General features: G+C 47.8%; 51 protein-coding genes, 1 pseudogene and 1 riboswitch (1 of these 53 only partly in view). Of the genes and pseudogenes, 7 read left to right on the forward strand and 45 right to left on the reverse strand.

Annotated features, from left to right (window positions below):
• Both H065_RS0118430 and H065_RS0118435 read right to left on the reverse strand, forming a co-directional pair.
• On the reverse strand, positions 1-1,633 hold the 5' portion of the coding sequence (locus tag H065_RS0118430) for a Na+/H+ antiporter (protein WP_017814565.1). Its footprint begins 443 nt before the window's first position; 1,633 of the gene's 2,076 nt are visible here — the first part of the coding sequence; the start codon lies at positions 1,631-1,633; the stop codon falls past the left edge of the window.
• Between the two features lie 74 nt (positions 1,634-1,707).
• Complete coding sequence (locus H065_RS0118435) at positions 1,708-2,991, reverse strand: serpin family protein (RefSeq protein ID WP_017814566.1); 1,284 nt, start codon at positions 2,989-2,991, stop codon at positions 1,708-1,710.
• A gap of 163 nt (positions 2,992-3,154) precedes the next feature.
• Here H065_RS0118435 and H065_RS0118440 point away from each other — a divergent pair, with 163 nt between their 5' ends.
• Positions 3,155-3,868 (forward strand): ArsR/SmtB family transcription factor, encoded by a 714-nt coding sequence (locus H065_RS0118440; RefSeq protein WP_017814567.1) that lies wholly within the window; start codon positions 3,155-3,157, stop codon positions 3,866-3,868.
• Here H065_RS0118440 and H065_RS0118445 read toward each other — a convergent pair.
• The gene (locus H065_RS0118445) at positions 3,813-4,703 is read right to left on the reverse strand and encodes a DMT family transporter (RefSeq protein ID WP_017814568.1); all 891 of its coding nucleotides are present in this window, start codon (positions 4,701-4,703) and stop codon (positions 3,813-3,815) included. The genes H065_RS0118440 and H065_RS0118445 overlap by 56 nt on opposite strands.
• Positions 4,704-5,058: 355 nt before the next feature.
• Between H065_RS0118445 and H065_RS0118450 the strand changes: the two genes are divergently transcribed.
• Positions 5,059-8,268 carry an alpha-mannosidase gene (locus H065_RS0118450; RefSeq protein ID WP_017814569.1) on the forward strand — a complete coding sequence of 1,070 codons (3,210 nt, stop codon included), beginning with the start codon at positions 5,059-5,061 and terminating at the stop codon, positions 8,266-8,268.
• 338 nt (positions 8,269-8,606) lie between these two features.
• Entirely contained in the window at positions 8,607-9,566 is a 960-nt protein-coding gene (locus H065_RS0118455) for a polysaccharide deacetylase family protein (RefSeq protein ID WP_017814570.1), read from the forward strand.
• 216 nt (positions 9,567-9,782) lie between these two features.
• Here the strand turns inward: H065_RS0118455 and H065_RS0118460 are convergent, their stop codons facing one another.
• The 6 genes from H065_RS0118460 to H065_RS28315 all read right to left on the reverse strand — a co-directional run bounded on the left by H065_RS0118460 (position 9,783) and on the right by H065_RS28315 (position 17,508).
• Complete coding sequence (locus tag H065_RS0118460) at positions 9,783-10,430, reverse strand: S-layer homology domain-containing protein (RefSeq protein ID WP_017814571.1); 648 nt, start codon at positions 10,428-10,430, stop codon at positions 9,783-9,785.
• A gap of 142 nt (positions 10,431-10,572) precedes the next feature.
• Positions 10,573-12,738 (reverse strand): S8 family serine peptidase, encoded by a 2,166-nt coding sequence (locus H065_RS27150; RefSeq protein WP_017814572.1) that lies wholly within the window; start codon positions 12,736-12,738, stop codon positions 10,573-10,575.
• Between the two features lie 474 nt (positions 12,739-13,212).
• Positions 13,213-13,512 carry a putative quinol monooxygenase gene (locus H065_RS0118475; protein ID WP_017814574.1) on the reverse strand — a complete coding sequence of 100 codons (300 nt, stop codon included), beginning with the start codon at positions 13,510-13,512 and terminating at the stop codon, positions 13,213-13,215.
• Between the two features lie 166 nt (positions 13,513-13,678).
• Positions 13,679-14,950 carry a threonine ammonia-lyase IlvA gene (gene ilvA / locus H065_RS0118480; protein ID WP_017814575.1) on the reverse strand — a complete coding sequence of 424 codons (1,272 nt, stop codon included), beginning with the start codon at positions 14,948-14,950 and terminating at the stop codon, positions 13,679-13,681.
• A 1,187-nt stretch (positions 14,951-16,137) separates the two neighbouring features.
• On the reverse strand, positions 16,138-16,935 hold the full coding sequence (locus H065_RS0118490; protein WP_017814577.1) for a DeoR/GlpR family DNA-binding transcription regulator: 798 nt from the start codon (positions 16,933-16,935) through the stop codon (positions 16,138-16,140).
• A 333-nt stretch (positions 16,936-17,268) separates the two neighbouring features.
• A complete protein-coding gene (locus H065_RS28315; RefSeq protein WP_238557989.1) occupies positions 17,269-17,508 on the reverse strand; it encodes a hypothetical protein in 240 nt (79 codons plus the stop codon).
• Between H065_RS28315 and H065_RS0118495 the strand changes: the two genes are divergently transcribed.
• Entirely contained in the window at positions 17,497-18,474 is a 978-nt protein-coding gene (locus tag H065_RS0118495; RefSeq protein ID WP_017814578.1) for an iron-hydroxamate ABC transporter substrate-binding protein, read from the forward strand. The genes H065_RS28315 and H065_RS0118495 overlap by 12 nt on opposite strands.
• Positions 18,475-18,787: 313 nt before the next feature.
• On the opposite strand, the gene H065_RS0118500 is transcribed toward H065_RS0118495, so the two are convergent.
• A complete protein-coding gene (locus H065_RS0118500) occupies positions 18,788-19,711 on the reverse strand; it encodes a nucleoside hydrolase (protein WP_017814579.1) in 924 nt (307 codons plus the stop codon).
• 463 nt (positions 19,712-20,174) lie between these two features.
• Between H065_RS0118500 and H065_RS0118505 the strand changes: the two genes are divergently transcribed.
• Together H065_RS0118505 and H065_RS0118510 are read left to right on the forward strand one after the other, a co-directional pair.
• The gene (locus H065_RS0118505; protein ID WP_443146862.1) at positions 20,175-21,608 is read left to right on the forward strand and encodes an amino acid ABC transporter substrate-binding protein/permease; all 1,434 of its coding nucleotides are present in this window, start codon (positions 20,175-20,177) and stop codon (positions 21,606-21,608) included.
• A complete protein-coding gene (locus tag H065_RS0118510) occupies positions 21,601-22,329 on the forward strand; it encodes an amino acid ABC transporter ATP-binding protein (RefSeq protein WP_017814581.1) in 729 nt (242 codons plus the stop codon). Before H065_RS0118505 ends, H065_RS0118510 begins: the two co-directional genes overlap by 8 nt.
• Before the next feature lie 287 nt (positions 22,330-22,616).
• Here H065_RS0118510 and hxlB read toward each other — a convergent pair whose 3' ends face one another.
• From hxlB to H065_RS0118555, 9 genes are all read right to left on the reverse strand, one after another.
• Positions 22,617-23,183 (reverse strand): 6-phospho-3-hexuloisomerase, encoded by a 567-nt coding sequence (gene hxlB / locus H065_RS0118515; protein WP_017814582.1) that lies wholly within the window; start codon positions 23,181-23,183, stop codon positions 22,617-22,619.
• Positions 23,176-24,003, reverse strand: coding sequence for a 3-hexulose-6-phosphate synthase (gene hxlA, locus H065_RS26350; protein ID WP_017814583.1), 828 nt, complete (start codon positions 24,001-24,003; stop codon positions 23,176-23,178). Before hxlA ends, hxlB begins: the two co-directional genes overlap by 8 nt.
• A 165-nt stretch (positions 24,004-24,168) precedes the next feature.
• Positions 24,169-25,530: an MFS transporter gene (locus H065_RS26355; protein WP_017814584.1), complete on the reverse strand. Its 1,362-nt coding sequence runs from the start codon at positions 25,528-25,530 to the stop codon at positions 24,169-24,171.
• Position 25,531: 1 nt separating this feature from the next.
• Positions 25,532-27,415, reverse strand: a complete 1,884-nt coding sequence (locus tag H065_RS28595; protein ID WP_017814585.1) for a PfkB family carbohydrate kinase — start codon at positions 27,413-27,415, stop codon at positions 25,532-25,534.
• A 554-nt stretch (positions 27,416-27,969) separates the two neighbouring features.
• Positions 27,970-28,992 (reverse strand): LacI family DNA-binding transcriptional regulator, encoded by a 1,023-nt coding sequence (locus H065_RS0118535; RefSeq protein WP_017814586.1) that lies wholly within the window; start codon positions 28,990-28,992, stop codon positions 27,970-27,972.
• Between the two features lie 127 nt (positions 28,993-29,119).
• Positions 29,120-29,953: a methyl-accepting chemotaxis protein gene (locus tag H065_RS28485; RefSeq protein ID WP_017814587.1), complete on the reverse strand. Its 834-nt coding sequence runs from the start codon at positions 29,951-29,953 to the stop codon at positions 29,120-29,122.
• Between the two features lie 107 nt (positions 29,954-30,060).
• Positions 30,061-30,270: a bacteriocin immunity protein gene (locus H065_RS0118545; RefSeq protein ID WP_017814588.1), complete on the reverse strand. Its 210-nt coding sequence runs from the start codon at positions 30,268-30,270 to the stop codon at positions 30,061-30,063.
• 115 nt (positions 30,271-30,385) lie between these two features.
• Complete coding sequence (locus H065_RS0118550; protein ID WP_238557990.1) at positions 30,386-31,279, reverse strand: ATP-grasp domain-containing protein; 894 nt, start codon at positions 31,277-31,279, stop codon at positions 30,386-30,388.
• 366 nt (positions 31,280-31,645) lie between these two features.
• Positions 31,646-32,116 carry a hypothetical protein gene (locus H065_RS0118555; protein ID WP_017814590.1) on the reverse strand — a complete coding sequence of 157 codons (471 nt, stop codon included), beginning with the start codon at positions 32,114-32,116 and terminating at the stop codon, positions 31,646-31,648.
• A 468-nt stretch (positions 32,117-32,584) separates the two neighbouring features.
• Between H065_RS0118555 and H065_RS0118560 the strand changes: the two genes are divergently transcribed.
• Positions 32,585-33,007: a hypothetical protein gene (locus tag H065_RS0118560; RefSeq protein ID WP_017814591.1), complete on the forward strand. Its 423-nt coding sequence runs from the start codon at positions 32,585-32,587 to the stop codon at positions 33,005-33,007.
• 50 nt (positions 33,008-33,057) lie between these two features.
• On the opposite strand, the gene H065_RS0118565 is transcribed toward H065_RS0118560, so the two are convergent.
• From H065_RS0118565 to H065_RS0118695, 26 genes and pseudogenes are all read right to left on the reverse strand, one after another.
• A complete protein-coding gene (locus H065_RS0118565; protein WP_017814592.1) occupies positions 33,058-33,897 on the reverse strand; it encodes a pPIWI-associating nuclease domain-containing protein in 840 nt (279 codons plus the stop codon).
• A 108-nt stretch (positions 33,898-34,005) separates the two neighbouring features.
• Entirely contained in the window at positions 34,006-34,356 is a 351-nt protein-coding gene (locus tag H065_RS0118570) for a hypothetical protein (RefSeq protein ID WP_017814593.1), read from the reverse strand.
• 123 nt (positions 34,357-34,479) lie between these two features.
• Positions 34,480-34,950: a Cdi1I family immunity protein gene (locus tag H065_RS0118575; RefSeq protein WP_017814594.1), complete on the reverse strand. Its 471-nt coding sequence runs from the start codon at positions 34,948-34,950 to the stop codon at positions 34,480-34,482.
• Between the two features lie 49 nt (positions 34,951-34,999).
• A complete protein-coding gene (locus tag H065_RS0118580; RefSeq protein WP_017814595.1) occupies positions 35,000-35,191 on the reverse strand; it encodes a hypothetical protein in 192 nt (63 codons plus the stop codon).
• 15 nt (positions 35,192-35,206) lie between these two features.
• Positions 35,207-35,557 carry a PIM7 family immunity protein gene (locus H065_RS0118585; protein ID WP_017814596.1) on the reverse strand — a complete coding sequence of 117 codons (351 nt, stop codon included), beginning with the start codon at positions 35,555-35,557 and terminating at the stop codon, positions 35,207-35,209.
• A gap of 430 nt (positions 35,558-35,987) precedes the next feature.
• Entirely contained in the window at positions 35,988-36,254 is a 267-nt protein-coding gene (locus H065_RS0118590) for a hypothetical protein (protein WP_017814597.1), read from the reverse strand.
• 16 nt (positions 36,255-36,270) lie between these two features.
• The gene (locus tag H065_RS27155; protein ID WP_081604172.1) at positions 36,271-36,834 is read right to left on the reverse strand and encodes a pre-toxin TG domain-containing protein; all 564 of its coding nucleotides are present in this window, start codon (positions 36,832-36,834) and stop codon (positions 36,271-36,273) included.
• Positions 36,746-37,231, reverse strand: a complete 486-nt coding sequence (locus H065_RS0118600; RefSeq protein ID WP_017814599.1) for an RHS repeat-associated core domain-containing protein — start codon at positions 37,229-37,231, stop codon at positions 36,746-36,748. Before H065_RS0118600 ends, H065_RS27155 begins: the two co-directional genes overlap by 89 nt.
• A gap of 155 nt (positions 37,232-37,386) precedes the next feature.
• Complete coding sequence (locus H065_RS0118605; RefSeq protein ID WP_017814600.1) at positions 37,387-37,731, reverse strand: hypothetical protein; 345 nt, start codon at positions 37,729-37,731, stop codon at positions 37,387-37,389.
• A gap of 482 nt (positions 37,732-38,213) precedes the next feature.
• A complete protein-coding gene (locus H065_RS0118610) occupies positions 38,214-38,771 on the reverse strand; it encodes a hypothetical protein (protein WP_017814601.1) in 558 nt (185 codons plus the stop codon).
• Positions 38,772-38,859: 88 nt separating this feature from the next.
• Positions 38,860-39,111 (reverse strand): annotated as a pseudogene (locus H065_RS28335) (YxxD family cognate immunity protein YxxD); the annotation flags it as partial.
• A 218-nt stretch (positions 39,112-39,329) separates the two neighbouring features.
• On the reverse strand, positions 39,330-39,953 hold the full coding sequence (locus H065_RS0118615; RefSeq protein ID WP_152425935.1) for a hypothetical protein: 624 nt from the start codon (positions 39,951-39,953) through the stop codon (positions 39,330-39,332).
• A 639-nt stretch (positions 39,954-40,592) separates the two neighbouring features.
• Complete coding sequence (locus tag H065_RS0118625; RefSeq protein ID WP_238557992.1) at positions 40,593-40,964, reverse strand: DUF7674 family protein; 372 nt, start codon at positions 40,962-40,964, stop codon at positions 40,593-40,595.
• 207 nt (positions 40,965-41,171) lie between these two features.
• Positions 41,172-42,443, reverse strand: a complete 1,272-nt coding sequence (purD, locus tag H065_RS0118630; RefSeq protein ID WP_017814605.1) for a phosphoribosylamine--glycine ligase — start codon at positions 42,441-42,443, stop codon at positions 41,172-41,174.
• A 285-nt stretch (positions 42,444-42,728) separates the two neighbouring features.
• A complete protein-coding gene (gene purH / locus H065_RS0118635) occupies positions 42,729-44,276 on the reverse strand; it encodes a bifunctional phosphoribosylaminoimidazolecarboxamide formyltransferase/IMP cyclohydrolase (protein ID WP_017814606.1) in 1,548 nt (515 codons plus the stop codon).
• A gap of 166 nt (positions 44,277-44,442) precedes the next feature.
• Positions 44,443-45,063 (reverse strand): phosphoribosylglycinamide formyltransferase, encoded by a 621-nt coding sequence (gene purN, locus H065_RS0118640; protein WP_017814607.1) that lies wholly within the window; start codon positions 45,061-45,063, stop codon positions 44,443-44,445.
• A complete protein-coding gene (purM, locus tag H065_RS0118645; RefSeq protein WP_017814608.1) occupies positions 45,063-46,106 on the reverse strand; it encodes a phosphoribosylformylglycinamidine cyclo-ligase in 1,044 nt (347 codons plus the stop codon). Before purM ends, purN begins: the two co-directional genes overlap by 1 nt.
• 792 nt (positions 46,107-46,898) lie before the next feature.
• Positions 46,899-48,377: an amidophosphoribosyltransferase gene (gene purF, locus H065_RS0118655; RefSeq protein ID WP_017814610.1), complete on the reverse strand. Its 1,479-nt coding sequence runs from the start codon at positions 48,375-48,377 to the stop codon at positions 46,899-46,901.
• On the reverse strand, positions 48,362-50,611 hold the full coding sequence (purL, locus tag H065_RS0118660) for a phosphoribosylformylglycinamidine synthase subunit PurL (RefSeq protein WP_017814611.1): 2,250 nt from the start codon (positions 50,609-50,611) through the stop codon (positions 48,362-48,364). The genes purF and purL overlap by 16 nt, the downstream gene beginning before the upstream one ends.
• A complete protein-coding gene (gene purQ / locus H065_RS0118665) occupies positions 50,589-51,278 on the reverse strand; it encodes a phosphoribosylformylglycinamidine synthase subunit PurQ (protein ID WP_017814612.1) in 690 nt (229 codons plus the stop codon). Before purQ ends, purL begins: the two co-directional genes overlap by 23 nt.
• A gap of 4 nt (positions 51,279-51,282) precedes the next feature.
• Positions 51,283-51,528 carry a phosphoribosylformylglycinamidine synthase subunit PurS gene (gene purS, locus H065_RS0118670; RefSeq protein ID WP_017814613.1) on the reverse strand — a complete coding sequence of 82 codons (246 nt, stop codon included), beginning with the start codon at positions 51,526-51,528 and terminating at the stop codon, positions 51,283-51,285.
• An 842-nt stretch (positions 51,529-52,370) separates the two neighbouring features.
• Positions 52,371-53,264, reverse strand: a complete 894-nt coding sequence (locus H065_RS0118675) for a phosphoribosylaminoimidazolesuccinocarboxamide synthase (protein ID WP_017814614.1) — start codon at positions 53,262-53,264, stop codon at positions 52,371-52,373.
• 125 nt (positions 53,265-53,389) lie between these two features.
• On the reverse strand, positions 53,390-54,685 hold the full coding sequence (gene purB / locus H065_RS0118680) for an adenylosuccinate lyase (protein ID WP_017814615.1): 1,296 nt from the start codon (positions 54,683-54,685) through the stop codon (positions 53,390-53,392).
• A 4-nt stretch (positions 54,686-54,689) separates the two neighbouring features.
• Positions 54,690-55,871, reverse strand: a complete 1,182-nt coding sequence (gene purK, locus H065_RS0118685) for a 5-(carboxyamino)imidazole ribonucleotide synthase (RefSeq protein ID WP_017814616.1) — start codon at positions 55,869-55,871, stop codon at positions 54,690-54,692.
• Positions 55,868-56,365: a 5-(carboxyamino)imidazole ribonucleotide mutase gene (gene purE, locus H065_RS0118690; RefSeq protein WP_017814617.1), complete on the reverse strand. Its 498-nt coding sequence runs from the start codon at positions 56,363-56,365 to the stop codon at positions 55,868-55,870. The genes purK and purE overlap by 4 nt, the downstream gene beginning before the upstream one ends.
• 304 nt (positions 56,366-56,669) lie before the next feature.
• Positions 56,670-56,771, reverse strand: a riboswitch (purine riboswitch).
• 231 nt (positions 56,772-57,002) lie between these two features.
• Complete coding sequence (locus H065_RS0118695; RefSeq protein ID WP_017814618.1) at positions 57,003-57,443, reverse strand: universal stress protein; 441 nt, start codon at positions 57,441-57,443, stop codon at positions 57,003-57,005.
• Positions 57,444-57,671 lie beyond the last annotated feature (228 nt).

Consider the following 57,671-nt stretch of genomic DNA (forward strand, 5'->3'; position numbering starts at 1 on the left):
CAATACCCGTATCGACCCGGTTGCTCAGCACCGTCTGGATGCGATCCAGCCGATATTCGAACTCCATGGCCAGCTCGGGTGTAATCTCGCCGCTGTCCCGCATCCGGCGGGCGACCTTGCGTTCTGCCTGAATACCTGCCAGATACAGCTCAATCTCCTGCGGATTCAGATCAGGATCATTCATAATTTGCTGCTTCAGCATATTTTTGCGGAACATATACTGTGTAATATCCGTGATCAGTCCCTGAGCCACTTCGCGGTTGGTCTCCGTTGTACTGGACTCTACCGACTGGATCGCTGCCTGCAGTACTTTCATCCGGATATGATCATCCATATCACGCATGGTAGGCGGCTGAGTGGAAGCAACGTCTGTTCCCGATTCGGCAAGTTGCGGTTTGGAAGACAATATCGGCAGCAGTACACTCGCCAGAATCAGACTGAGCAGGATCACTCCGGCTGCGATGAACAGGATCAGCTCACGCTGCGGAAAGGCTGAACCGTCGTTTAGTACATACGGAATCGAGAAGGCAGCAGCCAGCGTAAGCGCCCCTCGTACCCCCGATAAGGAAGTAAGCAGGATACCGCGCAGATCCGGTTTGTCGTCTTCCATCTGCCGACTCATCATATAGCGCACACTCCAGTAGAGATAGATCCATACAAATCGCAGCACATACAGCAGCAGGGTGATCAGTGCGACATAACCCAGTACAATCCCATTGTTAAAGGCCGGGTCCGAGAAAATACTACCCATCACTTCGGGAATCTGGCTGCCCAGCATCATGAACACCAGTCCATTCAGCACGTAGACGATCACCGACCAGGTGCTGGTAGAGACGATTTGCATTTTCAGCTGGACCGATTCGGCGCGATCCTTTTCCATGGCATAGATAATTCCGCCTGCGACGACTGCCAGAATACCGGACACGCCAATCTCTTCGGCTACCAGATAGATCACAAATGGCGTCAGCATCTGCCAGAGCACATGTACAGTAATATCTTCCATGCCCCATTTGCGGACCAGCACCTGACAACGGATCAGGACAAAGGACATCAGCGTCCCTACAGCCAATCCGCCCAACGCCACCAGTACAAAGTTAAATGAAGCCTGCCACAGCGAGAAAGTACCTGTGACCATCGCAGCCACAGCAAACTTGAACGCAACCAGACCAGAGGCGTCATTCAATAGAGACTCCCCTTCCAGCAGCCGGTGTATGGAACCAGGCAGATGGATTCGTTTGGCGAGTGATCCTACAGCGACCGCATCGGTTGGCGACAGAATCGCTGCCAGGGCAAAAGCAGCAGGCAGCGGTATGCTCGGGATCAGATAATTAATCGCATACCCGGCCACTACAACCGTTATAAAAACAAGCCCAAACGCCAGCAGTACAATAGGTCCACGCAGATTCCACAGTTCATTACGCGGAGTCTGCCGGGCATCGTTATATAACAGCGGCGCAATAAATAGAACGAGGAACAGCTCCGGGTCCAGATCAATCTTGATCCCGACCAGTGCCACCATAATTCCCAGCGCAATCTGAAATAAAGGTACAGGAACAAAGGGGATCAGGCGGTTCAATACATTGGAGATTCCGATCATCAACAGCATAGCAAGTACAGCAATAAAGTATTCCATAGCCATCCCCTTTCCATAAATAACAGCAGATGCCCTGTTACAGGTCACCTGCTGTTATTTTACCATGAACCTGATTATATCGGATGATGAAGCTCGCCCATAAATACAATTAATCCGGTTGTCCGGTCAGTTATTGCCACAAAAAAGGGACGATCCATAATCATACGAAAGGGCTGGGACGGCATAGCTCCGGCGGCTATTTCCGCAGATGTAGCTGCTGCTGCCTCGGTCCCCTTCTCATTAATAATCAGATGAGTGTTCTGCTGTACTTTGCTCAGATACAGCGGTACACTCTGGCTGATACCATCCAGCTCTGCCCGCTGTGGATCGAATACTCGGCGTATGCCCATAGAACGCAAAATATCCCTGAACTGCAGCTCCTCATTCAGCTCCAGACGAGGCAATCCTATCTCGCCTGCAGTAGAGCTCATCGCACTCGTCCAGTGCGCGAATTCAGGCAGATCATGCTGACGGAACTGCTGAAGATCATAATCCCGATCAGGCAGTACCACGACCATTCCCCATTTCCCGGTAGCACCATAGGGTATCCGTACTGCCTGAAAATGCGGCTGCCGGGTATACTCATATTCTCCCTGCCGATGCATCATCTCTACACTAGATATTTCCCCTTTGCCGGATACAAAGGACTGCTTGTGAGTCTGCCGCTGCTCAAAAGGTTCCGTCCATCCTCCCTTGAAATAAACCGCATTAAGCATCACCAACATCGTATTCCCTTCCAGCGGATTCTGTATCATTTGATGGATGCCGCCGTGTGTCGCTTCGCTTACCCAGCTGTTTATATCCTTTACCGCTTGAGAAGAAGTGAAGTCTGTAGCGTGCAGATCGGCTCCATAGCTGTGCTGCAGCCTTTGAACAAAAGTATCTTCCGGCGCCCATCCGCTACGGCTCCATAACGAACCTGCCAGTTCGATCTGCACATCATCTTCCTGGTGCTCCAGCAGCTCTTGTATTACTTGCTGCCCCTCATTAAGCTGCTGCAGGGTTATGCCTTTGGTATAAAGTGCTTTTTGCAATTCGGTGGCTGTCTGCCCGGAAGCTCCGTTATACAGCATGGACAGATTCATATACAGACCCACCGGCGAAATAAACAGATTATCCGGGTCAGCCATCTGTGCTGTGTTCTCCGGCTCTTTTTGATACGATTCGTTATAGACCGTCAGGGCAAATCGATTCATCGCTTCGGTCAGCTCAGGATTCACGTCATTCTGGTCATACGCAGAAGATACCTGCTGAGGTCTGGAATCTTCCGGATCTGCAGATTTGGTGCAGGCGGTAACACACAGAACCAACAATCCTAACAATGGCAATAATCGGTATAATCTGCGGTGATACTTCAAGATTAGTCTCCTCCTATACAGAGCTATTCGGATAGTTTATGTATGATATTTCCATTCTAGTTACCCAACGCCACCGTTTGTTAAAAGGTTGCAGCAGTACTATATTCTCTGTAGAATACATTTCGATAAATATCGAAGTATGAAATACATAAGGAGGACAACCATGAGTATCAACCCCGATATTGCGACTGTCGCTTCCCTGCTTGGAGAAAGTTCACGTGCTGCCATGCTGACAGGTCTGCTGGATGGCAGATTTCATACTGCAGGTGAGCTGGCCTATATGGCCTCGGTCACTGCGCAGACCGCCAGCTTCCATCTGTCCAAGCTTGTCCAGGGCGGCTGGATTATCGCCGAGCGCCATGGACGTTACCGTTATTATCAGCTGGCCAGCCGCGAGGTAGCTCAGACGCTGGAGACGCTGCTCACGATCTCGCCTCCTCCGCAGGTACGTTCACTGCGCCAGTCTACCGAAATGAAATCGCTGCGTGAAGCCCGCACCTGCTACGATCATCTGGCTGGGCAGCTCGGTGTCGATCTGACCGAAGCGATGACACGCCGTGGCTATCTGCTGCAGGCGAATGGTGAATTTACCGTGACTGCAGACGGCGAAGTGTTTTTCGCAGGATTGGGTCTGAATCTACAGCTGCTGCGCCGCAAGCGTCGTGCTTTTGCCCATGCCTGTCTGGATTGGAGCGAACGCAGACATCATCTGGGCGGTGCACTCGGTCATGAACTGGTGACTCTGTTCCTGCAAAAGGAATGGATTGCACGTATTCCTTCGATCCGTGCGGTCAAAGTTACCGACGAAGGACGTTCTGCTTTCAGGCAGCATTTTGATCTGGATTGGCTTTCTGTTTCGACTGAAACTGGCGATTAACCAGATAAATTCCGGCAATAATACACAGACCTCCACTGATCAGCGAAGGATACAACTGCTCTCCCAACAGCAGCCAGCCAGTAAGTACCCCGAAAAAGGGCGCCAGGAACAAAAAGGCGCTCGTTCTCGCCGGGTCTCCTTTTTGCAGTACATAATACCAGCCGGCAAACTGCACGATTGAAGACAGCAGACTCAGCCATAGCAGGATCGTCACCGACTCCCCGTTCCAATGGAAAAAGGGCTGCTCCAGCAGTATACTTGCGATCAGCAGCAGAATACCGCCAAATAGCATCTGATACGCAGACAATACCCATGTATCAAGGCCACTCCCCCACTTTTTGACGAGCAAGGTAGCCGTCGCCCAGAAAACTGCCGAGCATAATCCAAAGATCACTCCCGCTTTCCATTCCAGCTGTGCACCAAGCGTAATGGCTACACCAGCCACTCCCAACAGTACACCCAGCCATTGATACCAGCGATAACGCATCCCAGCGAATACCGTCCCCAGCACCACGACCAATAGTGGATTGGTAAAAGTCAGAATCGACGATTCACTCGCCGTAATCGTACGCAGACTGATAAAGATACAGCCCATTACTCCAGCAGTCTGCAGAGCACCGATTAGCAGCATTTTCATCCAGTCGGCTGTTCGCGCCGGATGCGGACGCCGTAGCATGCCGACGATAACTGCCATAATGATGCCGGCCAGTGCAAAGCGTAGTCCTGCCAACAACAGTGGTGAAGCATATACCAGCCCCATTTTCCCAATAGCAAACGATGACCCCATTAGAAATGTCGTCAGCAGAATCAGCGGCATAAATTTAAGCATGTTCATTTTTTTGATCTCCTTTGTCGGCTGCACAGCATAGGATTCCTGTGGTATGTACTTACCTCATCCCCGTGTATCTGATGCACCTATATATGATTGAGCAGTTATCTGCCTGATTCAGTATATACGCTGGTTATTTCAGTCATCATCGAAGTATGGAATACATGTTGATTTTGCAGTGACTACCGATTGATCTACAGGTCTTTGCCCTGCTTGCTGGTAGCCAGACCGCTCTATGATAAAGCCAAATATGTCAGATATGCGGCTCTACTGGCCTGCCTCATAGGCTACATATTGTCATCCGTCTGCGGATATGTGAACATTCCCTCATATCATACCTATTTCCAGAGGAGTGAACCCTATGTTTTTGACCGAGCAAAAGCTGAAGTCCCGATTACAGGAACTGAGTATGTATCGTTATCGTGAAGCCATTCCCGTGCCTTCTTTTCAGGCTAGAGAAGATAGTGGAGAAGAGATTCATCCTGCGGCTCCCCAGCCGGATGAAAACTGGAATACGATGGAGCTGGGCGAATACTGGAGTGGGCGCGACCGCTTCCTGTGGCTCTCTGCCGAAGCGGAGATTCCGGAGAGCTGGCAGGGACGTACCCTGCTGGGACGTTTTCATTTTGGTCTGACCGGTGGCGGTACCAATTCGGGCTTTGAATCACTGCTGTATTTGAATGGACAGCCTTATCAAGGAGTCGACTCCAACCATATCGAAGTATTCCTGCCCGAGGACGCCGCCGGACGTACCCATCAGCTGACGTTCCGCCTATGGTCCGGTCTGGAGGGCGGCGGACAACCCAAGGTACAGCGTCATGAACTGCGAACCGCCGAGATCTGCTGGCTGGATGAGCCGTCTGATAATCTGTATTACACAGGAATGGCTGCACTGGAGACGGTGGAAGTGCTGGAGGAACATTCTTCCGAACGTGCCGATCTGCTGCGTGCAGTGGATCGTGCTTTTCGCCAGATTGACTGGTCGGAGCCCGGAACACCTCATTTCTACGACAGTGTACAGCAGGCCGAGCAGCTGCTGACCACCATGCTGGAGGCAATCGGCAAGCACAGCTCGGTACAATTGACAGCTGTTGGCCATACCCATATTGATGTGGCATGGCTATGGCGATTGAAGCATACCCGGCAAAAGGCTATCCGCTCTTTCTCAACTGTGATGCGGCTGATGGAGCGCTTCCCGGAATACGTCTTTTTGCAGACCCAGCCGCAGCTGTATGACTATGTCAAACAGGACGCGCCAGAACTCTATGAACAGATCAAAGCCAAAATTGCCGAAGGACGCTGGGAAGCTGGCGGAGCCATGTGGCTCGAAGCCGACTGCAATCTGATCAGCGGCGAATCCCTGACCCGGCAGCTACTGATGGGCACCCGATTTTACAAAGAGGAATTTGGCGTGGAATCGGATTATCTGTGGCTGCCAGATGTATTTGGATACAGCTGGGCACTGCCGCAGATTCTGCGCAAATCCGGTATTCATACTTTTATGACGACCAAGATCAGCTGGAACCAGTACAACCGGATGCCTCATGATACATTCCGCTGGCGCGGGATTGACGGCTCCGAGGTACTTACCCACTTTATAACAACTACCGAGCCGTGGTCACAGCCGGGCTCGTGGTTCTATACGTACAATGGACAGCTCGTACCGAAGACAGTCAAGGGCAGCTGGGAGGCTTACCGGGACAAGGAAATGAACCGTGAGCTGCTCGTCTCCTACGGGTATGGCGATGGCGGTGGCGGCGTGAACCGCACGATGCTGGAGATGCGCCGGCGGCTGGACCGGATTCCTGGTCTGCCTCATGTCCGCACAGGAACAGCCGGTGATTACTTCCGCCGCCTGCAGCAGACCGTCGCCGAGACAGACAGCTATGTGCATACATGGGACGGCGAGCTGTATCTGGAATATCACCGGGGTACCTATACGAGTCAGGCATACAACAAACGGATGAATCGCAAGCTGGAGCTGCTGTATCGGGATGCCGAATGGATCAGCGCCTGGCAAAGTGCCCGTTCGGGAGAATGGTCCGATTATCCGCAGAAGCAACTGAATGAAGGCTGGAAAATTATCCTTCGCAACCAATTCCATGATATTATCCCTGGCTCCTCGATCCGCGAGGTATACGAAGACAGCCGGATTGAATATGAGCAGTCCTGGCAGATCGGCAGCCGAGTCTGGGAGCAGGGCAGCCAGCAACTGGCAGCGGCAGGGAACGAGATTTCCTCTGTTAGCGGGGCATCCTATACAGTCTGGAACTCTTCTCCATGGGCGCGTACAGAGATCATTACGCTTCCGGTACACTCGGAGCAGCGAACCGGCCTGTGGAAAGATGCTACCGGACAGGAGCTAACCGCTGTACAGCAGCAGGATCAATGGATCATCCGGGTAGAGAATGTACCGGCTCTGGGCTGTACGACGATTACTCTGGATGCTTCGGATCATTCGATTAAGCCCATTATTGAAGAACGGTCGTTAACTGATAGTATCGCAGCGCCTTCCGCACAGCCGCTGATCGTAGAAGATTACCGGGCAACCACGCCTTTTTATGAACTGGAATGGAATAATGCAGGACAGCTGACCCGTCTGTATGACCGGCAGGCTGAGCGTGAAGTGCTGGCACCCGGAGCCAGAGCGAATGTACTCCAGCTGTTCGAAGATAAGCCGCTGAATTTTGATGCATGGGATATCGATATCTTTTATCAGGAGAAAATGAAAGAGATCACGATGCTGGTCCGTACCGAAGTGATCGAATGCAGTCTGCTGCGTGCAGTTGTTCATTTTGAATGGCAGGTCGGTCAATCGACGATTATCCAGCAGATGGTGCTATATGCAGATGACCGCCGAATCGACTTTGTCACTCAGGCGGACTGGCATGAGCGCCAGCAGCTATTGAAAGTAGCCTTCCCGGTGCATATCCGCGCTACGGAAGCCACTTATGATATCCAGTATGGCAACGTCAAGCGTCCTACCCACTGGAATACCAGCTGGGATAGCGCCCGCTTCGAATCGGTCGGTCACCAGTGGGCAGACCTGTCGGATCGTGGCTATGGCGTCAGTCTACTAAATGACTGCAAATATGGTTACGATATCAAGGATAATATTATGCGATTGTCATTGATCAAATGTCCGATTCATCCCGATACTGAAGCCGACCAGGGATATCACGCATTCACTTATTCCCTGCTGCCTCATCAGGGAGACTGGCTGCAAGGCAATACCGTACCTGCTGCATGGGCACTGAACAATCCACTGCGCTATACAGAAGGTCATATGGATCACGGTGGCGCCTCCATGTTCACCCTGTCCGGTCATACTGCCATGATCTCTGCAATCAAAAAAGCCGAAGATCATAATCATGTTATTCTGCGTGTGCATGACTTTTCCGGCAGTCGTCAGACGCTTATGCTGGACAGTACACTACCTGTCACCGGCTACCGCGAATGCAATCTGATGGAACAGCCGGAGCAGGAGTTCCAGCATGAAGTTCCGATCCGCTTTGTACTGGAACCCTATGAGATCAAGACATTCGAAATACAGCTGCAGCCGGAGCTTTGACCCGCTTGCCGTACGCTGCCAAGCACATGAAAATCCATCTATAAATCACTATGCAGTACCACTTCGTTGGAGTGGTACTGTCTTTTTTTGCGCATTTTCGATTTATTCCTCAGCCCTTGCCAGTACTGGGATACGGCGGATTATCGGAAATTCAACCTTCTACTTGTTACCATTCTTCCTGTACGCTGTAACTTTTCTCCTGTTTTTTTCGGCTAAGATGGAAAATGGATGTCAAAAGATTGGAAGAATTCTCTTGATTCGCAGCTTCCATCATCCGATGAACATCATAGTGCTGATATTCAGCTCATATCATAACCGAAGGAGATTTATTGATACGTATGCGTAAGCCCTGGAAAAAGTACTCCATCGCCTTACTGGCGGTATTGCTCGTCGTTTATGTTCTCGGGGTGAATTTCCCGCATTCTTCCGTTTTGGCGCATAAAATCTGCAGTTCCTGGGTAGCCGCCAAAAACGAGGTGTTTTATTACGAACACTACAATCAGCTGGATGACCACAATGTGGCACTGGCTGCCGACTATGTCGTTCCACAGGGAACCGCAGACAAGGTCCCTGTACTGATGTACCACTATATCGTGCCGCAAAAGTACAATACCGAACCAAACAACAATTCCATTATCAACCTAGAATCGTTTGAACAGGATATGAAGTATCTGCATGATCACAATTACCATACCGCCACTTTGCAGCAACTGGAGCAGTACGTGAACGAACAGATCACCCTGCCGGAAAATACGGTCGTGATCAGCTTTGATGACGGGTATCAGAACAATATTATCTATGCCTACCCGATCATGAAAAAGTATGGCTTCCATGCTACCATGTTCGTGGTGGGTTCCAAAATTCAGGAAAAAACGCAGAAATTCAACCCTTCGCGCACCAGCTATGTATCCCGCGCAGAGATGAAAGCCAGCGAAGATGTATTTGAATACAACAGCCATACCTATGATCTGCATTACAAAGCTCCACTGCACTGCGGAGATGATTACGCCGCCGGCATGGACCCGGATAAATTTATGGCAGATGATCATATTATGCGTGACCAGGTCGGTATCAATACCCCTTACTTTGCTTATCCATTCGGCGATTTCCGGATGCAGATGATCTATGCGCTCAAGCAGTCCGGCTATCGGATGGCCTTTACGGTGCATCAGGGATTTGTTCGTCCGGGAGATGATATGCTCAAGCTCAAGCGGTTGACCGTTGTATCCAGTACCAATATCGGAGAGCTGCTGCATCTGGAACATGATCCGGATGGATCGGCACCCGTCGCTTTTTAAAAAGAATAAGTCGTTTCCACCACATCAATCAAAAAGGACCAGAATGTTGGCATTTGCCGCATCGCTGGTCCTTTTTTGATTTCATATTGACTATCTTGTATTCAATCTTGCTTTCGTAAGAGCATCTCTCTGGATCACATCAGATTAAGAAGGTTTGATCCGTCTTATACATGGAATCCGGCTGGACACATCCAACTAGATGAGATCCGCCGATTCTTAACGATCGGCAACGGCTGGAAGATCTGCCGGGTCCGAAGCTTCCTGTGGACGATCCAGCAGTGCGCCTGCGCCATAGTCTGTGAAATTCTTGATAAATTGCAGCGCTTCGGCACGAGTCAGTGGCTGGTTGCCTTTGAAGGAAGCGACTGTTGCCTGATTGGCGTCACTGCCATTTGCCAATCCAAATCCCAGCAGATAACGAATTGCATTGTTCCCGCTAAAGTTTACGCCGTCTGCCGCCGCGATCAGTTCTGCAACTTTGGCACGGGTGATCACCTGACTGCGGGAAACCGGATCGGTATAGCTTTTCACCGGATAATTCAGTGCTTTGGCACGATTGTAATAGGGGTTGGCCCAGTTGCCCTTGGTACTGGCTGTCACTTCCGGTTCATAGGAGCGAATCAGCATCGTAAGGAATTCCGCTTCGGTCACAGTCTTGCCCGGCTTGAACTGGCCATCCTGATAACCATTGACCAGACCTGTATCGTATCCCCAGCGGATCGTCTCCAGTGCCCAGTACTTCTCGGAAATATCGGAAAATGGAAGACCTGTCGCCGCTTCCGTAGTACGTGGTGTACCTGCACTGAACAGGGACAGCAGCAGACCGGCAACAAGCAGTATTCGGGTAAATGATGTTACTTTCATGGCTGTACACCTTTCTATTCTCAACATCATCATCTGATGTGTAAATGGATGGGATAGGATTGATTCGGATCGGTGCAGCTGATGCACCCGAAGGTACCGCATGATGCACAGACCCGGCATTTATCATAGACAATACGTAGACTTAACGAGTCGTGAACTGCATCACCAGTGGATTGGTCAGAGCCGTAGATTGATCGGAAGATGCTGAGGCTTTGCCTTTAACACCTTTTTCGATAATGACGGTATACGTCTGGTTGGGTGCAAATGATCCGTCTGCTGCAGTGATGAAAATCCGGTTGAACTTCACGGACAGATTCACATTGCTGACCACATTGCCGCTACCATCCAGTATGGCAATATTGCCGGCAGTAATCGATGATTTATCGATATATTTGTACGTGGAGCTTTTCAGTGATGCCTGCAGGCTGATGCGTACCGGTACGGATGCACGCAGATTCGCTTTGGATGGCAGATCCTTGATACCCAGGCTTTGCTTCAGTTGGTTCAGCTGTTTGTTGAATTCTGCGTTGTTCAGATCCTTGGCAGCAAAGCGTGCTTTGATAAAATCTGCTGCTTTACCGGAAGATTTGGCATTATTCAGCTGCTGCTGGGCTTTCTGTACTGGTGTTGAAGGTACAGATGCGGTTGGAGCCGGAGTCTCTGCTTTAGGTGTGGCCGGTCTCGGTATACCGCCACCACCTCCGCCTCCTCCTCCACCGCCGCCCCCGCCACCAACAGGAATCTGTGCAACCAGATCTGTTGGAGGTGGAGTGGTTACTACCGGTACGGACACGGCAGGTGCAGGTGTTGTCTGAGGAACAGGCGCCTGCAGAACGGGTGAAGATGATACAGGAGCCGGTGTACTTTCCATTGTCGGCATAGCTGCTGTACGTCCGGAGATCGTAACGCCGGAAGACTCGTTACCTTTGATATCCACAGTCTTCATCGTAAAAGTATAACTCGTATCCGCAGTCAGATCGGCTGCTGAATACACATTGCCGGTAACCGATTTGACCCGGTGGTTCTGTGCATCATAGACATTCACTTTGGCAAAATCACTGTCAGCCGGATTCTGCCAGTTAAAGGTCAGATAGTCTGTTCCTTTGGCAGCGAGCTGCAGGTTTTTCACTTCGCCCGGTGCTGTTACATCGACCTGCGGCTTGAACGTTACAAATCCATAACCGTACTGGTTATCACGACCGGGTGTTCCCAGATCCACTGCATAATGCTGTAGATCGCTGCGCAGGGAAGCGACCGATTCCGAAGGATGCTCCTGCTTTAGAATAGCCAGCATCGCTGCGACATGCGGCGCAGCCTGAGAGGTTCCATCCATAATGGCATATTGATTATTTAGATAGGTAGAATAGATGCCTACGCCTGGAGCTGCCACTTCCACTTTGGGTCCTGTAGAGGAGAAGCTGCCACGGTTCAGATTACTATCTACTGCCGCTACAGCAATGACGCTGCTATATTGAGCCGGATAATTGACCGTATCCGTACCTGCACCACTGTTGCCTGCAGAAGCGACGACCAGAATGCCGCTATTGTACGCTTGATCCAGCATATTGTGCAGCAGCTGGGAATCGTACTCTGTTCCAAGGGACATGTTGATGACGTCCATATGATTTTGGATCGCCCAATCGACGCCTTCCAGAACGTCCTGTAGATTTCCTTTGCCGTCCGGTCCCATTGTCTTGACGGCATAGAGCTGTACGCCAGGAGCCATACCGGTAACCTGTCCATCTCCGTTGCGGGCAGCGATAATACCGCCGACATGGGTACCATGACCGTTATCATCTGTGTACGATGTAGTGTAATCCACTGTCGATACACCGCCGGCAATGGTCAGTTCCGGATGGGGCGCGATCCCGGAGTCGATTACTGCCACTTTGACGCCTGCGCCATTGTAGCCTTTGTCCCACTCGATATTAGGCTGTTCCGCCTGGTAATTCCAGTGGGATTGTTCATTTGTATTGATGGCTGACGCCTGGGCGACGACCTGCTCATCGGCAATAGTAAAAGGAACATTGCGTTCCACATAAGCGATATTCGGGTCCTGGACAAGCTCGTTCAGATCCGACGAACTAACCGTAGCGGATACGGCAGGAACGGTAGCAAATTCATGCTGAACTTCTACACTTTGTTCAAGAACCGCTTCCTTGCCCTCCTGGTTTTTGTAGACAACAATGACCTCCTGGTCGGGGCTCGATGCTGTCGTAGCCGACCCTTCCCCATACGCCAGACCTGTAGCAAAAGCACAGGAAAGTGTAAGCAGGGAGGCTGTAAATACAGGTATAATCTTTTTCATGGATGCTCGTCTCCCTCTGGTCAGACAATATACAGCTTCGTTCATGACTTCCGGTTAATCGCTTGGAAAGAAACCTCTCCACGATGATAAATATATACATTGGATTCCGGCTGGTCGCCGAACGCATAAGCTGTGCTGTCTGTCTAATAGAATTAGCCAGAATGTTATAACTTTCGAGAAGGGCTGGATGTATTGATTTACCAAGCAACAGGAGCACTACAAGTACGAATAGGCAGCAATAAGAAGAAGAATAAAAAGGTATAATCAACGGATTTAATCAATTTTCGCGAAGTTTCGACAAACTAACTTAGTGGATTATATCGGATGAAGAGCATGGATTATGTATACAAAAAACAAAAAAATATCCTCCTGTAACAGGAGGATATTGGTAAGAATATGCTGGTATACCAGCACGTTGGTATAATTTGTCAAAACAAAGGTAACCATACGGCTCCCTGCTTCAGTTATGAACGATTAACCGCGTTTTATTTCGGTTCCTTCGAACACTTTTGCATCCAGTGGAGCTGCCGCAAATTCCTGCATATCTTTTACGAACTTCTGGAAATGTGCAGTTGCATTATGCTCTTGCATAGCAGCAGCATCTTTCCATTCTTCGACCATAGTGAACAGGTTATCCTGCTTCACATCGCGTTTGAGCACGTAGCTAATATTTCCTTCTTCCGCCTGGGAAGCTGTTACCAGTGCATCAATTTCGGTCAGGAACTGATCGACTTTCTCGGGTTTGATCAACATATTCGCATGAATAATGAACATAGGTATATCCTCCTCAGTAGTTATGAACTGTAATATGCTTACTTTACAAGTATACCCCAATATGAACAAAATCCCAAACATATATGATCTTGTCCTGTTACTTGGCTGATCCAGTGATTATCTGTACGTAACGCCACCTACTTCATTATGGAAGGTTGAACGGTGATCAGATCAACAGATTAAACAGATTCGGATCGCGGTTCAGCTCTACATACTGAATATTATGGCTATCCATACGCTCGATCAGCGCGCCATAATCATCCGGTGAACTCAGCTCGATACCGACAAGTGCCGGGCCATTCTCCTTGTTGTGCTTTTTGGTATATTCAAAACGGGCAATATCATCGTTGGGCCCAAGTACTTTTTCCAGGAATTCACGCAGGGCACCCGCGCGTTGCGGGAACTTGATCGTAAAGTAGTATTTCAGCCCTTCATAGATCAAGGAGCGTTCCTTGATCTCCTGCATACGATCAATATCATTGTTACCGCCGCTAATGACGCAGACCACTGTCTTGCCCTTGATCTGCTCTCGGTACATATCCAGTGCAGCAACCGGCAACGCGCCGGCAGGTTCGGCGACAATCGCATTCTCGTTATACATATCCAGAATAGCGGAGCAAGCTTTACCCTCTGGCACTTTGACCACATCATCCAGCACTTCGCGGCAGATATCGTAGGTCATCTGTCCGACCCGTTTGACAGCTGCTCCGTCGATAAACTTGTCAATCTCATCAAGTGTAACGACTTCATTACGCGCAATCGCTTCGCTCATGGATGCAGCGCCCAGCGGCTCTACCCCGATAATGCGGGTCGATGGGCTGATCGTATGAATATATTTGCCGACACCAGCGGCCAGTCCGCCTCCACCAATCGTAACAAATACAAAATCAGCCGGTGTATCCAGGCTCTCCATAATTTCCATTCCGATTGTACCGTTACCCGCGATAATATGCGGATCATCGAACGGATGAATAAAGCTCATCCCCTGTTCTGTAGATACTTTCATCGCCTGGGCATAAGCATCGTCAAACGTATCGCCCACAAGAATAACCTCTACATTTTCGCCGCCAAATTTTTTCACCATTTTCACTTTTTGATTCGGTGTGGTGCTTGGCATATAGACCTTGCCGCGTATATTCAGATGTCTGCAGGAAAAGGCAAATCCCTGCGCATGGTTGCCCGCACTGGCACATACAATGCCATTACTGAGCTCCTCATGGGAAAGACTGCGGATCCGGTTGTACGAGCCGCGAATTTTAAAAGAGCGTACCACCTGCATATCCTCACGCTTCAGGTAGATCTCACACCCGTATTTTTCCGATAGTGTCGCATCCCGCTGCAGCGGTGTACGCACAATAACATCTCTCAACACATGATGTGCACGTACGATATCTTCCATGCCTACAGTATGCGAATTGTATTCATCCGTTGCTTTCATTGATTCTCTCCTCACTCCAGACGCCTGAGTCTAATAGTTATCTGTTTGTTTATCGGTCTCACTATTGGTCATTTTTCTAAAGTACTCCTAACTTTATTCATTTTCAAGTATCTTTATGAAAATGGCAAACTTCTTTACAGGAGAGAGGCTGTATATTTGGGCGAAAGGAGCTGATTGGGTAGATAAGGAGCTATTTGAGTAAAAAGGGGGCTAATTCAGTGGATAGGGAGTCACTTCAGTGAATAGAGAGCTGGAGCAGCAAATCATTCGTAAAAGGATCGTACTTCCGTTCTCTGTTAAGGCCGCCTATGCCTGAATAACTGCTTACACAAGAGGGAGCTACTCGAGAGAATAGGGTGCTGGAGCAGCAGACGCTTCGTAAAAGGATCGTACTTCCGCTCTCTGTTAAGATCATCTATCCTGAACAACTGCTTGCAGCAGTGGATAGACGATCTTAAAGGAGAGCTTCAGCACGATTCCTTTTCCTGCGCTCAGCGGAATGTATACCATTTGGTTTAAGACTAAAGATCAAGATTCAAGATTTAACACTTAACATCAACGGCAAAAATCTCGATCTTATTCGTTGAAATTTCTCTACTGTGTTTTTAGCTTATTCTCGTCCTGTTGATATTGCTTTTTCACCTTCTTTTTAGCTTGCACCTATCTCCTTGCTTCCTTGCTTCCTTGCTTCCTTGCTTCCTTGCTTCCTTGCTTCCTTGCTTCCGCATTTTCGCCTCTTCAATCTGTCGCTGCAACCTTTAACCTATGTACCTTTACTTTCGCCATTCAAGTTGAATGCTTATTAGAGAATCGCACAATCAGACAGCGAGCGGTACAAATACTCCTTGCACAGAGCACAGGAAAGGAAATAGGAGCAAAGGACGACATTTAAGCCTGGAGATCCCCCTTTACTACATCCCATTCAGGATCTCCAGGCTTAACCGGAGGACGTGCTCCTATTCCTTTCCGGAGCGGATGCCGCTCTATGCATCCCGTTCACACTTTATGTAAAACTAATCAACCTTTCCCTAGAACAAACAGAACCCAAAACAAAATACAGCCTGCACCACCACATATTTCACGTAAATCATTCATGCAGAAGCAGAAATATAAGAACAAAAAAAGGCTCCTCACAGGGAGCCTTCAACCAGTCCTCACATGAATATGCGAGACAGTATAGAGTATGCCTAGTCTACAACGATTACCTGGACGCCCATTTCCTCCAGCTCATGAATGGCTTCTTCCGGGAGCTGATCGTCGGTAATGAAGCGGTTAAGATCTTCCATGCCCATGAAACGAACAAGGGATTTGCGGCGGAACTTGGAGCTGTCCGTCAGCAGGATCAGTTCATCGGAGATCTCGATGATTTTCTTCTTCAGCTGCACATGTGCTTCGGATGGCTCAGTCAGTCCACGGGTCAGATCAAAGCCGTGACAGGAAAACAGGAATTTGTCCACATGGTAGCTTTCTACCATTTTCTCTGCATGAATGCCTGTATTCGCCATGGAATCACGATCCAGATAACCACCGATCAGAATTACATTGATCTCGGTTTTGGGCACCAGTTCATTGGCAATCGCCAGGGAATAAGTGAGTACGGTCAGCGGCCGGTTGGGCAGCTGCTTGACCAGATGCAGACAGGTAGTGCTCGCATCGAGTGCGATTACATCGCCGGGCTGGATCAGGGAAAGTGCGTGTTCCACGATGGCTTTCTTCTCTTCTATGTTCTGGGTCTCCCGCTGGATCGCCGGAGATTCATATTGTTCACGGTTGCGGTTAAATACGGCTCCCCCGTGGGTCCGTACAACGATTCCTTCCAGTTCCAGACGTTCCAGATCACGCCGGATCGTCTCTTCGGTTACATTAAAACGGCGGCTCAGCCCGGATACCCGGACGGTCCCCTCCGCTTCAAGGATACGCAGAGTTTCCATTTTGCGTTGTGCTGCGGATAATGCGTCTTGTCGCCTCGGATTTTTGCTGCTCATTGAGTACACCTGGCCTTACTATTATAAATTATCAATCTAATCTGCGAGCTTACTATCCATTTTACATCTATCATTTAGGTATTCGAACCTGTCGGACATCGATCATAAAATTAAATAACTGCTTATCGGTGCCAGTATATTGCACCTGCAGAAAGTCTAAGCTGCATCAGTCAAATTTTGCAGCGGAACAGGATGTAAACGCTTATTGTTTGTCCTGTTAAATACCGTTCGTCTGCAAAATGTTCATATACTTCAATATACCGTATTTAGGGGTTAGTCACAATAAAAAAGGACTTATTCTCTTATTTAATCATTGGAAATCTCAATTTAGTGTTACTTTTTACATTTAATGTATTTTGTTGTTGATATCTCTTCTACAATCACTTGAATAATCACTACGATTTCGCCTGCCGGGTCTTCTCCATATTCATTAGTTTTATCCCATTTCCAGGCTACCTCTTGTCTTTCTGCATGAAAATGATTATCATTATCATAAAATAACACAATCTTACATACGGCCCTGTCTATTGAGACAGCGTCCCCATGAATCAGGAGGTCATTATGTTCAAGCACAAATCTGCGCTGCTGCTCGCGCTGACACTGGCTCTGTCCGTTATCATAACCGCATGCGGCGGAAGTTCTACAGGCAGTACAACTTCAGCTCCGAATAAGACGGACGAAGCAGCTGCTACAGCTCCAACTACTCGTGAATATGATACGGATAAAGGTAAAATCACCATTCCAACCAAGCCGCAGCGTATCGTTACCGATTATTATGGCGGTGAGCTGTTAACCGTGGATGCGAATGTGATCGGTGTCGAACCGACCGCGTTCAAGAATCCTTTTATCAAAGACAAACTTGCTGAACACAAAACGGTAGATGTGGGTACTCCGCTGAATATGGAGAAAATTCTGGAACTCAATCCGGATCTGATCGTCGTGATGTACGATGACAACTATGACGCACTGTCCAAAATTGCACCAACCGTTCATATTCCATACGGTACCGCCAAAAATATTCGCGAAACGGTCAATTTGTTCGGGGATCTGACAGGCAATACCGAGCAAGCCAAACAGTTCCTCGCCGATTATGATAAAGAAGCTGCTGCCGGACGCGAGAAACTCAAAGGCGTCGTAGATGCCAATACCACAGTTGGGCTGTATGAACTGACTGACAAAAATGCCCTCTGGATCTTTGGCGATAACGCCGGACGCGGTGGTCAGAGCGTATATGATGCCCTGCAGCTGAAGATGCCTGCCAAGATCGCCAAAGATGCGCAGACGACCCAGCTCTCATTGGAAGCTCTGCCGGAATATGATGCAGATTATATGTTCCTGACCTTCTATGATCCTGAAGGCAAAAGCGAAGCATTGGACAAACTGAAAAAATCACCAGTCTGGAGTTCACTGCCGGCTGCCAAAAAGAATCATATTTTCTACAATGATTATGATACGTTTTACCGGTACGATCCTATCGCTACCAAAGCACAAATCCCGCTGTTTGTGGATATGATCCTGAACAGCCAACCGGCAAAATAAAATCGGTTATGGCTACCTGAAGCAGCTATCTATTATATCTTGCTCAATCTGTACGCATATTCATCTGTATATAGTAATAATCTATTCCAGCATCCTGTAGGATATACGCAAATTTCTCAATATTTACTGACAAAACAAATAATAACGCCCTGATCGCAACTGGTCAGGGCGTTATTGATATTTAGGGGTGTACTGTTCTATGAATATACTGATCTATATCTGTGTTACTTTATAGATATGCGTCTTTACTGCGGCTGTTGCTCTGTTAAAACTGCTGCTTCAATAGTATTCAGTAGACACTTGCAGAACACAGTCAGATCACGCGGCTCAGGAAATGCTCCAGGAACCGATCTGCATCGACATCCAGCGCCACATCAATATGCGCAGCAGGCGTATCGTGAATCCCTGTTGTTTTGCCCAGACTATCCTGCTCCGTACATTCTACCTGTACCGCATAGGAGGCTGTACGGACAAAACTCGGATCAATCGCTACACCTACAGCAAGCGGGTCATGCAGCGCACAGCCGCGGCCGCTTTTGACGACGCCTTTGTAGGCTTCCATATAGAAGTCGGTCATATCGGCCAGGAAAAGAGCCAGCTCGCTGTTGGTACGTCTCCATTCTTCCAGATGATCTGCAGTCAGCAGCGTACGCATCGTTACATCCAGTCCAACCAGTGTGATCGGCATGCCCGAACCCAGTACCAGGGACGCGGCATCCGGATCGGAATAAATATTCGCTTCGGCAAAAGGAGTCACATTACCCGGTACGGTTACTGCTCCGCCCATAATGACCAGACGACCAATCTGCTGCACGATCTCCGGCTGCATCTGAATCGCGCGGGCAATATTGGTCAGCGGCCCTACAGCAACTACAGTGACCTGACCAGGATTTTGCTGGATCTGTTCAATAAGGAACTCGGCAGCTCCCTTGTTCTCCGGTTGACGCGTCGCAGGCTGACGGTATTGGTTGCCTATCCCGTCCTCTCCATGAATATGACGGGCAAAAGGCTTCGTATAATCGCGGCTGAGCGGTTTGGCTTCGCCCGGATATACAGGAATCTCCTGATCCAGCTGTTCCAGCACAACAAGTGTATTACGCGTCGCCTCTTCAACGGAAATATTACCGAATACGGTAGTGATACCGAGCAGCTCCAACTCGGGAGAGTGTGCGGCATACGCCAGCGCGAGGGAATCGTCGATACCTGTATCCACATCGAGAATTACAAATTTCATCATTAATATTCTTCCCTTTCCTTCTGTTAACCGTTATGTACCTGCACATGACAGGGTATTATATCGTGGGCTGATCACTGTAAGCCGTTCATTATACAGTCTTTATCCGTATTACCCGGAGACCTGCTATGTTCTATCATAAGTCTGCTCGAGCACCACTGACAATACCCGATATCCTAAATTTTATATGTTTCAAACCGCAGCTTCGGCAGGTTATATGTCATGTCAGCTATTTAATTTCGCAAATATTACCCGTTCAAGCTTCACAGCACTATAGTCAATTAGTTAATTTTTTTGTAGAATAAGAAGACATGTGCTATAAGACATCAAATGTAACATGTGATGTGAAGGCAATATTACTCTCTGTTCAGTCAGAGGACTCTATCTGTGCGTCTGTAACCGACGTCTGATCAGAGTAACAGAAATGGAGGATTTTATGAAGAAATCTAGGTTTATGTGGTTATCCATGGCTTTCCTTCTTTTCTTCGCGGTATGTGCCGGCAACTTAAGCCAGACGGCTACTGCCCAAGCCGGAGAAGGCAAGACGTATTCTATTGGAACGGATGTTACTTTTGCACCGTTCGAATTTCAGCAGGATGGCAAGTATGTAGGGATCGACCTTGATCTGATGGCTGCCATTGCCAAAGATCAGAATTTCAAATACGAAATCCGGCCGCTTGGTTTTAATGCTGCTGTACAAGGCCTGCAATCCAATCAGCTCGATGGCATGATTGCCGGTATGAGCATTACCGATGAGCGCAAACAGACATTTGATTTCTCGGAGCCTTATTATGAATCCGGTGTTGTTATGGCTGTACGCCAGGACAACAATGAAGTCAAAAGTTACGAAGATTTGCGTGGACAGCGTGTGGCTGTCAAAACAGGTACAGAAGGTTATAACTTCGCCAATTCGATCAAGGACAAATATGGATTCACACTCGTACCGTTTGATGATTCCGTGCAAATGTACGAAGAAGTAACGACAGGCAACTCGGTAGCCTGCTTTGAAGATTTCCCGGTGGTTGCTTACGCTATCCAAAAAGGCGTGCAGCTGAAGACTGCTACGGAAAAGGAAAGCGGTGCTCCTTACGGTTTTGCAGTCAACAAAGGTGAAAACCAGGAATTGCTGCAAATGTTCAACAAAGGACTCGCTAATGTTAAAGCAAGTGGGGAATACGATCAGATCGTCTCCAAATACCTGGGAAGCACCAAGCCTGGTGAAGAATCTACTACGCCATCTGCACCAGTCAGCAAATGGAAAATCGTGTCCGATGCGATTCCAGCCCTGCTGAAAGGTCTGGGCATGACCCTAATGTACACGATCATTTCCCTGTTCTTTGCCTTTATCCTGGGATTGATCTTCGGCTTTATGAAAGTCAGCCCAAGCAAAACAGCGCGGGCGATCGCCACTGTATTCGTGGATATCTTCCGCGGTATCCCGCTGCTCGTACTCGGCTTATTTATTTACTTTGGTATTCCTGGTGCACTCGGCTTCAAGATGCCGCTGATTGTAGCTGCTGTACTGGCGCTTAGCCTTAACGCCGGTGCCTATGTTACTGAGATTATCCGCGGTGGTATCCAGTCGATCGACAAAGGACAATTGGAAGCTGCTCGTTCACTGGGTCTGTCACACCGTACTGCCATGATCAAAGTTATTATTCCACAGGCAGTCAAAGTAATGATTCCATCGTTTATCAACCAGCTGGTTATTACACTAAAAGATACATCCATCATGTCTGCAATCGGTTTGATCGAGCTTACACAGTCCGGTAAGCTGATCGTAGCCAACAACTATCAATCCACTGTCATCTACGGAATGGTCGCTATCATGTATCTGATTGTGATTACTATTCTGACCAAGATTGCGGATTCGATCGAAAGGAGAACACGCCGTGGGTAAAGTTCAAATTTCTAACCTCAAAAAGAGCTATGGCTCCAATGAAGTACTCAAGGATATTAATATGAAGATTGACGAAGGCGAAGTGGTATGTGTTATTGGGCCATCTGGTTCCGGTAAAAGTACGCTGCTGCGCTGTGTGAATAAGCTGGAGGAAGTAACCGCCGGTGAAGTCATCGTTGACGATTACAATATTAGCGATCCCAAGACCGATATCAACAAAGTTCGTGAAAATATCGGTATGGTGTTCCAGCACTTTAATCTGTTCCCGCATATGAGCGTGCTCAAAAATATCACTTTCGCTCCGGTTGAACTCAAAAAGCAATCCGAAAAAGAAGCACGAGAAACTGCTCTCAAACTTCTGGACCGTGTCGGTCTGGCTGACAAAGCGGATGCGTTCCCGGGCAGCCTGTCCGGTGGTCAGAAGCAACGTGTAGCGATTGCGCGCGCACTGGCAATGAACCCGGATGTGATGCTGTTTGACGAGCCTACCTCCGCGCTTGATCCGGAGATGGTCGGTGAGGTACTCGGCGTTATGAAAGACCTTGCCAGCGAAGGCATGACGATGATGATCGTTACCCACGAAATGGGCTTTGCCCGTGAAGTAGCTGACCGTGTTGTCTTTATGGACGGCGGTTATATCGTGGAAGAAGGCGAACCGGAGCAGGTATTCGGTAGTCCCCAGCATGAGCGTACGATCAGCTTCCTGGAGAAAGTGCTGTAATTCCTTTTCCTATAGCCTATCTACCTTTTCATTCATTCGCTTATTTCTTTGGGTATATAGCAAAAAGCAGCTTCTGGAGAACCATCTCCGGAAGCTGCTTTTTTCAGGTTCTAGGACGCTTCTGATAAGCCGATAAGCGGATCATATGCCGATCCGATATCATTTTTTACACTCCTCACCTGTATCTGTATCTGTATCTGTATCTGTATCTGTATCTGTATCTGTATCTGTATCTGTATCTGTATCTGTAAAAAACTGTACTTCCCTTAGTGATCTTTTCTTAGCATTTATTCCACATTACTGTGTTTGGCCAATGCTGCCCCATGCTCTACATGCTGCAGCTCTCCATAGCTCAGACAGACTGCATCGAGCAGAATATGGGTACACTGGTCGAAGAGCGAGCCAAGCGGCTGAATGCTGGTTGCTTCGCCTTCCCGGCGGTATTTGGTAGCCGCTGGGATATGCAGCAGCTGATCCGCGAGCTGTCCCAGCGGCGATGAATCGTCGGTAGTTACCGCCACAATGGTGCAGCCCAGCTCTCGGGCTTTCTCTGCAGTCCATACCGCTGCCTTGGTCGTTCCCGAGCCGGATACGGCGATGAGGATATCGCCGGCTGCCAGCGCTGGCGTAACCGTCTCTCCAATCACGTACGAGTTAGCGCCCAGATGCATGAGGCGCATAGCAAATGATTTGGCCATAAAGCCGGAACGTCCTTCTCCGGTTACGAAGATCCGGTTTCCTTTTGCCAGTATGTCGGCCAGTCCGGTGACTGCCTCCTCCGGTACCCGGCTGACGACCTGCTGGATTTCCTCCAGAATACGCTGTGCTTTGGTCAATGATATAGAGTTAGACATGGTAAGCTCCTTTCTGCGTGGTTTGCATCACTTCAGTTATGCGGCTACGAATCTCCCGGGCAGCTGCGGCAGGGTGAGCTGCTTGGGTAATGGCAGACCCTACGATCACAACTGCAGGTCGATCCTGCAAAATGGACGGCAGTGTATCCAGTGTAATTCCACCGGCTGCGGCAATAGACGGGTGGGCTCTCCGCGTGGAATCGGGATCGTTAGAGTGAGTATCCTGCAGCTGTAGATCGGGCATGGATTTTCTACCTAGTGCCTGTCCATCATGCTCCTGCTGGTCCTTGCTCACATGCTTGCACAGTACCGCTTCGGTATAGCGCCGCAGCTCTTCTGCTCGCTGCGGCGTGACATTGAGCAGATCGATCATAACGATGCCGCCATAGGATTTCGCGGTCTGCATACACAGATCCAGCGTAGCATCCGGTGCAGATGCCATCACGGTCGCTACGTCAGCTCCAGCACGGAAGCACAGTTCAAATTCGTATTTGGCGTTATCGTTGGTTTTGATATCCGCTACGATCACCTTATGGGGGAAAGCTTCTTTCATGCGGCGGACACTGTCCATACCGAATTCCTTGATCAGAGAAGTACCGACTTCGATCCACTCCACATCCTCCTGTACCTGCCCGGCCATATCGATGGCTTGCTCGATGGTCATCCGGTCCAGTGCCAGCTGGATACGTACGGGTGCTTGATCCAGCGTATGAACTGCGGATGGAGCGTCAGTATTTACATCGTTATTGACAGCGATATCCGTATGATGATGGATATCGCTATCATTCAGCTTTGGCTGACCAATGTTCTCACTATTCATTGCCTATTCCACCTCTCCTGTTACAGCGGACTGCTCGCAGACCAACTGCCGTATGAATTGTACAACTATCCCTGGTTATGTTCTGTATGTGGCAGCTAATCTGAGCGCTATATCCAGGTTGCGATCGACCTGATAAACGAGATTACACAGATCCGGATGAGAGCGTTAGAGCTGCGTCGTTCTCACTTTATGCTTCCAGTTCTTTTTTCCATCGGTATGAGATCCGTTCGTTGTAGATCGCTTGCGATCCCTGCCTACCGTCAGCGTGAGAATCGCAGAGAGCAGCAGCGAACCCGCCATGAACATATACGAAGCATCGAATCCACCAGTCAGATCATTCAGATAACCGACAATATACGATCCGGCAAAAGAACCCAGTGCGCCAAGGCTGTTCACCAGCGCCATCGCTCCGCCGGCTACATTGCGCGGCAGCACTTCCGGTACAATAGCGAAAAACGGTCCATACGGTGCATACATGGCACCACCTGCGATTACCAGCAGGGTAAAGGAAATCCAGAAATGATTCGGTCCGACCAGATACGAACCGTAAAAAGCCAGTGCTCCAATCAGCAGAAACGGCCACACAAACCCTTTACGAATCTGCATTTTATCCGAAAAGTAGGACGTGACCAGCATCAGAATGACAGCGAGCAGATATGGTACAGCCGATAACCATCCGGTCGATACCATATTCATATTGGGCGCCTTGGAGATAATCGACGGCAGCCACATAACGAATCCGTATACCCCGATACTCCAGAAGAAATACTGCAGACACAGCTTGATTACGGTCGGCGAACGGAATGCTTCACGGTAATTCTTCACCTGTTTCATACCGGCCTGCTCATTGTTCAGTTCGGTCTCCAGAGCAGCTTTCTCCGCTTCGGTTAGCCATTTGGCTTCGGATGGTTTGTCCTGCACCATTTTCCACCAGATAAAGGCCCAGATAATCGCAGGCATCCCCTCAATAATGAACATCCAGCGCCAGCCGACAGCCGATACCAGATAACCGGAGACAATCGACATCCATAATACGGTAGCCGGGTTACCGAGAATCAGGAACGTATTGGCACGGGAACGCTCCTTGTTCGTAAACCAGTGGGCGTTGAAGACCAGCATCGCCGGCATTACTGCGCTCTCTACCACCCCCAGAGCAAAACGGATCACGATCAGCACATGTACATTGGTTACCATACCGGTCGCCGCCGCAAGTCCACCCCACAGGATCAGAGACCAGAATACCAGCTTGCGGGCACTGCGTTTCTCTGCATAATGCGCACCGGGAATCTGGAAAAAGAAGTACCCGAGGAAGAACAGCGCCCCCAAGAGTGATGACATCGCCGCCGATATATTCAGATCATGCGCCATTCCGGATGCAGCACCAAAGCTGTAATTGGCACGATCCAGATAGGCCAGACTATACGTGATAAAAATAATCGGAATCAGACGCAGCCAGCGTGATGCCGGAAGCGGAGTTGCCTGCGGTACGGATGCACCATTAGCGCCGGTAGACGAATTACGTTTCATATCAATTCACTCCTTTCAGGGATGGGGACATGACCGATAAGACTGCGGGTACTTCTGTACGCTTGCCCTGCTTCATATAGTGCTGCAGCTGTGCTTCCGTAGGATAACCTTCGTGGTCACCAACCGACTGTACTGCCAGTGCTCCAATCGCACAGCCACGGCTGACGACCTCCTCGATCGGTAGACCTGCCAACCATCCGCTGACGATGCCTACAGCAAATCCATCACCTGCTCCTACCGTATCGATCACTTCGGAGACTATGAATCCCGGTACGTTGCCAGCTTGATCCTGGGTGTAATAGGCAGCGCCGGATGGTCCGAGCTTCACTACTACCAGCTTCACTCCAAGATCCAGATAGAACCGGGCGATCTGCTGCGGATCTCGGGAGCCGGTCAGAATAGCACCTTCCTCGATACCTGGCAGAACCACATCGGCATAAGCGGCAAATTCATTGATAACGCTTACCATCTGCTGCTGACTTTCCCATAGCTGCGGGCGCAGATTCGGGTCAAAGGAAATGGTTCGTCCCGCCTGCTTCATCTCCATAATAACGGCGCGGGCAAACTCACGATTGGCAGCTGACAGCGCAAGAGGAATACCAGTCATATGCAGATGGCGTGCCGAGGTGAAATATTCCCGGTCCATCTCGTCCCGGTTCATGCGGCTCGCTGCCGACCCTCTACGGAAGTATTGCACCTCCGGATCACCCGATGTCACCTTTGACTTGAGCTGGAACCCGGTCGGATACCGTGCATCAGTCAGCACATGTTCCAGATTGACGCCTTCTTCTGCCAGCTTCTCACGGACAAAGCTGCCAAATACATCGCTGCCTACGCGGCTTGCCCAGCCAGAGCGCAAGCCCAGCCTGGCAAATCCGATCGCTGCATTGGCTTCTGCTCCTGCCAACCTGCGGCTGAATAGACTCACCTCATGCAGCGGTGCGGATTGTTCCGCTACAAACATCGTCATTGCTTCGCCAAATGTTACTACATCCAGATACGGATAATCTGCTTTATGCTCGCTCTGTACATAAATAGGCTGTCTTGATCGTGGCATTGATGTTCCTCCTTGTTGGTCAGCCAGCAGGCTGCAGTAATATGAGATCGCCGAATCGTCTGTCAATGTAAATTCTATCGCCCGATTTGCTGTCCGGGGCAGCTGACGAATCAGCTGTCTCCACAATGCCTGCTGTTCCTCTGGCAGCGGCAGGATCGTATATTCATTTCCCTGCACGATCGAATGCTTGGCATGAATATAGGATACATAGGGCGACATATCTGCTACTGTCTGCAGTGCTGCCTCTTCATAACCGGCATATAGCCAGTTACCTGTATCCCATGTCATTCGCACAGGCGGAACATGATCGATAAGCTGCCATTTCTCTATCTCCCGGAAAAAGGCCAGTAGCCGCTTTGGATCACCACCGTAAGTGGTTTGATCATTTTCGATCAATAGCTGAACGGTATGCCCTTTCTGCTGCTCACTTGTATTTAATGATAAATAATACGCTTTCATAAATGATTCCAAATGATCCAGCGGCGATAGATCTGTATCGTAATGTCCAAGTGAAAGCTTCACCTGATCGGCTCCAAGCTGCTCAGCTTCGCTCAGTGCCAGAGAGAGTATATCGATATCCAGCTGATGATCTTCCTGCCAGAGCTGCATCGGAACCGAGTAGACCGTCGTCTGCAGGCCTGCACTCTGTATCGCCTGCCTGCATTGCTGCAGCTGTTCTGCGATAGGATCGGTATGTGTGAACAGCTCTCTGCGGATCTCGATCCCCTCTGCTCCCAGCTTCGCAGTTCTGAATACTGCTTCTATCTGGGTCTGCTGTCCAGCGACCACTTCGTGAAATACCGATGCAGGAATGATGATTTGTCTCATGATGCATGCTCCTTCCTCTCTCTTTGGATCGCTATTCTTCTTACATCACTGTTTTCCTTAAATCACTGCCACTGCTTTTTAATGACAACTTGTCAGATGATCTGCTATATAAATCAATTATTATTTTGTACTTTATCGATTATCGTTCTGCTATACATATAAACAGTTAATCGCTTACATAAACCGATTTAGTAAATCGATTTATAAACACAGTATAAACCTGTCATTTCGCAAATACAACCTTTTTTTGAAAGCGTTATCTAATCTGGCTAAATAGTCTGTATGTAGTCGGCTTTCGTTAGGCACTCTACCGTATCACCCACTATTGGATGAACGAAAATGATTCCAAGCAGATCTGCCCTACACAAAAACGCAGCCTCCCACTGAGGAGCTGCTGCGTTGGGTCCATCATACTATTTCGTTTTGTTTCTATTTATACGTAGATTCTATTTTTACGATATTTCTCTAATATAAGCTGTATTTATGCTCATAGAGAGGTACTTGACCAACATCGGTTGTCTCCTACGTTCTCTATGCTTATGCTATCCGTCCAGTTACTTCTGTACAGCAGGACCCGACGATTCCCGAATCATCAGGCGGCAGGAGAACTGCTTTTCCTGAACAGGCGGCCATTCCTGTCCACGGCTCTCGGCTTCAATATCAGCCAGCAGCATCGCAGCCGCTTCTCTGCCCATCTCGTGAGCAGGCTGTACAATTGTCGACAGTGTCGGTGTGAGCAACTCTGCGAACGGAATATTGTCGAATACGATCAGCGCCACATCCTGTGGAATCTGCAGTCTTCGTTCCTTGAGAAATGCCAGCGCTTCCAGCAGTACCAGATCGTTACCGGCGATAATCGCTTCCGGCAAAGCATCCTGCTGCTCCAGCTCCTCCAGTCGCTGCCGAAGCTGCTTGACGTCTTCGGAGATGACCAGCGGCTGCATGTGGGGCAAGTACTCCTGCATCGCTCTCTTATAGCCTTCCACACGCTCCAGCCGGGTTGAAATCGATAATGGCGCGGTCAACATCGCTATCTGTTGGTATCCGGCTTCGATCAGATGAGTGGTAGCTTCGTGGGCAGCCTGTTCATTTTCCACAACGACACGATTGACCGGTACATCTTCCAGCTTGCGGTCGATAAAGACCAGCGGGAATTTCTCGTCGACCAGCTTGCGGTAGACCGGTGTGAGCGGACCGGATGGAAAAGCGATAACGCCATCTACCTGCTTGGAACGAAGCATTTCCAGATCATTCTGTTCGCGGCTCTGGTCTTCATCGGTATTGCAGAGGATTACACTGATTCCCTGCTCCCGGCAGTAGCTCTCGATACCACGGCAGATCTCAATCGAGAAGTGGTGCAGCATATTCGCTACAATTACGCCGATCGTAAAGGTACGCTTTTGCTTGAGTCCACGCGCCAGTATATTCGGCCGGTAATCCAGCGCTTCAATTGAAGCTTCAATCCGCGCTCGTGTAGCAGCACTCATATATTCATAACGCCCGTTGAGGTACTGGGAGATGGTGCTTTTGGATACACCTGCCTCACGGGCCACATCAGCCATCGTTACTTTTGCCATGATTGCACTGCCTTTCTGTAATGACCATTCTACTCCCTATCATAACCTAAAACAGGATAAAAAAGAGACCGTTCCTCTGGTAGCGAATATTCGGTCTCTTATAAAATGCACAAAAGATTTATTTTAATTATTTTTCGTAGGATAAAAGGGTATTGAACAGCTGCTGAATCTCTGCCGAGATCGTAGACATATTCTGCAGGGCTTCCTGGAAGTTCACAACCAGTTGGGCTTGCTGCGTCGATGAAGAGGAAATCTGCGAAATATCCCCTTCCATCTGCACGATAGCGCTGCGGATATCATTGAGTGAATCTTCGATCTGTCCGGTTGCCTGTTTGGCATCGACCGACAGCTTACGCACTTCCTGAGCAACGACGCTGAAGCCTGCACCTGCCTCACCGGCACGAGCTGCTTCAATCGCTGCATTAAGTCCCAGCAGATTAGTCTGCTCGGAAATCTCACGGATCAGCCCGGTAATCTGGGTAACCGAGGACGATTTGCGTACGGCTTCCTTGGAATTGCGAAGTACCTGATCAGATACTGAAGACAGTTGATCGGAATGGGAAGAGACATGATGTACATTATTCACCAGCTGACTGGTAATATCAGCGGCCGCTTTCATCAATTCTTCCATTCGGTGCCGGTTATCCATACTCATACCCAGGGCAATAGCAGCGACGATATGTCTTTTCTCATCGTGAATGGGTACGTAGACTACATCTACAGCCGTTCCCAGTACTTCTTTGGGAAAATGTAAAAAGCTGCGCTCGGTTTTGCTTTTTAAAAAGCCAAAATTCTGCTGATCGGACGGCAGTATATCTCCTTTGTTCAGACCAATGCTAAACGACCGGGCGGGTGAAGAATATAATACACGTTCACGATCCATGACAACCAGCATACAATCTTCACGCATCAGCTGCTGTATGTACGGCATCGACTGAATAACGGATTCTACAATACTCATTTTGATATCCCCCTGAATAATGGTTTGGACAAACCCTGCTTATATAATATCGGCAGGGCTGCGGCTATCCATAATATGCAAGGGGATAATTCCCAAATATAGATAGGCTAGGGTTGCAGCCGGATGGGCTGATATGCCAGCGCTTCATCGACAATCTGCTCGGCTGTCAGTTCCCGCTTATCCCAGAAAATCAGATTAATGACCTCCGGATGCGAAACATTCTGCTCCAGCTGCTCCAGCAGATGGTCCTGCTCCTGCTCAGTGCCTTCTCCATTTTGAATCTTCGTAACCAGCACTATCAATTGTTCGCGATCCATTGGACATGCCTCCTGTTCCTCTCTGATAATCATAGCGCATTCCACCATATCGAATCATCCTATCCTATGAGGTGATGGGCTCATTCATTCCTGTAGTCGATAATACGCACCGCTACTATTTACCCGCCTCATGTTCCAGAGCATTCTGTAGATTACGATAAAAAGCCGCAAGATCCGCCTGCTGCGTCAGACCGGACACCTGTCCATCTCCAAGCTCCATAATGCTCCACGGTCCATCCTGCTGCTTGACCACATCCATGGTGAAAAAACGACTGGCTACCCTGCCTGCGATCTCGATAAATATTTCCAAAGGAGGCCTTGTATTCCCGTATTTCCCTTCGTCCCAGTATTCGGTTACAAATATGGGCTGCCCCTCCAGGAAAAACAGGCGGAATTCCCTGGACAACGGCATTCCGCTTTGCGGATGATCGGTCAGATGCTCCAGCTGATAATATTCACGAATGACCAGTCCACCGCTCAGCTGTTCCCCCTGGCGCTCTACAAAACGGCGAATGATCTGTGAAGCCTGTTCCCTGTTTCCCAGTTCAGGGATATAGCAGGCTTCTGCCCACTCGTGCTTGCGTGACTTTACATAGTCTTTGACAATGGCTGGGCCGTCTCCAAGAGTGCTGATAGCTGCAAATACCGTATCCAGCTGCTCATCCATATCCTCTACAGGGACATGAATCGTACGCGGTGTATATTCCCTGATTACCTCATAGGCATTGGGAAAGTAATGACAGTGCGCATACTGCTCAGTGGTGTTAATCAGCTGTACATTACGCTGTAGCAGTGCCTTGTAGAGACGACCATATACCTCTGCTTCCATCATCCAGCCCCGGTAGACTGCCTGCTGTACCTTCTCGTATCGGGGTATCCTGGCTATGGCTTGTTGAGTCCTGCCGTCCAGCAACTGCTCCAGCTCAATAAGCGCGGTCTGGATTCCCTGCTGCCGGGCTATCTCATATTCATCCAGATACTCATCATCGACAGCATATGGATTCATCATATGACTGCAAAATAAAATCAACATTCTAGTTTCCTGCTTTCCTGAATAATAGTCAGAAAATAATTGCGGTATGTATCAGGAACCCTGCAGATAGATATCTACAGGATTCCAGCAGAGAATCAGCTATCCATGTATCGTTATATTACAGCATACAGCTGTTATGCTGCATATCGGAAGACTAATCTGCCCCAAAGGCTAACTTGCTGCTCTGCTTGCTTTTTGACTCTACTCATCATTATCGTACTAATTGCTGTTATTTTCCCCATTTACTATTTAAGTTGTTAGTAGACGTGCGCATAGTTATAAGATGCGTTTGACGACGATCCCCGTTGTCCGGGTCAATCGTTACTTGAGTACATTCGCTCTTTATCTAGGGTCGCTGTCACTTTCCCACGTGTAGGTCGTCTCAATGGTAACGTCCGCTTTGCCTGTTGTCGATAGCATCACCCGATAGGGTACAGGCGGGATGTGAATGACATCGGTCGGTACGCGGTAATAGACACTTTTGGAGCCTTCAATCAGCTTGACCTGAACCGGATCCCACTTGCGCGTCTTGAAGTTGTATTTCTCGATCGATACGATCATCCGGCCATCCTGTTGTACATCCAGACCTACATAGCTGTCTCCGGACGAATTGAACTGTGCAGCTCTAAAGGCACCGCTGTCTTTGGTCAGCGTGTAATAATCAACCGTAGTGTCAGAGGTGTCCTGAGTAGTAATCGTTCCTCCACCCTGTGCAGCAACGTCGCTCAGGGGTGCTGCACTTGCGTATCCGCCTGCTGTGGTAGTAAGCAATGCTCCTGTTAGCAATAAAGTGTAATATTTAGAATTTATCATGGTTTCCCTCTCTTCCTTTCGTCTCCAGAAAAGTACAAATCAATTTGGTGAATAAATTTACATCCAACCAGTCTGCTGAGGCTTTCACCTCCCTTCCAGGCCAATCCCTTTCTCGATGGTGATAAATCTCTATGTAGCTGCGGGCTCATGCTCAACCTATACTATACTGTAATTTTAGTCGGATATATAACAGGCCGTATGATTCCAGTTTCGCATAAAAGATCGATAAAGATCACTTTTGAGATTGTTATTAGCATATAGCTAAGAGGCTTACGAAAATTGTTTTAACCTCTTCCAGCTGTTTGCAAACATCCAGAAAGATTCATTTATCTATTTCAAACCCATCAGCTAAATGGGTTTAGTCCGCTTCACCAGCGGGCTGGCGTGTTAAAATAAAATTAGTAGAATTTATAGGATCAAGACGGTTATTTTAGCCGAATACCCACTTTGGTAAGGGAGGTTATTGTTATGACAGACAGTATATCCACACCTTTGGGAACGTTAATTATCCATCAACCGGACTGGGGCCCGGCGCTGGCTCAGGGCACACTGTACGAAGGGCATCCGGAAGGTGTTTTTTTCTCTATTCAAGTGAATCAGGAACATTCCACCGAGCATCTGCCTTACGGCTTTATTCGGGACAAGCTGCATCATCTGGATCGCTACTGCCAGCATGCCCGGCAGTTCCTCATCGCTGAATTCGGCTGCCCTGACGGTGAGGAATCCACCTTCATCACCCATCCGGAAGTGACATTCTGGGATGACCTGTACTGGTCGGTACGATTCGCAGAAGGAACGCTGGATATTTGTCGTCCAAACGGAGTATTGGTGCACTGGAAAGGGGAGCAGATTATCGGATATGACGATTTGTCGGTTAGGTTAGAAGTCTAGAAACAGCGATCAGGCGCGTCGGCTTGCAGATGGAATAAGGAACAGGATAGTCATTGTTTTGGTAATTCATCATGTGCTGTATGTACTTTACGTCCGAGCCATTCCAATCGGGGAATATTAGTAACATCTGTATCCGGATAATCGGAGCTGTCATGTGTAGTGAGTCTGAATTTGTACCATGTTACGCCTGCAGAGTCTTCTGCCTGAGCAGCATGACGATCAAATGTTAGTCTTCCAGTTATAGTAAACGTCAACTCATGTATAGTCAGGCTGGTAACCCGTACCCGTTCGAGGACAACAGCTTGCAGGCTGGATTGCGGTGGCAGTTTTCTGGTGGAGCGCAGTATATCGGCCAATCGTGCCGGCAGAATATTCTGAGCGAGCTGATATTCATATGCTTCGAATAATTGCTGCCGAGTATGTTCTATATACGCCAGTAAATCTGCAAATAGACAGACGGCCTGCCGCGATTCCTGCTGAGCCTGGGCAATAGGTACTTTTGCATATTCTTCCTGTGTATAATTGAAATCGTTCAACGAACGAATAAATCGCTGCTCCAGCTCTTCGCCGACTTTACTCCTATCCAAATTTAATTCATTCACAATGAACTCATCCAATAGCTTGTTTTTGATAGCATATAGTGTACGAGATGTATGTATCAATCTATCATCACTTTCCCGTTCCCTATCATACCAATTACAAAGATCCAGATCATTATCAGGTGCCATACGGTTCAATATCATAATGATTACTTCCTGAAAAGAAGGCGCAAAATTATATATATGTTCGCCCTCTTCAAAATGATCCAGCTTGCGAAGTGCAAAAGTCAGTTTTACCTTTTCGTTGTAATTCAATAGATGCAGGACATGATCAAATTGCTCTTCATACATGGTGTGAGTCTCCTTGCTGATACATTATGGGGAACTGATAAGACAGTGTAAGGTAATCGTCTTTAACCAATAGCTTTTTAAGTCCCCTTTGAGAGTAGGTATAGTTGATTAACAATCTTTGACGATTACTCTATCGCTCTCAAAAGTCATTATCTTTACAATTCCATTATTCTCAAAAACAAGCTTAATCTTCTTCCATGTTGTGGATGGTACTCCAGAACAGCTAATATGCAAAATAGAATCAGAATCCAGCTGATGTTCTGCTTTCTCGAACTGATAATTTTGCACGTTATCAAAAACAACTTTGATATTTCGCATTTCTGATTCTTCAGGAATATACCTTTTTTGTCTCCAATTACAGAGATCAATATCAAGAACTAATTGATCACCATTCATTTGAATATTCTCTATTAAGCTATCATGCAGATCGTATTCTTGGATAAAAGTATCTATATTCATGCGTACTCCTCCGCTATTCATTCTGAGAATTCCATTAGTGAGAGTTTTGAGATTAGGTGAATGATGGATGTATTTCATATAAAGTAACCTATAAGCATTAAATAAAATCCTGTTGAGATAAAATTACAATCGGTCGACCAGATCTTTAATTTGAGTTACATCTGGTTTAAGTTCGATCAAACAAGTATCATCATCTACTGCAGGTTCATATCCGAATCGAACAGACTTTAGATCGTAATGCTCCATCAAAGATAAGAAATATTCTAATAATTTCAAACACTTCTCTTTATCCAGACGGTTGTCCTCAATCAATTCTGACTCTGAAAAGTTAATCTCCACAATACCTGATTCTTCGTCAAATGAAATTAATATTAAAACTTCTGTTAACATCGTACCTAATTGAATTTCCTTTACAAGCACAGTACCTGTTCCTGGTTTGGTAAAAAAATCAGAGAAACTAGTTATTTCATAAAATTCCTTATCCTGTTCTAAATCGGTATCGTAAAAGTGAGAAGACTTAATTTTATCTTCTGTAAGATTGAACTCTTTAAAAAGTAGCTTATCTAAATAAACCGTCTTTAAATCAAATACCACTCAAGAAATTCCATAATTCTGTCTCCTTTATGTATCTGTTTATTCCACCTTATGAAATCCAATTGTATGATGCACTTATCCTAATTCGTAAAGTTCCCATACAAGAAGGCACCTTTTTTAGTTGGGCATTGTCTTTTTCCCATTCATCAGGATTTGATTTAAAATCCTTAACTAACAAACTAATAAATTCTGTAAATTGATCTTTCTCCCTAACTTTTTTCACTTCTTTATATAATTCCATGTTCATATAACTCCCTCAATCATCTTCTTGAAAAATAAGTTTCTCGCACCAAATTTCCAATTTAATTGGATAAGCATCTACTACAATTACATACAAAGATCCATGTACTCCTTGATCTATTGTTTTTAAATTAATATCCCTCAAAAAACAGGGTGGCGATTCTTCTGTTTTCGACTTGCGATTATACTGTAAACAATGATCAAATATAACTTTATAACAATTTTCAAAAACATATGTATACCTCTTATCATTTGTGTAAGAAAATTGTATACGTTTAAATTCCTCCGCAATAATTAGATTTTCAAGAAGCATATCCCAATACTTATGGCTATCTATCATATCTTGAAAAAGTTCCGGTTTTTTCATATTATTCACCTCTCACTTTTTAGTAGGAATATGCCCATCTTACGCATTATAGGCTGCTTTATTCAATCAATCCCATACAGTATATTTTGTTTGAGAGTTTTTATTGTAATCATTATACAAGTGAATGTGATCATTTCTTTCAGCAAATAATTGCAGCTTAAATTTTAGAGAGGACTACATTTCACGTACAATTTGCTATTTCTTGACCATAATCGACCTATTTGGTGTATCGGCATAGCGTTATTTAGGGTATAAAAGTAAAGCATTGACGTACGCACAACAATTTCAAGAAATCTTTATACAGGTATTACAAGGGTTAGATGTGTTATTGGTTGAATGATGAGTTCATTCGACACTGAGGTAGCCCCACCAAAAAAAAGAACCTTGAAAGGCACGAAGCCAATCAAGGTCATTTAGACACCAGTAGTAATTATGAGTTTATTATCTCATCACGCATCTTGCATATTAATACGTCTTCATCCATTGAGACAGGATATAAATCACCGTCTTCAAATAGATTCTTTTTTGCTTCGTCATAACTATCAGCATATTCAATAACGTAGGAATCTAATAAGTTTAGAAAAGTTAATTTGAGATATTTCCCCTCTGATTCGTAAACCTCGTAATCGTTGATTTTTCCCTTCTTATAATTTAATTCCATAAGTAGCGCTATAATTTTATTTTCGATTGACTCCATAACGCACCTCTAAGTTTTATTTAATAAAATTTCCGTCCATGTTAAATCTCTGTGTCCCAGTGCTTCCTGAAGAGATTTTATAGTATGGAACATCCCCATCATAACTACTTCCTGGATGATATTGCAATATTCTATCACCGCCCCAATTAACTTTAAATCCTCCACCTTCTTCAAAAGGTACTCCTGAATAGTTTCGAATCTTATTTAGTGGTGTAGGATTATACCCGTTATCTTTTAGGTGCTTATAAAGTTCTTCAGGCTTTACCCCTTTTAACTTACTAGGGTCGTTCAAAATATCATCTAGTCCATTAAAATTCTTCAGAGTATTACCCTTACCCTTAGACAACATCGATCCCATATTGTCCCCAGCTGTAGGACGAGTCAACTTAGGGGTAGCTCCAATCACATCATCCGCATGCGACTTCTCAATCTTACTAATCAACCAAGATCCGCCTTCAATGGTCTCCTTCACGGCCCATTTGCCAGCTACCTTACCGAAAGGAAGTCCACTTAGAGCTGTTCCAAACCCTGTCGCTACTCGGTCGGAAACTGATAGTTGTTCTCCTGTAATCAGATCCACACCAGTAAATATCTTGTAACCCTTTTACCGTACCTACAAATGGAATCGCATCCGCTCCAACACTAAACGCGGTTCGCGTCCAGTCAGCTCCATCTGCACTCAAGCCAAACGGATCAATATACGACACCGGATTGCCATTTACATATGCATACCGGTTCATCGTCAGTCCATTATCAATACTGCCGGTCAGCACATCCCGGTTCACAAATCGCTTGATCTCCGGATTGTAGTATCGGGCAAGTATCTGGTACAGACCATTCGTATCGGTCAGGGCAATCGTGCTGCCGCGCAAATCATAGTGATACGTCTGGTAGTTACCGGCGGCATCTTCGCGCCTGATCAGTCCCATACTATACACATACCAGGCTTGCAGCGCTCCGGCATTGTCGATCTCCATTAGTACTTGGGAGAGTACGGCATACGGTAGGAACCTTTGATCAGAATCTTATAAATAATCAGTATACTTTTATATCAATGTTCCTTATCACAACAAAAGAACGCTCAGAAAATAAAAATTTGAGCGTTCTTTGTTTATATTTCCCTTCAATAAAGCTAAATTATAGCAATAGAGTCCTTATTAGCAATTAGATCAAGAAATAACAACTCATCATAACTTAGAAATTGCAGGTGTATTAAATTAATATATTCTTTTTCAGAATAGCCCATCAATTTCATTTCTTTTTTTTCTTCTTCCAGCAAAGTAGAATCAACTAAAATTTTGTATTCGCTAATTTCTCTACCTATACAATTATAATCGTATACACGCATATAATCGTTTACAATTAATATAAGCTCTTTATTGTTCCACTGTTTGATAGTAATGGTAAGAGCACTTTCATCAGCTACGATCCTTGAAATTCTCCCTTCTTCAAAAGAATATTTTTCCATAATTATCACGGGTTAACTCCTCCTTTATCCTAACCCGTAAAGAGTTCACCGGGTACAACCCTTGTACCTGATCCTTCTTCATAATTATTAGATTCAAGGCTGGGTAATACTAAATTATTTGTCTTCAACTATAGGAACAAATAGGATGAGGAACTTATTCTGTTTGTGTTTAATCCTGCCCTGGAATAAAACAAGCACTCCAAACTCATTATCAAAATCTTCAATGGTATTATGTCATTACATCCTTATAACTTTCTCTATAAAGGGGATCTCATCCGCCATAAAACCAAGTCACCCTTATCATTATGTTGCCATGTTCGTAAGTTTGAATAAATACATGTATATCCATATTCATAATATTAAAGGTTCAAGGCAAAAATTAAATAAGCTGACGCCAGTCAAATATCAACATCAGCTTATTTCTTAATTTGTTTTTCGAGTGTCCATCCATAGAAGCTTGACCATATAATTTTCAAGTTTTAATCTTCACATCATTCCGAAATTTGTTCCCATACATTCCCCTCGTAAGGGTGTTCCCAAAGATCTATATACAACCCTAAGTCCCTAATTTGATTGATAGCTGCTTCGCATACAGCCGAACTACCTATATCCATATAATAATCATAAGAATGGTTCAGAAAAAATTTATCTTTATACCGGAATTGGCAAACAATATCCTCTCTTAACGCTAATTTAGAAGCATATTCGAACTCCAGACCAGAAATCAAGCTATTTTCTTTTAGACGATAATGTAAGTCGATAATCTCTTTAGGATAGCAATCTGGGTATTCGACTATCTGCTTTATAAATATATCCTCTCTTACCTTATGCATTACACACATTTCCACACTAGGAATATGCATATAATCCATATATATTTTAGCAGCTTTTATATACTTATCTTCTATCAATAAATAATCTTCAGGAGTAAAGATTTTGCCATCATATATTTTTCCAATGTCGATAATTGAAGACCATGTTGGAATTTTAGGCTTATTCTTGTCCTTGTTTGAAGAAGGAGGGTATTTCCTAACTTGCCAATAATACATATTCTATTGAATCTCCTATCCGAGTTGATTTTTTATCATAAGTTCCCAGTCTAGCACTTCTGCTCATTTGACATGAGCCAGTGAACAGTTAACCTTTACTCTCCCTTTTCCATACATTTTGTCCATCTGATAAAAATACTACACCTGGCGGATCATCCTAAAGTGAAATTTCAATTAATGTATCTTTCTTGTGTACTAACCAATTATATAAATTATTTTGTTTACTAGTAGAATGCACTAAAATATCATTTACTTAAAATGTAACTGGATGATATTCAGTATAATTTACATCACCGTCATCCAACATATTGTCTGTTTCAAAAAGTGTGTCTAATTCACCAAATTCGATACTGGGTGGGGGCTATTCCAAATAGCCCCTGCGATAGTGCCAAGAACAAAAAAAACGCCATAACACGGGCGGCTAACTCGCATTGTGGCATTTTACATGAATTATATGTATTATTGGTTGAATGATGAGTTCATTCGTTACTAGGTAATCCCCTATAAAAGAAAAAACCTTGAAAGGCACGAAGCCAATCAAGGTGAAGATAGAGAGAATTATTGTTTTTTTAATACTTTTTCCGAGAATTTTTCATATTCATCAGTGTACTCAGTTTTTAATCTGAGCATCTGCCTAAAATCTTGAATAAAATTCTTTAGAACTGATTCAAAGACTTGAATTGGAACGTATTCTACACCAGTCATAAAAAGAAATGAAATACCATTATTGTATAAACCTTCGTTATTCCAAGATATCTCTATTTGACTACCATCCCTTCTAAAGTAAATCTCAGGAAGGTAAGATCCTCCCCTACTAGAAAACCAAGAATGTTTGAACTCCCAGCCTTGTTTTGTGCCAAACCACTCATCAAATTCATCATCGTTCTCTGAATCAAAATCTAGACTACTTGTCAGTAGTTCAAGCGTGGTATTGCCTTTGACAGGTAGTGGAAACTCTTCCTCATGTAAGATACTGGGTAGGTTCTCACACATCCATTCTACTACATGAATTAAGTTCCACTCATAAGTTTGTTCTTGGTCATTTTTAGAAAATCTACAAAGTTCTTTTCCATTTACCCAAAGTTCAAACATTCCCCAAGTATCAGCAAGTAATCCTTTTTCATTAAAACGATTCATTGTAAATTCATACTTTACCGAGAAAATATTACAGTCACCAAACACCTTCAAACTTATTCACCTCACTTGTTGTTTTTTATCATCTTGTTATAGTCCACTTTAGAAATTTTACTATCGTTAACCATTTGCCTTAATACATTTGTAGGTACTTCTTTGGAAGGATTAATAACCTCATAAGGATGCTATCCGGTTTCACCATCAGGTTGAAACTTAATTAACTTGTCTTCATAGATGTTATAAAGTTGTTTGTTCTTTGAAGATGAATACGCGCTGTCAAGTAACTCTTGTCCAGTTTTCGCATCCGGTATTGGATTAGGACTTCCCCATCCACTTTGAGGGTCATGTTTAGGGCTAGGCTCATAATTTCTTTTCGGAGCTTCATCCGTCCCCTTAGACAACATCGATCCCATATTGTCCCCAGCTGTAGGACGAGTCAACTTAGGTACAGCTCCAATTACATCATTCGCATGCGACCTCCCAATCTTACTAATCCACCAAGCTCCGCCTTCAATGGTCTCTTTTACGGCTCATTTACCAGCTACCTTACTACCTCGGAAGAGGCTGAGAAGTGTTCCTCCGCTCGCAGCTACTATATCAGCTACAGTACTAGCTCCCTCTGCCTCGGAATAAAACAAACGGTTATCCATAATGGATAACCGTGAATATCTTATGAGTCTGTGCTGACTATATTCTACCTAAACCTCTATCAGCTTCTATCTGAAGTTCTATCGTTTTAGGTCCCATGTATTTCTGTGCAGTCTCTAGAATTGATCTGTCATTTCCGAGTATTTCCAAAACCGTAACTGAAAATACGTTCATCAAGTAAGCATCTTCGTCATTAGATACTTCCTCAAAATATTTAAAAATACTTTCTAACAGATTGATGTTTTTTTCCTCGCTCAATAGTTTAATCACTTCGGGCATGAAGATACTCTCAATTATTACAGTTTCTAGAACCTCACCGTGATCTGCGATTGATTTTCTATACGCATCATTAGTTGACGGTAAGAAATCTAACATTTTCCTCAAGAATTCTTCTGATTTTTTATTCATCATATCGATTCCTCTACTCAGATCTATTTTGTTATTAGCTATAAAATAATTTTATACCTGATGCTTCAATCGAAATCATCATCCACGTCCAAAGAATATGGGATCAATCTGGATTTCATGCAGATGTTCTGCTATCTATTAAATTTTAATACAAAAAGCCACTCCAAAGAGTGGCCTGACTAAAAATTTATATGTTAATTACGATCCATATTATACTAGCGCCTTGGCTGCAATATCGCTGCGCTGATGCTTGCCGGTAAATGCAATCTTCGCCGCCTGCTCATACGCTTGAGCCCGAGCCGAAGCAATATCCGCCCCTAGCCCCACAACACCCAGCACACGGCCGCCGTTGGTTACGAAATCTCCGTTCTCGTTCTTGCCGGTACCGGCGTGGAAGACGAGCGCTTCCGATGGATCGATATCCTCCAGACCTGCAATCGGCAGGCCTTTGGTATACGAACCCGGATATCCTCCGGAAGCGAGGATGACGCAGACAGCGGCTTCGTCGCTCCACTGGATATCTACGTCAGCCAGTGTACCATTGACCGTTGCCAGGAAAATATCCAGCAGATCAGTCTGCAGACGCGGCAGGACGACCTGGGTCTCCGGATCGCCGAAGCGGGCATTGAATTCTACCGTCTTGGGTTTACCATCCGGAGTAATCATCAGACCGGCGAACAGCACGCCCTGGAACGGACGACCTTCTGCGACCATCGCCGTGGCTGTGGGAATAACGATAGTCTCGATCGCTTCCTCAATAATAGCTGGATCAATATGTGGCAGCGGGGAATAGGTACCCATTCCGCCGGTATTCGGTCCTTCATCATTATCCAGGGCAGGCTTGTGATCCTGCGCGGCAGGCATAGCGCGTACGGTCTCCCCATCGACAAAGGCCAGGATCGACATCTCCTGTCCTTCCATGAACTCCTCGATAATCACGCGGCTGCCGGCTTCGCCGAATATTTTGTCACGCATAATATTTTGTAGTGCTTCGACGGCCTCATGCATAGTGCGGGCGACAGTTACGCCTTTGCCTGCAGCCAGTCCGTCTGCTTTGATCACAATCGGTACCGGCTGGCGGTTCAGGTAATTCAGCGCAGTATCGTAATCGTCGAACTTGGCGTAGGCAGCTGTAGGGATGTTGTACTTATGCAGCAGGTCTTTCATAAAGGTCTTGCTGCCTTCGATTAGCGCTGCATTCTGACGAGGACCATACACCGGAATATTCCGTGCCTCGAACACATCCACGATTCCATCCGCGAGCGGATCGTCCGGGCCAACGACGACCAAGCCGACCTTTTTCTCGGCTGCAAAGTCTGCCAACTTCTCAAATTCACTTACCTGAATCGGCACACACTCGGCGATCTGTCCAATCCCTGCATTGCCGGGCGCACAGTAGATCTGATTGACCTGCGAACTTTTGGTCAGCGACCAGATGATGGCATGTTCACGTCCACCGCTACCGATAACGAGTATATCCATGAAGGGTCACGCTCCTTTTTGATTAAGAAAGTAATGAGCTGGATGAATAGTAATCATGCGGAAGAAGGCGGCTTCAATCCATATACGGAATAGACCTATCGCTACAGCTTATTCCTCTCCACAATACAATAACTTAGCAAAACGGAGCCAAACTTGATGAGATTTGGCTCCGTTCGTTGGTTAGATTTTGAGATGCAGCCGGAGAGATCTGCGATATGCGCGCATCATGGATCATCCATCTCCAGAGTCCTCTAGAATTCATGATGATACAGTAAACACAAAGTCTTAGTGCTTGAAGTGGCGTACGCCTGTGAATACCATCGCGATTCCATGCTCATTGGCTGCTTTGATGGATTCTTCGTCCTTGACCGAACCACCTGGCTGGATAATAGCTGTGATGCCTGCCTTCGCAGCGGCTTCAACGGTATCGCCCATCGGGAAGAAGGCGTCAGAAGCGAGTATCGCGCCTTTGGCTTTGTCGGCTGCCTGCTCGATGGCAATCTTGGCAGCACCGACACGATTCATCTGGCCTGCACCGACACCTACGGTCATATCGTCTGCTGCCAGTACGATCGCATTGGACTTGACATGCTTAACGACTTTCCAACCGAACAGCAACTGCTTCATCTCTTCGGCAGAAGGTGCACGGTCGGTGACTATTTTCAGATCTGCTTCGGTAATGGAATGCACGTCGCTATCCTGTACCACCATACCGCCTTCGACCATGGTTACGATATGCTGGGATTTGCGGTCTGCCGAAGCAGCGATTTCGCCCATTTTGAGCAGGCGGATATTTTTCTTTTTGGTCAGAATCTCCAGCGCTTCCGGGGTGAAGTCCGGTGCCAGGACAATCTCCAGGAAGATCTCGCTCAGCGGCTGTGCGGTCTCGGCGTCGATCGTACGGTTCGCCGCGACGATCCCGCCAAAGATGGAGGTTGGATCCGCATTGTAGGCTTTGTTGTAAGCTTCGGCGATGGTGGAACCTACGCCTACACCGCATGGGTTCATGTGCTTCACAGCTACGACAGCTGGCTCTGTAAATTCTTTGACGATCTGGAGTGCTGCGTTAGCATCATTGATGTTGTTGTAAGACAATTCTTTGCCGTGCAACTGTTCTGCCGTGGTCAGCGTTCCTGCCGGAGCCATCGGCTTGCGGTAAAAAGCAGCAGTCTGGTGCGGATTCTCTCCATAGCGCAGATCCTGAATTTTCTCGTACGTAACGGTATAACGTTCCGGCATCGGATTATCCAGCACCTCGGACAAATAATCAGAGATCAGAGAATCGTAAGCAGCAGTATGACGGAATACTTTGGCAGCGAGCTGCTTGCGTGTATCCAGCGTCGTATCTCCCTCTGCACGAACTTCGTCCAGAATAGTCGTGTAGTCTGCCGCATCTACCACTACTGTCACAAAGGCATGATTCTTCGCCGCACTGCGCAGCATGGTTGGTCCGCCGATATCGATATTCTCGATCGCATCCTCATAGGACACATCCGGTTTGGAGATCGTTTCCTGGAACGGATACAGGTTAACGACAACGAGGTCGATATAGCCCAGTTCCAGATCTTTCATTTGCTGCTGATGCTCTTCGCTATCGCGTACAGCCAGCAGACCACTATGTACAGCCGGATGCAGTGTTTTGACACGTCCGTCCAGAATTTCCGGGAATCCGGTCACATCGGAGATACCGATAACCGGTACGCCTGCATCAGCCAGCAGATTCTTGGTGCCGCCGGTAGAGATGATTTCTACGCCCAGCTGGGACAGCTCGCGGCAGAAATCGACTACGCCTGTTTTGTCGGATACGCTGACCAGTGCTCTTTTGATCGTCATGTTATAAAAAGCCTCCTTAAATGTATGGGCAGTCTGATAATACGTCCATCTTTCCGAAGTCCGATCCAGAAGCCCGAGTATCTTCTATCTACTTGCAAAGTGATGAACAGCACATCGAAGATCTGCTGTTTGTCTGTATGTCATCCTTTTAGGTAAATGTGTATATTTACTGTTCTACGATCACATGCCGGCCATCTTCAGCCAGCCGGACTTTACCTGCCGCAATACGGGCGACAACCTGCGGATACAGCGTCTGCTCAATCTGGTGAATACGGGCAGCCAGCGTATCGGCTGTATCTCCGGCTTCAATCGGGAGCGACTGCTGGGCGATGATCGGGCCAGTATCCATCCCATTATCGACAAAATGAACCGTGATACCCGTCAGCTTCACACCATATTCCAGCGCCTGACCGATCGCGTCCTTACCGGGAAAAGCCGGTAATAATGATGGATGCACATTGATCATGCGGCCTGTATATGGATTGACCATTGTCGGAGTGAGCAGTCGCATATAGCCGGCCAGCACGATCAGATCAATCTGCCGCTGGGCCAATTCACCGAGAATCTCCAGCTCATACTCTTCCCGGCTGCTGTATTCCTTGGGCCGGAATACAAATGTATCTACTTCTGCATCGACAGCACGCTGAACAACCGGCGCGTCGGGCTTGTCACATACGAGCAGTTCTATCGTTGCCGAGTTTAGCAAACCACTCTGCTGGGCATTCACCATCGCCTGAAAATTACTGCCTTGTCCGGACGCGAACACGGCAATTCGCAGCGGCTTCATTATACTTCCGCTCCTGTAAAGGTAACGATCTTCTCGCCCGCAGTTACTTTACCGATCAGATAGGCTGCTTCCCCTTGCTGCTTCAATACATCCAGCGCCTGTTCTGCCTGGTCGGCAGGTACGACAATCGCCATCCCGATTCCCATGTTAAAGGTGGTAAACATATCACGGTTGCTGATTGCACCCTTGGCCTGCATCAATTGGAAAATCGGCAGGATCGGCCAGCTGCCATACTCGATATCCACATTAACGCCCTCCGGCAGCATCCGCGGAATATTCTCGATAAATCCGCCACCGGTAATATGAGCCATGCCTTTCACCTGCACCGCTTCCTGCAGAGCAAGAGAAGACTTCACATAAATCTTCGTCGGCTCCAGTAGTACATCGCCCAGTACGGCATTCCCCAGCTCAGCCACCTGTGCAGTCAGCTCATATCCGCTGTCTTCCAGCAGCAGCTTGCGCACGAGCGAGAAGCCATTGCTGTGTATGCCACTAGATGCCAGACCAATGACTGCATCGCCTGCTGCAATATCGCTGCCGGTGATGACTTTGGGCTTGTCCACGATGCCTACCGTAAAGCCGGCGATATCATACTCCCCTTCGGAGTACATGCCCGGCATCTCCGCCGTCTCGCCACCGATCAGCGCACAGCCTGCCTGACGACAGCCATCGGCAATTCCGGATACAATCGCTTCGATCTTCTCCGGAATAACCCGGTCGCAAGCGAGATAATCGAGGAAAAAGAGCGGCTCCGCGCCCTGCACGATGATATCATTCACGCACATGGCTACCGCATCAATCCCGATCGTATCGTGCTTGTCCATAGCAAAAGCAAGCTTCAGCTTCGTACCGACACCATCGGTTCCGGATACCAGTACCGGCTCTTCGTACTTCTCCTTGTTCAGGCCAAACAGCCCGCCGAAACCGCCGAGATCGGTCATAACTTCCGGACGGAACGTCGTTTTCACATGCTTCTTCATCCGCTCTACTGCTTCATTGCCTGCCGCGATATCAACTCCGGCTTTTTTGTATACATCTGACACTGCCATCGCACCTTTCGTGGGTTCTTTGGACAGTGGCGGGTGGAGTGTTGGAAGATTTGGTGTTCTGATGCTACAGCGCTGCGGGAATGGATCGTTCGGGCGTCGCCGTTGCAGGCTGACTTTTCGGGAACGACTGCATTCGCAGTCAAAAGTCAGCCCGCAAATGCTCCTTCCTGAACGATTCCCTTCCCTCCGCTGGGAGCACAGAGAACCAAAGCTTCCAAATATCCACTCGCCGTCCATAAGATTGGGATTTCAGTTTTAAAAGATTACGTATCCAGGTACTGCTATTTTAATTGTAGGGTTGGATGGATCTAGTCTGGGCTGGTTTGTAAGATTGTGATTTGAAGGATGAGTAACAAACTCCATAGTGAGTCTGTTATTCTCAAAATAATCTACGAATCTTACAAATCATCTCTGCATTCGTCTTTACAACCATTCCCATCCTTACTTGCAACAAACAAATACCCAACAAATAACATCAAAGCTCTAATCTTCAAACATTCACTCCTGCAAAGCAGTTCAACCATTCCCGCGTATTCTCTCCTGCACTTCTCTCCCCTTTACCACCATGGGCTCTGAAACCGCCAGGGTCTTAGGAACATGGGGCGGGGAGTGCGGAGCGGAGGGGAAGGAAATAGACCGGAGATCGCCTTTTGAAATCGGAGGCCTTCCTCTACACGGGTCTACTAATTCGAAGGCTCCCGATTTCAACCGGGTGATCGCAGGCCTATTCCTTCCCCGCAGCGAACCCTCTCCCCGTCACACCCCGTTCTAAAACCCTGGCGCAGTTCAGCACCCGCAGCCGAATTGTTCTTCGCCGCCGAAGTCGGTCTGAGTGGGATAATCGTTGTCAAAGCAGGCCATACACATGCCGCCTTTGTAATCGTCCTTGTTGTCTCCACCAACAGCCTCAATCAATCCTTCCCGGCTGAGAAAAGCGAGTGAATCCGCATTGATCTCCTGACGGATCTCTTCCACTGTCTTGGACGAAGCAATCAGATCACGACGATCCGGAGTATCAATCCCGTAGAAGCATGGATTTTTGAAAGGAGGCGAAGTAATACGCACATGCACCTCGATCGCTCCGGCATCACGCAACATGTTGACGATCCGGCGGGAGGTTGTTCCCCGCACAATGGAATCATCGATCATGACGACACGCTTGCCTTCTACGACGCGGCGTACCGCACTCAGCTTCATTTTGACACCCTGTTCACGCAGTTCCTGACTCGGCTGGATAAAAGTACGGCCGGTATATTTATTTTTGATCATGCCCAGCTCATAAGGAATACCCGTCTGCTCGGCATAACCGATCGCTGCAGAGATACTGGAATCCGGTACACCGGTCACCAGGTCTGCATCAATAAAGGATTCACGAGCCATCATCGAGCCCATCCGCTTGCGTGCCGAATGCAGATTCGCACCATTCATATCACTGTCCGGACGGGCAAAATAAATATATTCCATCGAACAGAGCGCTTTGCGCTGCGGCTCGGTATAGAAATCTTCATGCAGTCCGTTCTGATCCAGTACCAGCAGTTCACCAGGCTTCACATCACGCACAATCTCTGCGCCAATCGTCTCCAGCGCACATGTCTCCGAGGTGAAAATGTACGCATCACCCAGTCGACCCATCGTTAGCGGACGCAGTCCATTCGGATCGCTAGCTACGATCAACTGCTCATTGGTCATGATCATAAAGGCAAATCCGCCCACAATCCGGCGGAACGCCTCTTTGGCTGCTTCCACCAGCGGCTTGGATGAACGGGCGATCAGATGCGCCAGCACTTCCGTATCACTGGTTGTCTGGAAAATGGAACCCATCTCCTCCAGCTCGCGCCGGATCTGTGGAGCATTGACGATATTGCCATTGGTTGCCAGTGCCAGTTCGCCTGCACGATAGCGGAATACGAGTGGCTGGGCATTGCCCAGATGACTGCTGCCGCTGGTCGAGTAGCGTACATGACCGATCGAGATATCACCGGTCAATGTCGCCATAGTGTCTTTATCGAATACTTCCTTGACCAGCCCCATACCGCGATGGTAATGAAACTCGGTATGATCACTGACACAGATGCCACAGCTTTCTTCACCACGGTGCTGCAGTGCATGCAGACCATAATAAGAAAGGGAAGCGGCCCCCGAATGTCCGTAGACACCGAAGACGCCGCATTCCTCTTTTAATGTATCGAAAATATCGTTCGGACCGGTCCCCTGATTATAGTAGTCGCCGGTCCAGAGCGGCTGATTATTTAATTCATCAGACATGGAATCGCATCCTCCCAGACCTGGCGCAGACTGCTTACCTCTTCCGCCAGGACTTGTTTGCCGTCCACTGTGATTTGTAATTGTTTTGACGATGTGACTTTACCGATGCGGCGAGCGGGTACTTTATGCTCGGCCAGTTTGTTTACCAGCGCGTCTGCCTGTTCTGCAGATACAGACAACAGGATACGGGATTGGCTCTCACTGAATAGCAGATGGTCATTACGCAGACCGCCGCTTTCCAGCGTGATCTCTGCACCCAGCTTACCGCTGATACAGGACTCGGCTAGTGCAACAACGAGACCGCCTTCGGACAGATCATGTGCGGATTGTACCAGACCACTCTGGATCGAACCCAGTACACCATCCAGCAGTTGTTTCTCGACGACCAGATCCAGCCCTGGCGGACGGCCTTCGGTCTTGCCATGTACGATGTACTGGAATTCACTGCCGCCCAGTTCTGCCTTGGTCTCACCCAGCAGGAAGATCACATCGCCATCCTTTTTGAAGCCCTGCGTCGTAATATGATCTGTATCATGAATCAGACCCACCATACCGACTACCGGTGTCGGATAGATAGCACCGCGTGTGTTCTCGTTATATAGGCTCACATTACCGCCGATAACCGGTGTCTCCAGTGCGCGGCACGCTGTTGCCATACCTTCAACGGATTGTTCCATTTGCCAGAAGATTTCCGGTTTCTCCGGGCTACCAAAGTTCAGGTTATCTGTAATTGCCAGCGGCTCTGCGCCGGAGCAGACAATATTGCGTGCTGCTTCGCTAACCGCGATTTTACCGCCCACTTCCGGGTCAAGGTAAACAAAGCGGGAATTGCAGTCGGTCGTCATTGCGAGTGCTTTGCGTGTACCATTAACCAGTACAACCGCTGCATCCGATCCTGGACGAACAGCCGTACTCGTACGAACCATATAATCATACTGGTCATACACCCATGCCTTGCTCGCTACCGTCGGAGAAGCGAGTACGGACTTAAGGGCGCCGCCCAGGTCAGTAACTTCGTTGTACGCAGCTGTATCAATATGCGCCATCTGCTCATAATAAGCCGGAACCGAAGAGGGCTTATTATAAACCGGGCACTCATCCACCAGTGCATGTACCGGCATATCGCCGACTACTTCATCGTGGTGATACAGCTTGAGACGACCATCATCTGTGACTTTACCAACTTTGGCGCAGATCACACCCCAACGCTCGAAGATTTCCATCGCCTGTGCTTCATCCTTGGGTTCCACGACGAACAACATACGTTCCTGGGACTCGGACAGCATCATTTCATAAGGTGTCATGCCTTCTTCACGCTGCGGCACCTGATCCAGATACAGCTCCAAACCATTGCCCGCCTTGCTCGCCATCTCGGCGCTGGAGCAGGTCAGACCGGCTGCACCCATATCCTGAATACCCAGTACGATACCGGAGTCGATCAGTTCCAGACACGATTCCATTACCAGCTTTTCCATAAATGGATCGCCGACCTGTACCGCCGTCTTGCGTGCTTCGGACTCCTCGGTCAGCTCCTCAGAGGCAAATGTTGCGCCGTGGATACCATCGCGTCCGGTTGGAGGTCCCACATAAAATACCGGGTTACCTACCCCTTTGGCTACACCGCGCTGGATTTTGTCATGATCGATCAGGCCGACACACATTGCATTGACGAGTGGATTGCCTTCGTAGCTCTCGTCGAACATCACTTCGCCACCAACCGTCGGGATACCGATGCAGTTGCCATAACCGGCGATACCGCCTACCACATGTTCGAACAGATATTTGACCCGGTCGCTCTCCAGCTTGCCAAAACGCAGGGAGTTCAGCGAAGCAATGGGACGCGCGCCCATGGAGAAGATATCGCGGATAATCCCGCCAACGCCTGTCGCTGCACCCTGGTAAGGTTCTACTGCAGATGGATGGTTATGACTTTCGATTTTGAATACAACAGCCTGGTTGTCGCCGATATCGACGATCCCGGCACCTTCACCCGGTCCCATCAGAACACGCGGGCCATCGATCGGGAAACGTCTGAGCAGCGGCTTGGAGTTTTTGTACGCGCAATGTTCCGACCACATTACACTGAATACGCCGATTTCCGTGTAGTTCGGTTTACGTCCGAGGAAACCGCAGATCAAATCAAACTCGGTGTCGGATACACCCATTTGTTTGTATAACTGCTGGTCTGCGACTTGCTCCGCCGTCGGTTCCTTAACGGATGTTTGCTGCGTCATGTTGATCCCTCCAGGCTTTTAAAATAGATGTGAACATTTTCTTGCCGTCTGTTGAGCCGAGCAGTTCATTAACCGCGCGCTCCGGATGCGGCATCATGCCAACTACATTACCACGCTCATTGCTGATGCCTGCGATATCATGCAGGGAGCCGTTCGGATTGTCACCGTATTGGAACACGATCTGGTTATTCGCTTTCATCTTCTCCAGCGTCTCTTCATCACAGTAGTAGTTGCCTTCGCCGTGAGCAATAGGGATGGTGATTTCTTCGCCTTCTTGGTAATCCAGCGTGAATGGTGTTTTGTTGTTCGTTACTGTCAGCACTACATCGTGGCAGCGGAATTTCATTGATCCGTTACGCAGCAGTGCGCCTGGCAGCAGACGCGCTTCGGTCAGAATCTGGAAACCGTTGCAGATGCCCAGTACGTATTTGCCCTGTTCAGCCGCTTTGGCTACTTCTGCCATCACCGGTGCAAACTGCGAAATGGCACCGCAGCGCAGATAGTCGCCGTAGGAAAATCCGCCAGGAACAAGAATACAATCATAAGCCGACAGGTCTGTCGCTGTATGCCACACATAATCGACCGGTTCGCCAATTGTTTCTTCCACTGCCTTGAAGCAGTCGATATCACAGTTGGAACCCGGAAATACCAGTACCGCAAATTTCATGGAATTAACCCTCCAGTTCGAATCGGTAGTTTTCAACGACGGTGTTCGCAAGCAGCTTCTCGCACATCACTTTCAGGCGTTCTTCCGCTTCGTCACGGTTGTCCGTGTCCAGCTGAATCTCCATATATTTACCGATACGTACACTTTCCACTTCATTAAATCCAAGAGAATGCAATGCTCCCTGTACTGTTGCTCCCTGCGGGTCAAGCACGCTTTCTTTGATGGTAACGTAGACTGTCGCTTTGATCATAATCTTCTCGTTCCTCCTTGGGATGATGATGCTTGAATGAGTGAATACGGTATTGCGTGGTACTGCTTTACTGAATATGCTGCAATGGCAGGCTGTGGTGCTTTGACGTTTTTGAATGGGTGTTTCTTCTTTGATAAATGAAAAGGCAGATACTGTTTAGAGACAGCGCTGCGGGTACGGATCATTCCTGCAGTCGCTGTTATGATCCGGATATTTCTGAACGTCCGCTTGCTGCGGACAATATCCGATCATAAAGGCTCCTTTCGGAACGATTCCGTTCCCTCCGCTCGGCGGATGAGCAGCCTGAACGTTGGTTTAGATTATATGAAACATGAACTGTATAAGAATCAGTTATATACTGCTTGTGCATAGGTCACGATGCTCACCGATTGCAGTAGTCGTGCTTGGATATCGTAAGGAATAATTTAAATTCTCAGCATTGAGATACTGACGTTTCCAAGGAAGCACCGGATCTCAATAGGCGTAGTAACAACAGTATGAATAACTTCATTGCTCTTTGAAGCTCCAAGTCTAACCAGCTTCGATGTCCACCCACTTCATGATCAAGCGATTCTCACATTGAGCAGGCGAATATTACTCTCATATTTATTAGTAGACACTGTTATGGGTGGAATGGGCGGCATGATGTAACCATCCGTAGTCTGTACTAACTGGACTAACAAGCACCGGAGCGAAGGAGAAGGAGATAGGCCAGAGATCGCTTTTTGAAATCAGGGGCCTTCCGCTACACGGGTCTACCATTTGGAAGGCCCCTGATTTCAACCCGGCGATCGAAGGCCTATTCCTTCTCCGCAGCGGTGTAATGATCAGCAACTATGCTGCTACACCAGCTTTGAACCAGTCAGCTTCTCATAGATCGCCAGATAACGCTCGGATGTCGCCTGCACAATCGTCTCCGGCAGAGGCTTCGGCTGGCTGTTTTTGTCCCAGTCCGTGTTCGCCAGATACGTACGAACCGGCTCCTTGTCCATACTGTCGATCTCGATATCCAGCGCGTAGTTGTCCTTGGCCCAGAAGCGGGAGGAATCCGGCGTGAAGATCTCGTCGATTAGGATCAGCTTGCCATCGATCAGGCCGAATTCGAATTTGCAGTCCGCCAGGATAATCCCGTGCTGATCGCAGACACGACGTGCATATTCGTACAGCTCAATACTTTTTTGCTTTAACTGTTCCGCCAGTTCGTCACCGACACGTTTTTTCATTTCGTCAAAAGAGATATCCTCGTCGTGTCCAACATCGTTCTTGGCTGCCGGAGTAAAGAGGGGATTCGGGAAAACGCCGTTTTTACGCAGGCCTTCCGGCAATCGGATACCATTGACTTCGCCGGTCTCCTGATACTGACGCCAGCCGCCGCCGGTAATATAACCGCGAACAACACATTCCATATCGATACGCTCGGCTTTGCGGGTAACCATGATCCGGTTGCGCAGCGCTTCGCGATCGCGGACGATATCGCCCAGCTGGTCTACATCGATATGTACCACGTGATTATCGATCAGATGCTTGGTCTCGCCAAACCAGTAAGCGCTCAGACGATTGAGTACTTCTCCCTTGTGCGGAACCGGAGGGTCCAGTACATAGTCAAATGCCGATATCCGGTCCGTGACGACGATCAGATAATGTTCGCCCAGATCGTACAGCTCGCGTACCTTGCCTTTGTAGATCAGCGGCGCGTCGATCAGATCGGCTGCCGTGGATAATGCCTGTGCTGTCATTTTGCGTTCCCTCTCCCTCTATACTCAGCTTGGAATGCAGTCATCAGGTGTACGGCTGGTGTGCAGCCTCGCACCTGATGCTCCTTTTATCTATTTTTAGTATCTATTGAATAGAACAGACTGGATTAATCCAGACCCAGCTTTTTGAAAATAGTATCCACATGCTTCAGATGCCATGCTGGATTGAACGCATCCTCGATCTCTTCCTTGTTCAGCAGATCGGTAATCGCCGTAGTCTCCTGCACGATATCCTGGAAAGAACGTTGCTCTTCCCATGCCTGCATTGCTCGTGGCTGTACGGTATCGTAAGCCTGCTCGCGGCTGAGTCCTTTGTCGATCAGCTTGGTCATAATGCGACCGGAGAACGGTACGCCGTACGTACGCTGCATATTGCGCTGCATATTTTCCGGGAAGACCGTCAGGTTCTTGATAATGTTGCCAAAGCGGTTCAGCATATAGTTCAGCAGCATCGTCGCATCCGGCAGAATGACGCGTTCCGCAGAGGAGTGCGAGATATCACGTTCGTGCCACAGGGTTACATTCTCATACGCGGTCAGCATGTGACCACGGATTACACGGGACAGACCCGAGATGTTCTCGCTGCCAATCGGATTACGCTTATGAGGCATTGCCGATGATCCTTTTTGACCTTTGGCAAAGGCTTCTTCCACTTCGCGGAACTCACTCTTCTGCAGAGCGCGTACTTCGGTCGCGAATTTGTCGAGTGAAGTTGCCACCAGAGCGATGGAAGCCATGTATTCGGCATGACGATCACGCTGCAGTGTCTGAGTCGAGATCGGAGCCGGCTTGGTTCCCAGTTTGGCACAGACAATCTCTTCGACGCGTGGATCAATATTCGCATATGTACCCACTGCGCCGGACATTTTGCCGTATTGTACACCGTCTGCTGCATGGCGGAAACGCTCCAGGTTACGCTTCATTTCTTCATGCCACAGCGCCATTTTCAGACCAAACGTTGTCGGTTCTGCATGTACACCATGAGTACGTCCCATCATCGGCGTATTTTTGTAAGCCAGTGCTTTTTCTTTCAGAATATCGATAAAGTTGATAATATCGCGTTCCAGGATTTCGTTTGCCTGGCGCAGCAGATAGCCAAGGGCAGTATCGACTACATCCGTGGATGTCAGTCCATAGTGTACCCATTTGCGCTCTTCACCAAGACTCTCCGATACCGCACGGGTAAAGGCGATCACATCATGGCGCGTCTCCTGCTCGATTTCATAAATGCGATCCATGTCAAAAGTGGCACTCGCGCGCAGCTTGTCCACATCTTCCTGCGGAATTACGCCGAGTTCTGCCCATGCTTCACAAGCACAGATTTCCACTTCGAGCCAGGCTTTGAATTTATTTTCCTCACTCCAGATATTGCGCATTTCCGGTCTGCTGTAACGTTCAATCATAAGTTTATTTATTCCTCCATATGTTCGTTTGGTTGATCCATGCCAGAGCATCTTCTATATTATTACACAGCACATTGATATGTCCCATCTTGCGTTTGTGCTTGGCTTCTTCTTTCCCATATAAATGGTACTTCGGTACGACATTCAGCTGCACGGCAGCTGCATCTGTCGACACCATCCGCTCCATTACATCTGGAATATGCTCTCCCAGTATATTGACCATCACCACGGGCGCCCGCAGCGCTGGGCTGCCAAGAGGTAGTCCGCAGATGGCTCGCACATGCTGCTCGAATTGCGAGGTATCACAAGCTTCCATTGTATAATGTCCGGAGTTGTGTGGCCGCGGAGCCAGCTCATTCACATACAGCTGTCCATCTGCCGTACAGAACAGCTCTACTGCCAGCAGACCTACCGCATTCATTGACTCGGCGATATCCGCTGCCATTTTCTCTGCTCTGCGCTGTACTTCTTCCGGTACACGGGCAGGTACGATAGATAAATGGAGAATATTATCGACGTGGATATTTTCCGCTACCGGAAAGGTAGTAATCTCGCCCAGCGTACTGCGGGCAGCAATGACGGACAGTTCACACTGGAAATGAATAAACTGTTCCACAACCAGTTCCGTACCTGCTGCACTCAGTTCCTCATAAGCTTGTACCGCCTGCTCTTCCGAGCGGATCACGAACTGCCCTTTGCCATCGTAGCCACCGGTTGCCGTCTTCAGTACGCATGGTGTACCGAACTTCTGCACTGCCGCCAGTGTCTCTTCTGCGCTGGTCACTTCCGCATATGGTGCTACTGTCGCTCCTGCCGCTTCAATCGCCCGCTTTTCCCGCAGTCGATGCTGGGTCGTATATAGCAGCTGACTGCCCTGGGGTACGTAGGATTGCTCGGCCAATAGCGCTGCGACGCCAGCGTCCACATTTTCAAATTCATACGTAATCACATCAGCCTGCTCAGCCAGCCTGCGAGCGGCTTCCACATCGTCATAGGCCGCTGTAATCTGCCGGCTTACCTGTCCGCAGGGAGAATCCGGCGCCGGGTCCAATGTAATGAACCGGTATCCGAGTGGAGCGCCTTGCAGTACCATCATCCGTCCCAATTGGCCGCCGCCGAGAATGCCGACCGTTGCGCCTGGAGGAATTACTTTACCTGCCTGAGGACTGCCCTGATTCTGCATCATTGCTCCACTCCCAGAGTATCACTTGATTCCAGCACTTCCTGCTTGATCCGTTCACGGCGCGCTTCCACACGTTGCATCACATCCGGGTCAAAAGCACCGAGCATCTGGGCAGCGAGCAGTCCTGCATTGGTGGCACCTGCTTTGCCGATAGCGACTGTCGCGACCGGAATACCACCCGGCATCTGTACGATCGACAGCAGCGAATCCAGTCCATTCAGTGCAGCCGATTTAACCGGTACGCCGATTACAGGCAGCAGTGTCTTGGCAGCGATCATTCCCGGCAGATGCGCAGCACCACCGGCTCCGGCAATGATCACTTTGATACCGCGAGACGCAGCCTGCTCCGCAAACTCAAACATCAAATCAGGTGTACGATGCGCCGAGACGACTTTTTTCTCATAAGCGATCTCCAGCTCCTCCAGCATCTGGCAGGCATGCTGCATTGTTTCCCAGTCTGACTTGCTGCCCATCACGACAGCGACCTGTACTGACATGTGATAACCCACTTTCTGTAATTAAGGATTGCCGCCGAATCAGCAGCTATATGGTAAGATCCTGCTATGTAGAGCATAACAGCATCATGTTCTCACAGTGTGAAGCGCTCTCTCCCGGAATGGTCATAAAAAAATCCGCAAACCCTGATCAGAAATAATATCGATCTTCAGGATTTCCGGACATACCGGGTGCAGCAGTGGATCTTCTTCATCATTTCACCAAGTGATCTGACACAGCAGCAGCACCGTTCTCCGTAAGAGAGCAGTCCATATGCGTTATCGTTACAGGTGTAGATGATGAATGCCATGTGCTGTACACCCTCGTAGTCCGGAAATTTACGGTTTCCGGGTAGAAACTTCCGGGCCGTATCCCCGGTTTTATACGAGTCATTCAATTATTGCATCGCTTTAAGCTACATTACACAGTGTACCAACCACCTACATACCATGTCAACTTAAAAGACGAACGTTCAATAGTTCACATAATCTATCGTTCGTATTTTTATTCATTTAATACGATTTTCCAGATGAACTGCTCTCTAAATAACCAAAGACGCACTTTCATTACCCTTCTTACAACAGAAGAGAAGAACAGTGCGTCTCGGGCATGATATTCATTTAGGATACTTTATGGTCTTTATTTTACGATCAATACCGGAATCTGGGCATGCTGAACCACGTTATGGCTGACACTTCCCAGTACGAATTCACGGATACTGCCCAGTCCGCGGCTGCCGATTACAATCACATCCGAATTATGGGATGCGGCAAAGTCCAGCACGCTCTGTGCAGCGTTACCCTGGATCATCTCGACATCGAACTTGTTCGGAATACCGGACTCTTCCAGACGACGCTTCGCTTCCTTGGCAGTCTGCATGGCCATTTCGTACAGTTCTTCATTCGATGTGGTCGGAACCGGTACGATTCCTTCTCCCATAAAGTAACGCGGGAAATCAAATACGTGAATCGCATCAATATGCGCCTCCGGGTTGGCTTTGGCGAGCTCAACAGCACGGTTGAGCGCTTTGTTGGATGCTTTGGAACCATCGTACGCAAGCAGAATATTTGAGAATAACATTGTATTCCCCTCCCTTTCTTTCTATGACTATATGCGCCCGCAGGCTGCATATGTGGTGCAATAGCTGGCAGCATGCGGTATGTATATCTTCAGCAGCCCTAACAGCAGTTCACGGCACATATTCATTATATCACTTATTACATATTATTCATGTACTGTTCACTATTGAACGCTGCCCTGCCAGGATGTCGGCCATTCGTCTGCAGTATTTATCCGAAAATACATACA

This window comes from Paenibacillus shenyangensis (genome assembly GCF_000346635.1).
GTDB classification, from domain to species: domain Bacteria; phylum Bacillota; class Bacilli; order Paenibacillales; family Paenibacillaceae; genus Saccharibacillus; species Saccharibacillus dauci.

What these genes read in the sequence shown, in the direction of transcription:
- H065_RS0118600 (WP_017814599.1), bottom strand. Translation starts at nt 37,231, where the DNA reads ATGGAGATCGACAATGCCGGAGCGCTGCAAGCCTGGTATGTGTATAGT.
- purL (WP_017814611.1), bottom strand. Translation starts at nt 50,611, where the DNA reads ATGACGCAGCAAACATCCGTTAAGGAACCGACGGCGGAGCAAGTCGCA.
- purN (WP_017814607.1), bottom strand. Translation starts at nt 45,063, where the DNA reads ATGAAGCCGCTGCGAATTGCCGTGTTCGCGTCCGGACAAGGCAGTAAT.
- H065_RS0118445 (WP_017814568.1), bottom strand. Translation starts at nt 4,703, where the DNA reads ATGAACATGCTTAAATTTATGCCGCTGATTCTGCTGACGACATTTCTA.
- purD (WP_017814605.1), bottom strand. Translation starts at nt 42,443, where the DNA reads ATGGATATACTCGTTATCGGTAGCGGTGGACGTGAACATGCCATCATC.
- H065_RS0118535 (WP_017814586.1), bottom strand. Translation starts at nt 28,992, where the DNA reads ATGGCAAAAGTAACGATGGCTGATGTGGCCCGTGAGGCAGGTGTATCC.
- H065_RS0118695 (WP_017814618.1), bottom strand. Translation starts at nt 57,443, where the DNA reads ATGTTATTCTCAAATATTCTGCTTGCGTACGATGGTTCCAAAGCATCC.
- H065_RS0118555 (WP_017814590.1), bottom strand. Translation starts at nt 32,116, where the DNA reads ATGATAAATTCTAAATATTACACTTTATTGCTAACAGGAGCATTGCTT.
- H065_RS0118505 (WP_443146862.1), top strand. Translation starts at nt 20,175, where the DNA reads ATGGCTTTCCTTCTTTTCTTCGCGGTATGTGCCGGCAACTTAAGCCAG.
- purE (WP_017814617.1), bottom strand. Translation starts at nt 56,365, where the DNA reads ATGTCAGTACAGGTCGCTGTCGTGATGGGCAGCAAGTCAGACTGGGAA.
- H065_RS0118570 (WP_017814593.1), bottom strand. Translation starts at nt 34,356, where the DNA reads ATGAATATAGATACTTTTATCCAAGAATACGATCTGCATGATAGCTTA.
- purH (WP_017814606.1), bottom strand. Translation starts at nt 44,276, where the DNA reads ATGACGATCAAAAGAGCACTGGTCAGCGTATCCGACAAAACAGGCGTA.
- H065_RS0118495 (WP_017814578.1), top strand. Translation starts at nt 17,497, where the DNA reads ATGTTCAAGCACAAATCTGCGCTGCTGCTCGCGCTGACACTGGCTCTG.
- H065_RS0118450 (WP_017814569.1), top strand. Translation starts at nt 5,059, where the DNA reads ATGTTTTTGACCGAGCAAAAGCTGAAGTCCCGATTACAGGAACTGAGT.
- purB (WP_017814615.1), bottom strand. Translation starts at nt 54,685, where the DNA reads ATGATTGAACGTTACAGCAGACCGGAAATGCGCAATATCTGGAGTGAG.
- H065_RS0118460 (WP_017814571.1), bottom strand. Translation starts at nt 10,430, where the DNA reads ATGAAAGTAACATCATTTACCCGAATACTGCTTGTTGCCGGTCTGCTG.
- H065_RS0118475 (WP_017814574.1), bottom strand. Translation starts at nt 13,512, where the DNA reads ATGTTCATTATTCATGCGAATATGTTGATCAAACCCGAGAAAGTCGAT.
- H065_RS0118550 (WP_238557990.1), bottom strand. Translation starts at nt 31,279, where the DNA reads ATGATGAATCCATATGCTGTCGATGATGAGTATCTGGATGAATATGAG.
- H065_RS0118545 (WP_017814588.1), bottom strand. Translation starts at nt 30,270, where the DNA reads ATGGATCGCGAACAATTGATAGTGCTGGTTACGAAGATTCAAAATGGA.
- purQ (WP_017814612.1), bottom strand. Translation starts at nt 51,278, where the DNA reads ATGAAATTTGCGGTACTGGTATTTCCGGGTTCCAACTGTGATATCGAC.
- H065_RS26355 (WP_017814584.1), bottom strand. Translation starts at nt 25,530, where the DNA reads ATGAAACGTAATTCGTCTACCGGCGCTAATGGTGCATCCGTACCGCAG.
- ilvA (WP_017814575.1), bottom strand. Translation starts at nt 14,950, where the DNA reads ATGAAAGCAACGGATGAATACAATTCGCATACTGTAGGCATGGAAGAT.
- H065_RS0118560 (WP_017814591.1), top strand. Translation starts at nt 32,585, where the DNA reads ATGACAGACAGTATATCCACACCTTTGGGAACGTTAATTATCCATCAA.
- H065_RS0118580 (WP_017814595.1), bottom strand. Translation starts at nt 35,191, where the DNA reads ATGGAATTATATAAAGAAGTGAAAAAAGTTAGGGAGAAAGATCAATTT.
- H065_RS0118585 (WP_017814596.1), bottom strand. Translation starts at nt 35,557, where the DNA reads ATGAAAAAACCGGAACTTTTTCAAGATATGATAGATAGCCATAAGTAT.
- H065_RS0118440 (WP_017814567.1), top strand. Translation starts at nt 3,155, where the DNA reads ATGAGTATCAACCCCGATATTGCGACTGTCGCTTCCCTGCTTGGAGAA.
- H065_RS0118610 (WP_017814601.1), bottom strand. Translation starts at nt 38,771, where the DNA reads ATGTATTATTGGCAAGTTAGGAAATACCCTCCTTCTTCAAACAAGGAC.
- H065_RS0118565 (WP_017814592.1), bottom strand. Translation starts at nt 33,897, where the DNA reads ATGTATGAAGAGCAATTTGATCATGTCCTGCATCTATTGAATTACAAC.
- H065_RS28595 (WP_017814585.1), bottom strand. Translation starts at nt 27,415, where the DNA reads ATGAGACAAATCATCATTCCTGCATCGGTATTTCACGAAGTGGTCGCT.
- purF (WP_017814610.1), bottom strand. Translation starts at nt 48,377, where the DNA reads ATGTCTGATGAATTAAATAATCAGCCGCTCTGGACCGGCGACTACTAT.
- H065_RS0118500 (WP_017814579.1), bottom strand. Translation starts at nt 19,711, where the DNA reads ATGATGAAATTTGTAATTCTCGATGTGGATACAGGTATCGACGATTCC.
- H065_RS0118490 (WP_017814577.1), bottom strand. Translation starts at nt 16,935, where the DNA reads ATGAGCAGCAAAAATCCGAGGCGACAAGACGCATTATCCGCAGCACAA.
- purS (WP_017814613.1), bottom strand. Translation starts at nt 51,528, where the DNA reads ATGATCAAAGCGACAGTCTACGTTACCATCAAAGAAAGCGTGCTTGAC.
- H065_RS0118625 (WP_238557992.1), bottom strand. Translation starts at nt 40,964, where the DNA reads ATGATGAATAAAAAATCAGAAGAATTCTTGAGGAAAATGTTAGATTTC.
- hxlB (WP_017814582.1), bottom strand. Translation starts at nt 23,183, where the DNA reads ATGTCTAACTCTATATCATTGACCAAAGCACAGCGTATTCTGGAGGAA.
- purK (WP_017814616.1), bottom strand. Translation starts at nt 55,871, where the DNA reads ATGATGCAGAATCAGGGCAGTCCTCAGGCAGGTAAAGTAATTCCTCCA.
- H065_RS0118675 (WP_017814614.1), bottom strand. Translation starts at nt 53,264, where the DNA reads ATGACAGCACAGGCATTATCCACGGCAGCCGATCTGATCGACGCGCCG.
- H065_RS27150 (WP_017814572.1), bottom strand. Translation starts at nt 12,738, where the DNA reads ATGAAAAAGATTATACCTGTATTTACAGCCTCCCTGCTTACACTTTCC.
- hxlA (WP_017814583.1), bottom strand. Translation starts at nt 24,003, where the DNA reads ATGAATAGTGAGAACATTGGTCAGCCAAAGCTGAATGATAGCGATATC.
- H065_RS0118455 (WP_017814570.1), top strand. Translation starts at nt 8,607, where the DNA reads ATGCGTAAGCCCTGGAAAAAGTACTCCATCGCCTTACTGGCGGTATTG.
- H065_RS0118590 (WP_017814597.1), bottom strand. Translation starts at nt 36,254, where the DNA reads ATGGAGTCAATCGAAAATAAAATTATAGCGCTACTTATGGAATTAAAT.
- H065_RS28485 (WP_017814587.1), bottom strand. Translation starts at nt 29,953, where the DNA reads ATGAGTATTGTAGAATCCGTTATTCAGTCGATGCCGTACATACAGCAG.